At 38.4% G+C, this 57,671-nt stretch carries 59 protein-coding genes, 3 tRNA genes, 2 rRNA genes and 5 pseudogenes (2 of these 69 only partly in view); 55 read left to right on the top strand and 14 right to left on the bottom strand.

Annotated features, from left to right (window positions below):
* The 4 genes from S3O_RS0106140 to rodA all read right to left on the bottom strand — a co-directional run.
* Positions 1 to 182, bottom strand: the start of a protein-coding gene (locus tag S3O_RS0106140) for a glycosyltransferase family 87 protein (protein WP_192805898.1). Its footprint begins 1,009 nt before the window's first position; 182 of the gene's 1,191 nt are visible here — the first part of the coding sequence; it begins with the start codon at positions 180 to 182; its stop codon lies off the left edge, out of view.
* 210 nt (positions 183 to 392) lie between these two features.
* Entirely contained in the window at positions 393 to 1,268 is an 876-nt protein-coding gene (locus S3O_RS0106135; RefSeq protein WP_010598196.1) for a septal ring lytic transglycosylase RlpA family protein, read from the bottom strand.
* A complete protein-coding gene (gene mltB, locus S3O_RS0106130) occupies positions 1,252 to 2,298 on the bottom strand; it encodes a lytic murein transglycosylase B (protein ID WP_235776207.1) in 1,047 nt (348 codons plus the stop codon). Before mltB ends, S3O_RS0106135 begins: the two co-directional genes overlap by 17 nt.
* Complete coding sequence (gene rodA, locus S3O_RS0106125) at positions 2,288 to 3,409, bottom strand: rod shape-determining protein RodA (RefSeq protein WP_010598194.1); 1,122 nt, start codon at positions 3,407 to 3,409, stop codon at positions 2,288 to 2,290. Before rodA ends, mltB begins: the two co-directional genes overlap by 11 nt.
* Before the next feature lie 264 nt (positions 3,410 to 3,673).
* Between rodA and S3O_RS15570 the strand changes: the two genes are divergently transcribed.
* From S3O_RS15570 to S3O_RS0106110, 4 genes are all read left to right on the top strand, one after another.
* Positions 3,674 to 4,078 carry a LysM peptidoglycan-binding domain-containing protein gene (locus S3O_RS15570; RefSeq protein WP_050816854.1) on the top strand — a complete coding sequence of 135 codons (405 nt, stop codon included), beginning with the start codon at positions 3,674 to 3,676 and terminating at the stop codon, positions 4,076 to 4,078.
* Positions 4,068 to 4,478: a L,D-transpeptidase gene (locus S3O_RS15565; protein WP_083827676.1), complete on the top strand. Its 411-nt coding sequence runs from the start codon at positions 4,068 to 4,070 to the stop codon at positions 4,476 to 4,478. The genes S3O_RS15570 and S3O_RS15565 overlap by 11 nt, the downstream gene beginning before the upstream one ends.
* 218 nt (positions 4,479 to 4,696) lie before the next feature.
* The gene (locus tag S3O_RS0106115; protein ID WP_010598193.1) at positions 4,697 to 5,500 is read left to right on the top strand and encodes an RMD1 family protein; all 804 of its coding nucleotides are present in this window, start codon (positions 4,697 to 4,699) and stop codon (positions 5,498 to 5,500) included.
* 127 nt (positions 5,501 to 5,627) lie between these two features.
* Positions 5,628 to 6,023, top strand: a complete 396-nt coding sequence (locus S3O_RS0106110; protein ID WP_010598192.1) for an HU family DNA-binding protein — start codon at positions 5,628 to 5,630, stop codon at positions 6,021 to 6,023.
* 236 nt (positions 6,024 to 6,259) lie between these two features.
* On the opposite strand, the gene zapE is transcribed toward S3O_RS0106110, so the two are convergent.
* Entirely contained in the window at positions 6,260 to 7,201 is a 942-nt protein-coding gene (gene zapE, locus S3O_RS0106105; RefSeq protein ID WP_010598191.1) for a cell division protein ZapE, read from the bottom strand.
* Positions 7,202 to 7,262: 61 nt separating this feature from the next.
* Positions 7,263 to 7,883, bottom strand: a complete 621-nt coding sequence (locus tag S3O_RS11755; protein ID WP_235776206.1) for an alpha/beta hydrolase — start codon at positions 7,881 to 7,883, stop codon at positions 7,263 to 7,265.
* A gap of 132 nt (positions 7,884 to 8,015) precedes the next feature.
* Between S3O_RS11755 and S3O_RS0106095 the strand changes: the two genes are divergently transcribed.
* The 6 genes from S3O_RS0106095 (at position 8,016) to S3O_RS0106070 (ending at position 13,130) form a co-directional block, all read left to right on the top strand.
* Positions 8,016 to 8,909, top strand: coding sequence for an ABC transporter ATP-binding protein (locus S3O_RS0106095; RefSeq protein ID WP_010598189.1), 894 nt, complete (start codon positions 8,016 to 8,018; stop codon positions 8,907 to 8,909).
* The gene (locus tag S3O_RS0106090) at positions 8,899 to 9,675 is read left to right on the top strand and encodes an ABC transporter permease (RefSeq protein ID WP_010598188.1); all 777 of its coding nucleotides are present in this window, start codon (positions 8,899 to 8,901) and stop codon (positions 9,673 to 9,675) included. Before S3O_RS0106095 ends, S3O_RS0106090 begins: the two co-directional genes overlap by 11 nt.
* Before the next feature lie 76 nt (positions 9,676 to 9,751).
* Positions 9,752 to 10,633 (top strand): ferrochelatase, encoded by an 882-nt coding sequence (gene hemH / locus S3O_RS14050; protein WP_010598187.1) that lies wholly within the window; start codon positions 9,752 to 9,754, stop codon positions 10,631 to 10,633.
* Between the two features lie 258 nt (positions 10,634 to 10,891).
* A complete protein-coding gene (locus S3O_RS0106080) occupies positions 10,892 to 11,311 on the top strand; it encodes a hypothetical protein (RefSeq protein ID WP_029463686.1) in 420 nt (139 codons plus the stop codon).
* Between the two features lie 137 nt (positions 11,312 to 11,448).
* The gene (locus tag S3O_RS14045) at positions 11,449 to 12,150 is read left to right on the top strand and encodes an N-acetylmuramoyl-L-alanine amidase (protein WP_010598185.1); all 702 of its coding nucleotides are present in this window, start codon (positions 11,449 to 11,451) and stop codon (positions 12,148 to 12,150) included.
* 662 nt (positions 12,151 to 12,812) lie between these two features.
* Entirely contained in the window at positions 12,813 to 13,130 is a 318-nt protein-coding gene (locus tag S3O_RS0106070; protein ID WP_033227403.1) for a hypothetical protein, read from the top strand.
* A gap of 439 nt (positions 13,131 to 13,569) precedes the next feature.
* Here the strand turns inward: S3O_RS0106070 and minC are convergent, their stop codons facing one another.
* Entirely contained in the window at positions 13,570 to 14,301 is a 732-nt protein-coding gene (gene minC, locus S3O_RS0106065) for a septum site-determining protein MinC (protein WP_010598183.1), read from the bottom strand.
* 614 nt (positions 14,302 to 14,915) lie between these two features.
* Between minC and S3O_RS0106055 the strand changes: the two genes are divergently transcribed.
* The 14 genes from S3O_RS0106055 (at position 14,916) to S3O_RS0105990 (ending at position 30,566) form a co-directional block, all read left to right on the top strand.
* Positions 14,916 to 15,926 carry a hypothetical protein gene (locus tag S3O_RS0106055; protein WP_010598182.1) on the top strand — a complete coding sequence of 337 codons (1,011 nt, stop codon included), beginning with the start codon at positions 14,916 to 14,918 and terminating at the stop codon, positions 15,924 to 15,926.
* 97 nt (positions 15,927 to 16,023) lie between these two features.
* Complete coding sequence (locus S3O_RS17340; protein ID WP_156792791.1) at positions 16,024 to 16,380, top strand: hypothetical protein; 357 nt, start codon at positions 16,024 to 16,026, stop codon at positions 16,378 to 16,380.
* Positions 16,332 to 16,601 carry a hypothetical protein gene (locus tag S3O_RS0106050; protein WP_156792790.1) on the top strand — a complete coding sequence of 90 codons (270 nt, stop codon included), beginning with the start codon at positions 16,332 to 16,334 and terminating at the stop codon, positions 16,599 to 16,601. The genes S3O_RS17340 and S3O_RS0106050 overlap by 49 nt, the downstream gene beginning before the upstream one ends.
* A 585-nt stretch (positions 16,602 to 17,186) precedes the next feature.
* Complete coding sequence (locus S3O_RS0106045) at positions 17,187 to 18,020, top strand: hypothetical protein (RefSeq protein WP_010598180.1); 834 nt, start codon at positions 17,187 to 17,189, stop codon at positions 18,018 to 18,020.
* A gap of 49 nt (positions 18,021 to 18,069) precedes the next feature.
* Positions 18,070 to 19,410 carry a hypothetical protein gene (locus S3O_RS0106040; protein WP_029463684.1) on the top strand — a complete coding sequence of 447 codons (1,341 nt, stop codon included), beginning with the start codon at positions 18,070 to 18,072 and terminating at the stop codon, positions 19,408 to 19,410.
* 1,225 nt (positions 19,411 to 20,635) lie between these two features.
* Positions 20,636 to 22,393, top strand: a complete 1,758-nt coding sequence (locus tag S3O_RS0106035; protein WP_010598178.1) for an MFS transporter — start codon at positions 20,636 to 20,638, stop codon at positions 22,391 to 22,393.
* 940 nt (positions 22,394 to 23,333) lie between these two features.
* On the top strand, positions 23,334 to 24,632 hold the full coding sequence (locus tag S3O_RS0106030) for a hypothetical protein (protein ID WP_010598177.1): 1,299 nt from the start codon (positions 23,334 to 23,336) through the stop codon (positions 24,630 to 24,632).
* 173 nt (positions 24,633 to 24,805) lie between these two features.
* A complete protein-coding gene (locus S3O_RS17335; protein ID WP_010598176.1) occupies positions 24,806 to 25,189 on the top strand; it encodes a hypothetical protein in 384 nt (127 codons plus the stop codon).
* Between the two features lie 172 nt (positions 25,190 to 25,361).
* Positions 25,362 to 25,730, top strand: a complete 369-nt coding sequence (locus S3O_RS0106020) for a hypothetical protein (RefSeq protein ID WP_010598175.1) — start codon at positions 25,362 to 25,364, stop codon at positions 25,728 to 25,730.
* Between the two features lie 940 nt (positions 25,731 to 26,670).
* Positions 26,671 to 27,768 carry a hypothetical protein gene (locus S3O_RS0106015; RefSeq protein ID WP_010598174.1) on the top strand — a complete coding sequence of 366 codons (1,098 nt, stop codon included), beginning with the start codon at positions 26,671 to 26,673 and terminating at the stop codon, positions 27,766 to 27,768.
* Positions 27,749 to 28,144, top strand: a complete 396-nt coding sequence (locus S3O_RS0106010; RefSeq protein WP_010598173.1) for a hypothetical protein — start codon at positions 27,749 to 27,751, stop codon at positions 28,142 to 28,144. Before S3O_RS0106015 ends, S3O_RS0106010 begins: the two co-directional genes overlap by 20 nt.
* Positions 28,145 to 28,178: 34 nt before the next feature.
* Complete coding sequence (locus S3O_RS0106005; RefSeq protein ID WP_010598172.1) at positions 28,179 to 28,559, top strand: hypothetical protein; 381 nt, start codon at positions 28,179 to 28,181, stop codon at positions 28,557 to 28,559.
* 515 nt (positions 28,560 to 29,074) lie between these two features.
* Positions 29,075 to 29,881: a hypothetical protein gene (locus S3O_RS0105995; RefSeq protein ID WP_010598170.1), complete on the top strand. Its 807-nt coding sequence runs from the start codon at positions 29,075 to 29,077 to the stop codon at positions 29,879 to 29,881.
* 157 nt (positions 29,882 to 30,038) lie between these two features.
* Positions 30,039 to 30,566 carry a hypothetical protein gene (locus S3O_RS0105990; RefSeq protein ID WP_010598169.1) on the top strand — a complete coding sequence of 176 codons (528 nt, stop codon included), beginning with the start codon at positions 30,039 to 30,041 and terminating at the stop codon, positions 30,564 to 30,566.
* A 134-nt stretch (positions 30,567 to 30,700) separates the two neighbouring features.
* On the opposite strand, the gene pdxT is transcribed toward S3O_RS0105990, so the two are convergent.
* From pdxT to S3O_RS14030, 5 genes and pseudogenes are all read right to left on the bottom strand, one after another.
* A complete protein-coding gene (pdxT, locus tag S3O_RS14040) occupies positions 30,701 to 31,204 on the bottom strand; it encodes a pyridoxal 5'-phosphate synthase glutaminase subunit PdxT (RefSeq protein WP_010598168.1) in 504 nt (167 codons plus the stop codon).
* An 8-nt stretch (positions 31,205 to 31,212) separates the two neighbouring features.
* Positions 31,213 to 31,914: pseudogene (locus S3O_RS14035) on the bottom strand (pyridoxal 5'-phosphate synthase lyase subunit PdxS).
* Between the two features lie 151 nt (positions 31,915 to 32,065).
* Entirely contained in the window at positions 32,066 to 32,881 is an 816-nt protein-coding gene (locus S3O_RS11725; protein ID WP_010598165.1) for a YihY family inner membrane protein, read from the bottom strand.
* Positions 32,882 to 32,984: 103 nt separating this feature from the next.
* A complete protein-coding gene (locus S3O_RS18115) occupies positions 32,985 to 33,281 on the bottom strand; it encodes a hypothetical protein (RefSeq protein WP_010598164.1) in 297 nt (98 codons plus the stop codon).
* On the bottom strand, positions 33,265 to 34,299 hold the full coding sequence (locus S3O_RS14030; protein ID WP_202798019.1) for a DEAD/DEAH box helicase: 1,035 nt from the start codon (positions 34,297 to 34,299) through the stop codon (positions 33,265 to 33,267). Before S3O_RS14030 ends, S3O_RS18115 begins: the two co-directional genes overlap by 17 nt.
* A gap of 308 nt (positions 34,300 to 34,607) precedes the next feature.
* Here S3O_RS14030 and S3O_RS17330 point away from each other — a divergent pair, with 308 nt between their 5' ends.
* From S3O_RS17330 to cgtA, 5 genes and pseudogenes are all read left to right on the top strand, one after another.
* Positions 34,608 to 34,784, top strand: coding sequence for a hypothetical protein (locus S3O_RS17330; protein ID WP_156792789.1), 177 nt, complete (start codon positions 34,608 to 34,610; stop codon positions 34,782 to 34,784).
* Positions 34,785 to 34,951: 167 nt separating this feature from the next.
* Positions 34,952 to 35,027, top strand: a tRNA-Asn gene (locus S3O_RS0105960).
* A 169-nt stretch (positions 35,028 to 35,196) separates the two neighbouring features.
* Positions 35,197 to 35,438: pseudogene (gene rplU / locus S3O_RS14025) on the top strand (50S ribosomal protein L21); the annotation flags it as partial.
* Positions 35,439 to 35,516: 78 nt separating this feature from the next.
* Complete coding sequence (gene rpmA / locus S3O_RS0105950) at positions 35,517 to 35,798, top strand: 50S ribosomal protein L27 (RefSeq protein WP_010598161.1); 282 nt, start codon at positions 35,517 to 35,519, stop codon at positions 35,796 to 35,798.
* 41 nt (positions 35,799 to 35,839) lie between these two features.
* Positions 35,840 to 36,862 carry an Obg family GTPase CgtA gene (cgtA, locus tag S3O_RS0105945; protein ID WP_010598160.1) on the top strand — a complete coding sequence of 341 codons (1,023 nt, stop codon included), beginning with the start codon at positions 35,840 to 35,842 and terminating at the stop codon, positions 36,860 to 36,862.
* A 9-nt stretch (positions 36,863 to 36,871) separates the two neighbouring features.
* On the opposite strand, the gene S3O_RS20440 is transcribed toward cgtA, so the two are convergent.
* Entirely contained in the window at positions 36,872 to 37,060 is a 189-nt protein-coding gene (locus tag S3O_RS20440; RefSeq protein WP_408005673.1) for an HU family DNA-binding protein, read from the bottom strand.
* A gap of 121 nt (positions 37,061 to 37,181) precedes the next feature.
* Between S3O_RS20440 and S3O_RS0105940 the strand changes: the two genes are divergently transcribed.
* Complete coding sequence (locus S3O_RS0105940; protein WP_010598159.1) at positions 37,182 to 37,772, top strand: CDP-alcohol phosphatidyltransferase family protein; 591 nt, start codon at positions 37,182 to 37,184, stop codon at positions 37,770 to 37,772.
* A 10-nt stretch (positions 37,773 to 37,782) separates the two neighbouring features.
* Positions 37,783 to 38,475 carry a DnaA regulatory inactivator Hda gene (hda, locus tag S3O_RS0105935; protein WP_010598158.1) on the top strand — a complete coding sequence of 231 codons (693 nt, stop codon included), beginning with the start codon at positions 37,783 to 37,785 and terminating at the stop codon, positions 38,473 to 38,475.
* A 3-nt stretch (positions 38,476 to 38,478) separates the two neighbouring features.
* Here the strand turns inward: hda and wrbA are convergent.
* Positions 38,479 to 39,070 (bottom strand): annotated as a pseudogene (gene wrbA, locus S3O_RS14020) (NAD(P)H:quinone oxidoreductase).
* A 440-nt stretch (positions 39,071 to 39,510) separates the two neighbouring features.
* On the opposite strand from wrbA, the gene S3O_RS20435 reads away from it, so the two are divergent.
* From S3O_RS20435 to S3O_RS0105825, 24 genes and pseudogenes are all read left to right on the top strand, one after another.
* The gene (locus S3O_RS20435) at positions 39,511 to 39,780 is read left to right on the top strand and encodes an anthrax toxin-like adenylyl cyclase domain-containing protein (RefSeq protein ID WP_156792788.1); all 270 of its coding nucleotides are present in this window, start codon (positions 39,511 to 39,513) and stop codon (positions 39,778 to 39,780) included.
* A complete protein-coding gene (locus S3O_RS0105925; RefSeq protein WP_010598155.1) occupies positions 39,717 to 40,124 on the top strand; it encodes a hypothetical protein in 408 nt (135 codons plus the stop codon). Before S3O_RS20435 ends, S3O_RS0105925 begins: the two co-directional genes overlap by 64 nt.
* A 7-nt stretch (positions 40,125 to 40,131) precedes the next feature.
* The gene (locus tag S3O_RS0105920) at positions 40,132 to 41,022 is read left to right on the top strand and encodes a hypothetical protein (RefSeq protein ID WP_156792787.1); all 891 of its coding nucleotides are present in this window, start codon (positions 40,132 to 40,134) and stop codon (positions 41,020 to 41,022) included.
* Positions 41,023 to 41,400: 378 nt separating this feature from the next.
* Positions 41,401 to 42,204 (top strand): 30S ribosomal protein S2, encoded by an 804-nt coding sequence (rpsB, locus tag S3O_RS11705; protein WP_050816851.1) that lies wholly within the window; start codon positions 41,401 to 41,403, stop codon positions 42,202 to 42,204.
* Positions 42,201 to 43,067 (top strand): translation elongation factor Ts, encoded by an 867-nt coding sequence (tsf, locus tag S3O_RS0105910; protein ID WP_010598152.1) that lies wholly within the window; start codon positions 42,201 to 42,203, stop codon positions 43,065 to 43,067. Before rpsB ends, tsf begins: the two co-directional genes overlap by 4 nt.
* Positions 43,068 to 43,274: 207 nt before the next feature.
* Positions 43,275 to 43,997 carry a UMP kinase gene (gene pyrH, locus S3O_RS0105905; RefSeq protein ID WP_010598151.1) on the top strand — a complete coding sequence of 241 codons (723 nt, stop codon included), beginning with the start codon at positions 43,275 to 43,277 and terminating at the stop codon, positions 43,995 to 43,997.
* A gap of 17 nt (positions 43,998 to 44,014) precedes the next feature.
* The gene (frr, locus tag S3O_RS0105900; RefSeq protein WP_010598150.1) at positions 44,015 to 44,581 is read left to right on the top strand and encodes a ribosome recycling factor; all 567 of its coding nucleotides are present in this window, start codon (positions 44,015 to 44,017) and stop codon (positions 44,579 to 44,581) included.
* 22 nt (positions 44,582 to 44,603) lie between these two features.
* Positions 44,604 to 45,354 (top strand): annotated as a pseudogene (gene uppS / locus S3O_RS14015) (polyprenyl diphosphate synthase).
* Positions 45,347 to 46,153, top strand: coding sequence for a phosphatidate cytidylyltransferase (locus S3O_RS0105890; RefSeq protein WP_010598148.1), 807 nt, complete (start codon positions 45,347 to 45,349; stop codon positions 46,151 to 46,153). The pseudogene uppS and the gene S3O_RS0105890 overlap by 8 nt, the downstream one beginning before the upstream one ends.
* Positions 46,150 to 47,361 carry a 1-deoxy-D-xylulose-5-phosphate reductoisomerase gene (locus S3O_RS0105885; protein ID WP_010598147.1) on the top strand — a complete coding sequence of 404 codons (1,212 nt, stop codon included), beginning with the start codon at positions 46,150 to 46,152 and terminating at the stop codon, positions 47,359 to 47,361. The genes S3O_RS0105890 and S3O_RS0105885 overlap by 4 nt, the downstream gene beginning before the upstream one ends.
* A 47-nt stretch (positions 47,362 to 47,408) precedes the next feature.
* A complete protein-coding gene (gene bamA / locus S3O_RS15555) occupies positions 47,409 to 48,365 on the top strand; it encodes an outer membrane protein assembly factor BamA (RefSeq protein ID WP_010598146.1) in 957 nt (318 codons plus the stop codon).
* A gap of 14 nt (positions 48,366 to 48,379) precedes the next feature.
* Positions 48,380 to 49,156, top strand: a complete 777-nt coding sequence (locus S3O_RS19640) for a POTRA domain-containing protein (RefSeq protein WP_010598145.1) — start codon at positions 48,380 to 48,382, stop codon at positions 49,154 to 49,156.
* A complete protein-coding gene (locus S3O_RS19635) occupies positions 49,110 to 49,757 on the top strand; it encodes a BamA/TamA family outer membrane protein (protein WP_010598144.1) in 648 nt (215 codons plus the stop codon). The genes S3O_RS19640 and S3O_RS19635 overlap by 47 nt, the downstream gene beginning before the upstream one ends.
* Positions 49,758 to 49,783: 26 nt before the next feature.
* A complete protein-coding gene (locus tag S3O_RS0105875) occupies positions 49,784 to 50,014 on the top strand; it encodes an OmpH family outer membrane protein (RefSeq protein WP_010598143.1) in 231 nt (76 codons plus the stop codon).
* A 273-nt stretch (positions 50,015 to 50,287) separates the two neighbouring features.
* Positions 50,288 to 51,322 (top strand): UDP-3-O-(3-hydroxymyristoyl)glucosamine N-acyltransferase, encoded by a 1,035-nt coding sequence (lpxD, locus tag S3O_RS0105865; RefSeq protein WP_010598142.1) that lies wholly within the window; start codon positions 50,288 to 50,290, stop codon positions 51,320 to 51,322.
* 79 nt (positions 51,323 to 51,401) lie between these two features.
* Positions 51,402 to 51,855 (top strand): annotated as a pseudogene (fabZ, locus tag S3O_RS14005) (3-hydroxyacyl-ACP dehydratase FabZ).
* 80 nt (positions 51,856 to 51,935) lie between these two features.
* On the top strand, positions 51,936 to 52,568 hold the full coding sequence (gene lpxA / locus S3O_RS14000; protein ID WP_010598138.1) for an acyl-ACP--UDP-N-acetylglucosamine O-acyltransferase: 633 nt from the start codon (positions 51,936 to 51,938) through the stop codon (positions 52,566 to 52,568).
* On the top strand, positions 52,552 to 52,773 hold the full coding sequence (locus S3O_RS18110; RefSeq protein WP_010598137.1) for a hypothetical protein: 222 nt from the start codon (positions 52,552 to 52,554) through the stop codon (positions 52,771 to 52,773). Before lpxA ends, S3O_RS18110 begins: the two co-directional genes overlap by 17 nt.
* Entirely contained in the window at positions 52,742 to 53,746 is a 1,005-nt protein-coding gene (gene lpxB, locus S3O_RS11675) for a lipid-A-disaccharide synthase (protein WP_083827672.1), read from the top strand. The genes S3O_RS18110 and lpxB overlap by 32 nt, the downstream gene beginning before the upstream one ends.
* Positions 53,747 to 53,877: 131 nt before the next feature.
* Complete coding sequence (rnhB, locus tag S3O_RS0105845; RefSeq protein ID WP_235776204.1) at positions 53,878 to 54,474, top strand: ribonuclease HII; 597 nt, start codon at positions 53,878 to 53,880, stop codon at positions 54,472 to 54,474.
* Positions 54,475 to 54,950: 476 nt separating this feature from the next.
* Positions 54,951 to 56,516, top strand: a 16S ribosomal RNA gene (locus tag S3O_RS0105840).
* A gap of 192 nt (positions 56,517 to 56,708) precedes the next feature.
* Positions 56,709 to 56,785 (top strand) — tRNA-Ile (locus S3O_RS0105835).
* A gap of 15 nt (positions 56,786 to 56,800) precedes the next feature.
* Positions 56,801 to 56,876, top strand: a tRNA-Ala gene (locus S3O_RS0105830).
* A 290-nt stretch (positions 56,877 to 57,166) separates the two neighbouring features.
* Positions 57,167 to 57,671 (top strand): 23S ribosomal RNA (locus tag S3O_RS0105825); it runs 2,496 nt beyond the window's last position.
* The 16S and 23S rRNA genes sit together here with 2 tRNA genes alongside, the layout of an rRNA operon.

Raw genomic sequence — 57,671 nt, 5'->3', positions numbered from 1 at the left:
TTTTGAATCCGCAGGACACTGATCGCACCGGCAAAAATAGAGCATAAAATCCATAAATAAAGTGCGTGGGAATAGCTTAAATAAGCGAAAGGAAAGGTAAGCAAGGTGAAAAAAGGGGGATTTAGATTCACTGCCAGGCGCGCCGGTTTTTTTTGAGAGGAGGAATGGGGTGCAGTCTGCACAAAAAAAATTGGCGAATAACTATTCTTTCCTTCTAAAAATAACTGTTGTGAGTGGTAAAACTTTCCATAATCCGTGTACAGAATGTTGGTTACCCCGAGTATTCGCGCGTAGCTGAAGCTGAACGTAATTACTAAAATAAGCGCGATTAGGCTACACAACAGTTTTATTTTACGCCAAAGTAAAAGAGAGTTCAGTTTAGCCACCGTTTGTTAAGATCGTTGTGAAGAAATCGATGAGGTGGTGAGTCCAGCCAAACGAAGCTGTTGACGTAGTTTCACTTCACTTTTGTGGTTAGTAGGGGGTTGAATGACAACCTGATAATAGGTTCGTTTATGAATCGATTTTTTTTCTACTTTTACGGGAGAAGGTGTCCACTGTTTGACCAAGAGTGCCAGTTGTTGCGCTTGATGTCGTTGCTTAAAAATACCAAGATAAATAGGTTGCGGTAATTTTGTTTTAGTGTGGTGTACCGTCGCTAAAGCCGTTCTTTTCTTTCTTTTAGAAGTATTTTGCTGCGCAAGACGGGTGATCCCAGGATGAATCGCATGTATTTCAACACGTGCGGTCCCCGTTTTAAGCATATCTAGTTTTTTCGCAGCGGCGTACGATAGATCAATCAGACGGTTTGCGACAAACGGTCCTCGATCATTCACTTTGACGACAACCGTTTTTCCATTTTCTAAATTTCTGACTGAGACATAAGTCGGAAGTGGGAGGGTTTTGTGCGCAGCAGTGAAAGCACCGACATTATAAATGTCACCATTAGAAGTTTCAAAATGATGAAACTTCATGCCATACCAAGAAGCAACCCCGCGTGCATGGTAACCTTGAGCCTTTTTTAAGACATAGTAACGTCGTCCTAACACAACATAGGATTTAGGGTTGCCACGTTTGCTTAAAGGCTCTTTTTTAGGGACAACCCGTGGAATTTTTTTTACATCTACTTTAAAGGCGGGTGCTTTATCGTGAATAAGTGGATAACGCCGTGTCTTAGTATAGGATTTACTGCCCGTCGTGGCACAACCCGACAAAAAGCAAAGGAGTAAAAAAATGGTCAGAGAAGAGGATTTAAGCTTTAACAGCATGGTAAAGAGACTCTTTTTGGTAATAGTGTTGGATCTCCTGACTTAATTGATACACTGCCATGGCATATAAAGTACTCGTGTTATAGTGCATTATTACTTGAAAGTTATGAAAGCCTAACCAGTATTCTTGCTGATGGTTCTCTAAGGGTAAGGCGACCCAGTTGGCTTTGAGATCATTGGCAAGCGAAGTTGTTTGAGGATAGATGCCGCATCGCGCAAATTGTTTTAACGATGCATTTTTTCCAGGTAACTGTTTTATTGCTGTCGGGGCCCGGGCCGGTACGATAACGGGTTCTCCACGAGACCAGCCATACGCTTGTAGATAATGTGCAACACTCAATATGGCATCGTTTGGATTATTGAGCAAATCACTATAGCCTTTGTGTGTTGCATCGACGGCAAAACGGCGATAACTACTCGGCATAAACTGACCTTGGCCCATTGCGCCAGCATAAGAACCTTTTGTTTTATGTGCATTGATGGCTTGATTATCGCGACTGAGTAATAAAAATTGCTCAAGTTCACTCTGAAAAAACGCGGCGCGTCGACCCCCTGGTTGAAAGGCTAATGTACTCAGTGCATCAAGAATACGATATTTACCGGTGATTTCACCATAACGTGTTTCTACACCGAGTATTGCGACAATAATCGCCGCAGGGACACCGTAACGTTTTTCAGCATAGGCTAAGGTTTGTTGATGTTTTTTCCAAAACAGCGCTCCTTTGCGTGCCCGATATTCGCTGATAAAAATCTTGCGATAACGTGGCCAGGTAAAGGATTCAGCCGGTTTGTTCATCAGTCGAATAATCATTGGATTCGGTCGAACCGTATCCAATAACTGCTTTAATTGTTGACGATCAAAATGATGTTGTTGCACCATTTTATCGATAAAATGACGGACTTCTGGTTTGTCGGAATAAGCGGTGCAGGCAGCCATCAATAAGCCCGCCGCGATTAACCAAGCGAAGACTTGTAGAGGAAAAAGAACGCAACGTTTGAGAAAAGCTATCATTCTGTTTTCATTGTCCAATAAGTTTGCGGTGTGTTTGTATCGACATGAGGATACCAAAACCGGCGATTAAAGTAATTAAAGAAGTGCCACCGTAACTAATGAGCGGTAATGGGACACCGACTACCGGTAATATACCACTGACCATGCCAATATTAATAAATGCCGAGAGAAAAAAGCTTAAACTAATGCCTCCTCCGACCAAACGTGAAAACGTATCCTGTGCATTTAAGCTAATATAAAAGCCACGTAGCGTAATCCAGAAATAGAGAGTAACTAAAATAAAACCACCCAATAAACCAAACTCTTCTCCACAGACCGCAAAAATAAAATCGGTGGTATGTTCCGGTAAAAATTGAAGATGACATTGAGTGCCTTGTAGCCAACCTTTACCGAGTAGCCCGCCTGCACCAATTGCAATTTTAGACTGAATAATATGATAACCCGCACCTAGAGGATCGCGTTCAGGATTCAAAAAAGTCAGTACGCGTAGTTTTTGATAATCATGCATGAAGTGCCAGCCGACTGGCGCCACAATAATGACGACTAAGCTGCCTAATAACAGTAAACGGCCACTGATTCCAGCAAATAGGATGACACTAAATCCAGAAATTGCAATCAGGAGTGCGGTGCCTAAATCCGGTTGTTTCATGACTAGAAAAGTAGGAATCAAGAAAATCAATAATAAAACCATGAGATGAGGGAAGGTCGGTGGTAGTGGCTTATCATGTAAGTACCAAGCTAACACTAACGGTACGGCTAATTTCATCAGTTCAGACGGTTGAAACTGAAATAACCCAAAATGTAGCCAGCGTTGTGCGCCTTTGCCGACAACGCCAATGAGGAGTACTAAAACGACTAAAGAAAAAGCGAATAAGAAAAACCACGGCGCCCAAAGACGATAAATACCGGGTGGAATTTGCGCCAGCAATCCCATCAGCACAAATGCGACAATAAAACGAATGGCTTGTTTTTCTACTAATTGAGTATTTTCATTGCTTGCGCTGTAGAGGATAAATAAACCGAAGGTAACTAAAAGTAGCAATCCAAAAAACAAAGGCTTATCAATACGACGTAGTATCTGCATACCACGTAGCGTAAAGCGATGGCGGTAAGTATCAACGGTTAACATACAGCTAAAATAAGTAGACAATAAATAAGCCTAGTATAAAATACTGTAAAATAAAACCCCCTGCGTTAAAGTTATAGGGATTAAAACACACAAGTAAAAAAAGAAGCCGCCGTATATCCGATGATCATCGGTTGCGTAATCACACATTGGATGTAGAATACCGATTCTTTTCGTCTATTTTTTATGCGGTGCGTTTTAGAGCGTATTGATGAAAAGATGAAATAAGAGAATACGTTGTTAAGCAAATGAGGTGGCTGATTCGAAATGATGAAGGTGATGATAGACCGCGATAAAGTTTCACGAAGGTGTGGATTAGGCAGTATCTTGCTTCTGTTTATGGGATCGTGTGCGGTTGCGCGGACATACGTTCTTCCCTCAGCGCACACCACGGTGGTTGGCGAAGTGACCTGGACGCAAGCGTTACCCGGAGATACTTTTAACAAGGTGGGGCGACGTTTTGATATCGGTTATGTGGAGTTGTTGGAGGCAAATCCGGGTGTCAATCCTAAACAGCTTGCACCGGGAACGATTATCGTGATTCCCAGTCGTTTTATTTTACCGCCTGGGCCGCGGCGTGGCTTAGTCATTAATTTAGCTGAACTGCGTATTTATTATTATCCTGCGAAACGCGCGGTGGTAAGAAACTTATCCTGTTGGGATTGGTCGTGAAGGATGGGATACTCCATTAGGTCCTTCTTGGATTGCACAAAAAATGATTAATCCCACTTGGGTGGTGCCGCCGGCTATTCGTGAAGATCGTAAAAAAGAAGGCGTGTATCTTCCTAAAAAAGTACCTCCCGGTCCAGATAATCCACTCGGTGGTTATGCTTTACGCCTTAAACAATTTACGTATTTGATTCATGGCACAAATGATAGTGAAGGGATTGGTCGCCGAAGCAGTGCCGGTTGTTTACGGATGTATCCCAACATCTTTTTCCGCAAATTAAAACTAAGGATCCCGTTTATATTATCAATGTACCCAATAAATTGGCATACCAAAGCAATAGACTTTACCTGGAGGCACATGTACCATTACAAACGTATCCGCTTGCAGGGCGAACTTGGGTAAGTTTATTAAAAAAACAGCTGCAAACACAGCCGTATGCAAGTATCCCAGTGGATTGGCGTTTAGTGGAATCGATTTTACATAACCACAACGGCATTCCCCAGCAAATTGCTTCTGAGAAAAAATGCTCAAATGTCATTCGTAAGGATAAAGATTAGAACAAAGAAGAGTGATCTGAATAATTCTAGTTTATTTACCAGTAGTGGGGCCGTTTAAATTTTATGCGCTGTCTTTCTTTTTGTACAGCCGCTCGTTACGATATGAATGCGTTGAGTGATTTTTTTCGGCAACAACGCTATATTGCTAAGCTTTTTCGTAATGTGCTTTATCTCACGCAATGTGATCGTGACATTGCCGTCTTTTTTTTTCAGCACGGTTGTTTCGTGACATGGGGGTTACGTAAGCAAGAAGAACAAATTCTTTTAGAACAAATCAAACCTTTTTCAATTGATCCTCTCGCTAAAATTGAAACCGATCGTTTCATTTATTATAAGGATGAAGAAACGCGTCTTTTTCCGCATCATCGTTACAATGTCGATGTGATCACTCTTGGTGAAGATGAAATAGAGAACATTCAATTAAAATTAGCCATTTCCTACGGTTTAGCGCAATCGATTAAATTGGAGTCATATGAAGAATCGATTAAGGAAACCGTTAAGGCCAATAGTCATATTCCTAAAGAGTTAGCAGAGCATGGGCGCATTTCGCTCTCACGTAAAGCGATTTCTAAGCGAATTGGTGAAATCTTTTTAACCCGCAGTTCGGTTAATTTAAGCAGCGAATATCTGGATGTTCCCGAATATTTTTGGCGTTATTCAAATATGGAAGCGTATTATGAAATGACCGAACATTTTCTGGACATTCCCAAACGCGTTGCTGCGCTGAATCATAAATTAGATGTTGTGCATGAGATATTAGAAATGTTGAATAGTCAATTACAATATCGTTATTCGAGTATTCTTGAATTTGTTATCATTTTATTGATTTTTATTGAAACGGTTGTGCAAATCATCCAGTTTCTTTAGAAAAGAACAGATTCTACTGTGTTTTTATTAAAATAATGTGCGTGCCTCTAGTAAAAAGCGAAAAATATGCTATTTTATAATGTCGTAACCTACTGTTTACCCCTTTAATATAAGAGGAATATGAATCATGGCTAAAAAGTTAGCTAAAAAGAAATCCGTTTCGGCGGCAAGTGGCACACGTAAAAAAGCAAAAGTAGCGGCAAGCGGCAAAAAAATTGCGGCAGTGAGTAAATCTTTTACAAAAACGGATTTATTAAATTATCTTTGTGAAAATACTGAGCTCCCAAAGAAAAAAATTGCAGAAGTGATGGAATGGTTGCAAGTAGTGATGCATTCACATGTTAAGTCAGGAAAGCCATTTGCTTTGCCGGGTATTTTAAAAATTACAGTTGTTAAAAAACCTGCAACCAAACAACGTAAAGGAGTAAATCCTTTTACAGGTGAGCCAACTGTTTTTAAAGCAAAGCCAGCGCGTAAAGTAGTGAAAATTAAACCATTGAAAAAGTTAAAAGTAATTCTTTAATGTGTGGTATGAAAAGGGCGTGTTTACGTCCTTTTTTAGGACCAAAGCTTTGAGGATAAGGACATCTTTCTTTTTCCTTTACTCAAGTGAAACAGACGAGATTCGCTGAACGCTATGGAAAAGTAGGTTTAATCTTAGCTAACAATACGTTGGCTGTCTCTTTAAAAGCAATTAAACGACTCTGTGTCCGGTTAAATTCAAAAGCTAAATCGTAGAGGCTCGACCAGGGTTGCTCACTAATCAAAAAAAAGCTGTGTGTTTGCGTCATAACAAATATCAATCAAATGAATAAAAAGTCGGGCACGATTTCGGTCTTCTTCCTCAATAGCGCGCACGTTTGTGATCAAGATTGTTGAAAAACGTTTTGCTAAGGTTAAATAATCTATCTGGCAGCGTGGAATAGAACAAATATATTCAAAGTCAAACCAAATAAGCTGCTGAGTGTAGCCATAGTGCGTTAATGGGTGACCATGTAACCATAACGTTTCCTGGGAAATAACTTGTCCATTCGCTAAATGCTGTAATAACTGTTTAGTTTCTGTTTGCGATAGGGTGAGGGTGACGGAAGTAGCGTGACCGGTTGCGTCCGCGTGGATACCTCGATAATCCTGGGCACTTTGTAGCTGTACTACACTCAGATGTTGTTTTAAGAGTTCAATCGCCGGTAAAAATAAGGCGCGTTGTAATCCTTTGGCATAGAGTTTTTCGGGTGAGGTATTGGCGGTGGTGACTAAAATGAATCCTTGATCAAACAGGGCTGTTAGAAGTTGGCTAAGTAGCATGGCATCACTGATTTCATGAACTAAGAACTCATCCAAACACAAAATTTGAGTTTGTTTTGCTAACTGTCGTGCAATAAAGCGTAAAGGATTTACTTTTCCTTGTGCGTTGGCTAAAGACTCATGAATAAAACGCATAAACGCATGAAAATGCATACGTAATTTAGGTACCGGCAGCGTTTCATAGAATAAGTTCATTAACTGTGTCTTCCCGCGACCGACTTCTCCCCACAAATAAAGGCCTTGGCATAATTTACGTTTACGCCAGGTGGGCCATTTTTTTTTCAGAACGAGTGCTTCATAAATAGCTTGTAATGCTTGCACTGCAGCTTCTTGCGCGCTATCGGCCTGCCACATTTCTGTTTTAATTTTTTGATGGTAGCGTTGTAAGGGAGTCATAAAATTGAAAATATCGGTAAAAAGCCGTACTGAATATTATACAGGCTGTGAAGGAAAAAATTTACTCATCAGTTTGAGAGTTTGATCCAGGATCTGAAGGATCGAACTCTATCGATAACGATTCAACCAATCGTTCTCGTAATTCAACTAATCTGCCATGAAAAAAATGGCTGGCGCCCGCTAAGCACAGCAGATGAGGACGATTCATTAATGTTTTTTCCCAGTCAAATACCGCCTCGGCAGAAACCACTTCATCCTTATCGCCTTGTATCAGCCACCAAGGACAAGGAAACGAAGCAAGCGCTTTAAAAGGAAAGTTTTCAATAGGAGGGGCGACACAAATTAGTTTTTCGATAGTCGGCCAGGCTAATGCGCCACACGCAGCAATATACGAACCAAAGGAAAAGCCAGCGAGCCAAATGGATTTTTGTGGTGCCACCTGTTTGATCCATTCTAATACAGCAAGTAAATCGGCGACTTCACCTCGGCCCTCATCGTAATATCCCGCACTTTGTCCAACACCCCGAAAATTAAAGCAAACGGTATCAAGACCGAGTTGTTCAAAGCTCTTGACTAACGTGTAAACCACCTTGTTTTTCATTGTCCCACCGTATAAAGGGTGTGGATGACACACCACGGCAATGGCCGTGGTTAAGTTTGCGGATTCTGGATGACGGCTCACCACTTCCAGGCGACCGGCGGGACCCGCTAAAAAAACGTCGTTTCTCGTAAAGTGGGAAACGCGAAAGGATTTGTCTGCTATACTCGCTTTTTAATCGGTTTTACCGCCTAATTTTAAAGTACCTAGGTCTTTATGCAAGCACTGAGTATTGAGAATCTATGTAAAGTGTATCCTCCACACACGGTGGCGCTTCAAGGGATTGACTTGCAGGTTGAGCAGGGTGATTTTTTTGCATTACTCGGCCCAAATGGTGCAGGCAAGTCAACAACGATTGGGATTACGGCCAAAGCCTGCTTGGGGTTAGTGCCTCAAGAATTCAATTTTAGTATTTTTGAAAAAGTGATGGATGTCCTGATTTACCAAGCGGGTTATTATGGCATACCGTTACGTACAGCCAAACAGCGCGCGGAACGTTATTTAAAAGCACTCCAACTTTGGGATCAGCGCCACCAAATTTCGATGCGTCTTTCCGGGGGAATGAAACGACGTTTGATGATCGCACGTGCGTTAGTTCATCAACCCAAACTTTTGATTCTCGATGAACCCACAGCCGGTGTCGATATTGAAATTCGGCGCTCTATGTGGGAGTTTTTACAAACTATCAATCGCGAGGGCACGACGATTATTTTAACCACCCATTATCTTGAGGAAGCGGAACATCTTTGTAAAAATATCGCAATTATCGATAAAGGACGTATTTTAAAAAATACCAGTATGAAAAATTTGTTAAGCGAACTTGATCGTGAAACGTTTGTTTGTGATCTCAAAAAGCCGTTAACTGAAGCACCGCAAGCGACTTCAGAGTTTACGTTGCGTTTACAAGATCCGTGGACAATTGAAGTGGATGTAAAAAAAGCGCAATCACTCAATAGCGTATTTCACTATCTGGATACACAACAGATTGAAGTAGCGAGCTTAAGGAATAAAAGCAATCGCTTAGAAGCGCTTTTTTTATCAATTATTTCGCGCCAAGCGCAGGCTGAATTCACTTTAAAAACAAACCTGGAAAGAAAAAATGCCGACTAATCAACGCTATGCTTTGGCTTTTTGGGCCTTATTACGTAAGGAAATCAAACGTTTTTTGCGTATTTGGTCGCAAACGTTGCTTCCTCCTTTGATTTCAACCGGACTGTATTTTCTAATTTTTGGTGGACTGATTGGTCAACGCCTTGGTCAAATTCAAGGTTTTACGTATATGCAGTATATTGCGCCCGGTTTAATTATGATGTCGGTGATTACTGCGGCCTATACAAATGTGGTTACGTCTGTTTACGGGATGCGTTTTCAACGCAGTATAGAGGAGCTTCTGATTGCGCCTTTGCCCAATGTCTTATTATTAGGGGGCTTTGTTGCGGGAGGCGTGGCGCGCGGTTTGCTCGTTGGCGTGCTCATCACGGGTTTAGCAAGTTTTTTTACGCATCTTCCCATTCATAATCTTTGGGTTTTAGTGACGATCGTTCCTTTAACCACCATTTTATTTTCATTGGCGGGGTTTGCCAATGCACTGTTTGCGAAAAGTTTTGATGATATTTCGATTGTGCCGACGTTTGTACTGACTCCGTTGACGTATTTAGGCGGAGTGTTTTATTCAATTCATCTCTTGCCTGTTTTTTGGCAGAAGCTTTCACTGTTTAATCCTATTTTATATATTGTGAATGCATTTCGTTATGCGTTACTTGGAATTAGTGATATTCCTGTCTTTAAGGCTTTATTCTTTATTTTAGTTTGTTGTATTCTTTTATTTTTAGTGAATCTTCATCTTCTTAAGAAAGGTCAAGGAATTCGTACTTGATGAATCCTGCAGCGCGCATAGGTGTTTTACTGATTAATTTAGGGACACCTCAACAACATTTTTAAGTGATCGACGTGTGGTGGAATTACCAGCGTGGTTATGGCAGCCCTTGTTAAAAATGTTGATTTTACCGATCCGTAGTCGACAATCAGCGAAGTTGTATCAATCGATTTGGTTAGAAGAGGGATCCCCTTTGGCGGTATATTCGCAGCGCTTGGCACAGAATATACAACAAAACTTGGGTGTTCGTTTTAAGGTTTGTTTAGCGATGCGCTATGGATCACCTTCTATTGCTTCGGCATTACAAACGTTGCAAGCCGATGCAAACATAAGGTCTATTATGGTATTGCCACTCTATCCGCAATATGCTGCCGCGACCACGGCCAGTTGTTTTGATGCGATAGCGGATTTTTTTAAACAACAACGTGTGATACCTACACTCCATTTTATTAATGCTTATTTTGCACATCCAGCCTATCTTAATGCGTTGGCAGCACATCTCCAACAAGAAATGAAACCGGATCATGATTATCTTTTGTTTTCGTTTCATGGCTTACCACAACGTTCGGTGGATTTAGGGGATCCTTATGAAAAGCAATGTTTTGCCACTGCCCATCAACTGGCACAAACGCTTTCTTTAGCTACACATCAATATCAAGTTGTCTTTCAATCTCGTTTTGGAAGAACACAATGGTTACAACCGTATTGCGAAGCAGTTTTAGCTGAACTTCCCAAACGAGGAATTCGTCGTGTGACCGTAACGTGCCCAGGTTTTGCAGTCGATTGTTTAGAAACCTTAGAAGAAATTGCAAAGCGATACCGGGAAATTTTCTTACAAGCCGGTGGGGAAGCTTTTTATTATATTCCAGCATTAAATGATGACCCTCGACATAGTGCTGGGTTGGCGACACTGATTCGAGAATCGGTTAATGCACAAAATTTAGAATCGAATCAATAAAAAAACACGTACTTTTATTTAAAAGAGGTTTCTAGGTAAGTGACGTTTTACAGTAACAATTTTCAGTCGTCACGCATGTTGTTTTGCTGGGTAACTGATCGTAGTGACCTTGTGCGTTGCGTTCATCTTGATCCTGAATATTCTTACGAAAGGCTGTTGAGTCAATGGAATGAATTGAAGTAGGTAAGGAAAATAATTTTCTTGGATGAGAGTGGGTACTCTGTTCTGCTACTTGATCATTAACAAATTATGGGAATCATGCAAGCATCGCCTTTATTTTCCGAATTTATCAATACGGAAGGTTTACCGATTCTCTTAGATCATCTCGAAATACGTGGTATTGATCAGCTAAAAGCACTCGCAGAACAATTTATACAGCAACTAAAAGCAAGACAAGTGCCGCAACAGTGGCCGCAGCAACAAATGAATCAAGTTAATCCGTTACAAGAAAAACTCAATTTAGAAAAAGCTAAATTAGCGACGTATATTCAGCAACAGCATATTGATAACGCACACAAAGCCATTGAATTAAGCTTAAACAAGGCATCCATGGACACAGATAAAGTCAAACTTATGGCAGGTTTACAAACCTCACATAACGAAAATCTAGTGCAGCTTGAGAAGGCGCACACAGAACGGCTTGTACGAGAGATTGATCTAGCGATTAAAAACAATTAAAATTTTTTATGAAAAAATAACTAATACAAAAGGAGTAGTTATGGGTAATAGTGATTTAATTATTGATACAACGCATCCTTCCCCAAATTATAATCAACGTATTTTCCATTTGGTTTTACATTATACAGCACTGGATCTTGAAATTCATTGAAAACTCTAACCGATTCAGTGCTCACTATTTAATTCCAGAAACCGACATAGATGGACAGCGAAAAATTTTTCAATTAGTGAAAGAAAATGAACGTGCTTGGCATGCGGGTGTTAGTAGTTGGGGAAAACGCAAAAATATTAACGATACATCTATTGGAATAGAAATTGTTAATTTAGGTTATAAAGAGGAAGAGGGAAAGCGTACTTGGTATCCTTTTTCGGATTACCAAATCCAAACTGTCATGAAACTTGCAAAGGATATCGTTAGGCGTTATGACATTCAACCAGTTAATATAATAGGTCATAGTGATATAGCACCAGGAAGAAAAGTTGATCCAGGCCCATTATTTCCCTGGAAAAAACTTTACGACAATGGTATTGGCGCTTGGTTTAACGAGCAAGCACTTGAAATAAAAGAGCAAGAAGAAATTGATATTCAGCGGCTCCAAAGAAATTTAAAAACCTATGGTTATACTATTGAAGTTACCGGAACCTTAGATCAACAAACGCGTACTACCTTGCAAGCATTTCAAATGCATTTTAACCCAAGTAACTATTCTGGTGAACCTGATGCAAAAACCGTCGCCATTCTCGAAAATTTAGTTCAGAAATATTTTCCTAATCAAGTCCAAGCCATAAATCAAGAAATACAAGAATCACTAGAACAGCCGCGTTTTTTTAGAGCTTAATTCAGTTATTTCAAAAATTAAAGGTAAGTATTTATGCTTACCTTTAGCCTTAGTCCTTTTGATAGTTAAATTTTTGTGAGGCTACCTCAAAATAATGAACTGGCAATTTCTCTTATGTATAAGCTAATTAAGCGATAACTATTAAGCTAATATTTAATAGCTATTGAAACTCTGTCGTCATAGAGGTTTTACGGAACTATCCGGTAAAAATAGTCGGGACTTACACCTTAAATAAGGTTTTACCGTAACGGGGCAGTAGTCGAAGGAAAAAATGGAACAACACGAAGGACAAACGACGGAAACAACATCCGGCCAAAATTTATCGAATGATTCTGTAAATACAGTAGAAAAATAAGTACCGCAATCGGTTGTTAATCGCATTGTAGGAGAAACAAAAAAAGAAGCGTATGAACAAGGTATTAAAGTGGGACAGGCCTCAACGCATCCTCCTTTAGTGACTATAAATCATAATGCTGATACAGCTCCGTCTTCATTTTCTACGGGGGATACCTGAAGAACAGATATAAAGAACAACTTGATAGTCAAGCAGCAATACAACGTGATTTACAAATGCGGAAAGCGGCGTAGGAATTTTTAGGTAAATTAAAACCCGGTGAAGAAAAATACGCTGATTTTAATGTTTTAATGACACTATCAACCGTGTGAATTGGACTAAAGTACCAGCCGTATTGGATCTGGCAAACTTAACCGATAACACGCCGGATGTGATGTACGAACTGGCTAAAAATCCGCAGAAAGCGATTCACTTGGACCAACTTGCACAAGTCAATCCACAAGCGGCATTTGCTGAAACTAAGAAATTAGCCGAATCTATTAAGCAAAATCAGGTTCAATTTCCGTCAACCAATCCTCCGTTAAGTCCATTAACTCCTTCTGTCAACAGAACGGATAATGGTCCAACGACTAAACCGTCCTCCATTAAAGTAATTCAGTTAAGGTCTATCTACTCTATTTCTTAAGTTTAAGAATGTAACTAAAACTGTTCAAAAAGTTCGAAATAGTTTATAAAAAATTCTCTTTTTTTCAGAGGCTTATACTATGTTTAAACAGCTAACTTAGTGATTGCTAAGAGAATGCTGAATATGGGTATGGATCATGACATTATTCAGAAAGCGACCGGCTTATCAGAGCAAGATTTACTTAATCTAAAAAACTAATATTCGCATCACTGCAAAGAGAATATTATGTATGCCGCAACGCCAACAGTAAGGTTTTCGGAGTAGTATAAGAATATGCTTGCTAAAAAGGATTCGAAGTTATCAGAAAAGTAATGGGTTTTTCTGATCAAGAAATTCTATCTTTAGAAGACTAAATTAGGCTCTTTCCAGTAAAATTATTTGATCATTATAAAGTTCGGATTTTTTCTCAATGGTTGTCAGAATTTTGCTAAAGACCCATTTAACCTAAATTTTTAAGTGTTAAACGTTCTTGCTCAAGAAAGATATGGGCATCAAGTTGACTCATTTTTTGCTGTAAGTTTTGTAAGTCTTCATTTAGCCAATAATGTCCTGCAATAGAAATCAGTTCAGCTTGCAAATCTTTACAAAAAATATGTGCTTCTTGATTACCATTCACCCCGGCTAGAGCCCGTCCTTTTAATCTACCATAAATATGAATATTCCCATCGGCAAGCAGTTCTGCTCCAGGACTGACAGAGGTTAAAACAATTAAGTCACTATTTTTTGCATAGACTTGTTGGCCCGAACGAATAGGTTGGGCCACGATTTTAGCGGGAGAGAGCGGTGTAGGAGAGGAGGGAAGGGTAGATGGTGTGGTCGGCGAACTTAGAATTTCAGATGAACGTAGGGTAGGTAGTATGGCTAACCCAGCTTGGGCGGCTGCAAACTCTTGCTCTGGGTGAATACCACGAATACCAATGGGGATTAGCCCATAGTGACGTAATAATTGGCTAATTTTAGAGAAATCAAAAGATTGTTTCGGCTCATGTAAGGCTGAGAATTCCAGGATAATAGGTAGTTTCTGAAAAAATTGAGGGGTTTGCTTTACAAAATGAGCTAATTTTTTTTCCAAATACACTATATCAGCATTTAATAAATAGAAAGTAGTCAGGGTGATGAGTCCCGCTTTTAGTTTAAACGCTTCTGATAGGGTTTCTGTTGGGTTGAGCATAGTAATTGACCAAAAACATGACTTAAGTTTAATTAAGCTTCGTATGAAACGTTTAATTATATACTAAAATCTAGAAAATCGGGCATGGATGAATGAGAGTTCGTTATTTTCATTATCTAATGAGTTTAATGAATTGTTCTGCTCACCAAACCGTTTAGCTATGACATATCTCTGTTTGTTCACATATAGAATTGAAGTTAATAAAAGGTCCTTTTCTGCGTTACGTGTAGGTTGATTGATGTTGAAAGTATCTGCGCCAGTTAATAGTGTGATACGTATTAGATAGACATCCATTTATAAATTTAGCATAATTTTTTTATATTCTTTGGTCAAATCATCATGATGAATTACAGGAGATAGATTGTTTGCTGAATTAATAAAATAAAAAATATAGCGCTACAGCGCTAATTTTATTTTTTATAGTGAATTGTAAGGATGAATTATCTTTATTTTCGTAAATAAGTGTAAAAATTTAGTATTGATTTACCCTCTAATTCAATTAGATTTTCTTATTATTTATAGAGTTATAAATATAACTAACAAATATAGTTAACATTGACATCTTTTGTTATTAAATTTAATATTATTTTTTATTCATAAAGATAATAAAAATTATGATTAATTTGAAAAAGATTAACAACGAAGAAAAATATTTAAAAATTTACGGTCAGTTAAGCACTGACTTAATAAAAATAGATCTTGCTCCAAGTTATTTTCAGCCAAAAATAAAACTGTTAGCCATTGAAAATTATAAAAATTTAACAGATAAAGAATCTATTATTTCTTTTTTGAGCAAATATGATTACAGCTTTCATTTTAAAAAAAATGAAGATGAATTTCAGAAAAATATTTTCTTTTTGAGTTATTTTTTGGAATTAGCTATAGCCAATTACGGGGAAAATTTTTTATTAGTTGATCTGTTAAATAAATTATCTCTTCATCAAGAGCCGGGAATATGGGAAAAGTTAAAAAATAAATTTCTAAAGCTGATTGGGCAGCAAAAGGAAACTCAAAAGATTAGTCAGAGCGATTTATTAAACCATGGCCCCCTTTCTATAAATATTAGACAAATTATAAGCAATGTCGATAATAAGGAAAAAATCATCACTGATGATTTATTAATTAGAAATATTGATTTAACTATAGAAGCTATCTGTGAGATGGCAAAATTTCTTAATCCTATTTCGATGATAGATCGCATATCACCTAATGATCAAATCACTGAGCAAGGACGAGTCAATCAAAATAGCTTAAAAGATAATTCTGATTTGATATCTATTGCTCCTTCCGATTCTGAATTTTCAGAGTCACTCCAATCTTTTATGCCGAGTGAAGAATTAAGAAGAAGATCAAAAGAAAAAGTAATACAGTGGAAAACTGATCTGTCAACAGAACAGCATCCTAACACAAGTGAAAGAAATGCTTCAAATCATAATTCAGAGTTAGAAATAAAATTAGAAAAATGTCGAGGCAGAGAAAAGGTCTATCAAAATCTTCATCAATATTTTAATGAAAAATTTAATTCTTATAAAAAGAACAACCCATGTAGCTCAGAAAAATTAGATTATTATAAATTTAAATTTGATTTAAATAAAAAATGTGTGATTTATATACATCTTTTCTAAGCCAAGAATCTATTAAAAAAATGAACAAAAAGATGATCCGTTACTAAAATATTATCAATTTAAATATTCTATAAATAAGACTAAGCTTCATGATTATATGAAGCAGTTAGAAGAAAAAATTGAAAAAAATATGTTTGAAAAAGATATATTTGAAAAATATGCTTACAAATGTAAGGAGATATACTTACCTAGATTGAAGTATTATCTTGAAAAAATAATAAATATACATAACCTCACCCCTTCTGGTTTATTATTGCCGTTCGATAAAGAGCTAGATTGGCAAGCACAGCAGAAAACAAAGTTAGAACAGCTGCTGGCAAGGCAGTTGCCATTACAGTCAGATGCTCTGTCAGTAGAGCAGTGTCACCGCCAGCACCGCCGCCGCCACCCGTGCAACAGTCAGCAGTGCCACCGCCGCCTTCAGATTCTTGTACAGATTTTATTGAGCAAATAAAAAGTTTTAAATTCAAACCTAAGCCGCCAGTAGTAGGACAGCAGCCACCAATACCACCACCTTCAGGTAAAAGTAATTCGGATAAAAATCCTATGGAAATGATGGCGGACACTATGAAGGTTAGAAGATTCACAATGGATGGAGACGATCATGATGATGATAACAGTAAAGATTGGGATGACGAAGAAGATCATTCATATAGTACATCACCTAGCTGTTAATTAAGAAATATCAGTGAGAAAAATGGAATTTTCTTAGCTGGTTTGCTATGTCAATAGATTTAGATAAATGATTACGCTGAGTTTTATTGTTTTCTGTAGTGGGTTTACTAGAATAATAAAAATTGTCTAATAAATTAAGCGACCCATTTTGCTTTGTTGGTTAACTTTTTCTCACTGTAAAGTTAAATCCTATTTAAATATTTTTAATTATTTTACATAATTTCATTTTAAGGTAAAGGCAGTTTAATAGTTTATTAACTAAAATAATATAAAAATTTTCATATATATAAAGTATTATTTAATTAATGATATAAAGCATAATAAATAGAAAATCTTTTTTTTCTATTGAGAAGGTAAAAATATTTTTTTATCATATTTTTCCTAGGATAAAACGTTTATTTGCCTATATCTTATTATAATTTTTACTTTTGATAAATTATTATATCAATAATAAAAAAGAATATTTTATATTTAGTGAATGGTTGTTTTCTTGACAAGGATATTAATTAAAGATACTCTAAAATCATAATACAAAAAATATAATTATGCTAAGACTTATTTAAGTCATCTAAATAAATAATAAAAATGAGCATAAGTAAAGTTGTTTTAAAATCAAAAAAAAGTTTGCAAGCTTATGTAAATTTAAGTGTTAGTTTACAAAAAATGACTTTTCTTTATGGATCATGCCTACCCAAGATAAAAAAATTAGCCTTTAAAAAAGTTAATGAGTTAAAAAACAAAGAAGACATCATTCTCACTCTGAAAGAGTATATGGGAAGTCTTATTGAAGAAGATAAATCAAACAGTTTTAATTTTGATCATTACATTAAACGTCAAAAAGATTTTTTCTTTTTAGTCTGTTTCTTAGAGTTAATTATCTTAATGCATGGAGAAGACTCTGTGTTGATTGAGTTAATAGATCAATCTCCTTTGCATCAAAAACTAAATTTAGAAAAAAATATCCAACACGTTCTTGGGAAAATTTTTGATTATCAAAAAATCGCTAAAATTATTCAGAAAACTGTTTCTACAAATGATAAGTTGTTTGGTAACAGTTTAAAGCAAGAGCTAGGTGATATTGAAAATCGAAAAAACATGCTTACTAAGGATAGATTAATTGAGAATAAATTTCTAAATTCGACAATGATTGATGAGGTGCCAAAACACCTTAATTCTAATTCTTTAGCCGGTATTAAGCCGGATATTAGTGAAGTAATCGCTAAATCATTCACTGATAAAAAGAGTGATTCGGATTATTATTCTGACTCGAGTAGTTCAGAGTCATTGGTGTCACTTTTACCCATAGAAGAATTAAGACAACGAAAAAAAGAAACGTACCGAAAAAGGAGCGTTCTGAACAAGCGAAGCAGTTTCATGCTAGATGTCAGGAAAAATATCATCAATCTCTTTCTGACGTAAGTGATCCAGTTTTGGGTCTAGGTTATGAGAGTAATGATAAGGTACTAAATTGTTTTGTAGCATTACAAAAAACAAGAATCTGGGTGATGAACATAGAGGAAATGCCTCGGATCGTCATTTGGAGTCAGAACTAGAAGAAAAATTAAAAAAATGTCTAAAGAAAAAAGAGGTGTATGAGCAGCTCTATAAACGATATGAGTCTTATAAAGAGAACAATCAACTTAGCGAGGAAGATTTAAAAGAGTATACATTTAAATTTAATCTCAATAAAGAGCTCTATTATTTTTATAAAAATTATATAGAAAAAGAACGGGATATTTTGTCTCAAGGCACGTCAGGTAGTTATCTGGCGAAAGTGTTAAGATACTATAAATTTCAACATTTTATAAATGAATATAAGCTTAACAAATATCAAGCTCATATAAGTGATATAGAGAATAATGATCAATTAGAAGAAAAACTTGAATATTACCAATGGAAATGTATATATAGATATTCACATAGATTAAAATATTATGAATCTAAATATCTCCTAAATAAACATAACCTTCACCGCAAAATAGACGACATCACCTTTCAGCAATTACAGCTGTCTGATTCTTATCCGCTTAAAGACAATCAAGTAGTCATTAATTCAGTGGCGAGTCAAGCATCAGTGGAGTTATTTCCTCAAGATAAATCGGATGATGGAAAAAATAATGCTGGATTAGATTTTGATGCAGATATAGGTATAGACACAGATAAAACAGAGGAATTGGGAAAAGGACAGGATGCTTGCAATACTCAAGTGGATTCCATGGAGACTGCATTTAATCTACAATTACCGGAAGAGGTTCTTAAGCATCAGGATGAGGATAAGGGTCTCTCTGTATCGTCGAATGATCAAACACTGCCACCAGAACAGAACTCTCTAGAACGTCAAGAGAGAGAAGATGTTCTAGAAACAAACAATGAAAGGATAAATAAGGATAAGTCTTTAAAAAAAGATATTATTCTCCGAATGCTTGAGAGTAATCATGAGTTTAGGAGAAGTTATGATGAGGGTTATGAAGCGGGTTACGATGAAGGTGAACAAGTTGCTGAATTTGAGGATGAAGAATCTAATCAGTTTACACTTCTTGATACGAGTGGTATCGATTTAGCGACTGCCGACCCTGCGCAGAGTGGTTATGAATATGATTATAATGAGGGTGATCATGACTATAATAAATATAACAAATTTAATGAAATAAAAGCTAATATAGGTATAAATTTATTTCTAATTCGGAATGCGGCATATATTTTAAAAATGTATGAGGAAAATGAAGCGTTTAAGAAAGGTTATCATGAGGCTTACTGGAAAGGGCATGATCAAAGTTACATTAAGGATGCCAATTTATCGAGATTATAGATATTAATTTATTTGTTGATCTTCCTTTTGAGGCGGGTTATGCGTGTGGTTATAATAATGGTTATAAAGATGGTAGAATAAAATATATCAATGAACATAATGAATATATCGTTGAATATGATGATATAAGTCGTCATGATATAGATACACATGATCAGAATATTGATGATGTACAAAAAGTACAAAAAAGATATGTAGAACCTACTATAGTAGGTAACTCACGAATATTGTTTCATTTTAAAGAAAAAAAGTGAAAAAGAGGCCGTGTGCTAAGCGACCATCCCCTGAAACAGTTAATAATAATTCTCAAAGATCTCAGCAGGGAAAAGAGGATATGGATCTGGTTTGAAAAAAATATTTGCGAAACTAAGAGATAGAATTAATGATCATCCTGAAAATAATGATGGTAATAAGATATCAACGCCACCTTCTGATTGAGTCAACAAGCTAAAAATTATAAGTAATAAAAATAAAATTTTATTACTTAATTAATCATGAATTAAACAGCTTACCATTATTTAAATTAATTTTTTAACTGACCATGGCAGAGAAATATGACTTTCATAAATATAAGGAAGTACTCTGCCATAATTTCGTTTTAGAATCTGATTAGCGCTTTATTTGACTAAACAGATAGAGTTGGTACAATTCTCAGGAAAATTTTTACTCATTTTGGTCCCAAAATGAGTTCGAATGACGCGACTGAAGATAAGGCTACGATTCATCCGGATTTAGTATCATCTCCCTCACTGACGCTTCATACCATTCCTTTTACCATGATTGTATAGCGTGATGTGTTTTCTCCTTTACCTATCAATGTACGTCTATTATCGACTCTGAGATTTCATAGCGCTTTTATTGTCTTATTATCATTTTTATAAAGAAGAATAGTCTTCATCTTAAAAATTATATTTTTTTTATATTGTTTAATTTTTTTATCTTAAAATAATTAAATTCTCATAAGTTAATTAAAATAAGAAAATTAAATTGCAAGTTTTATTTAAATTGCTAACTTTTATATTTGTTTTTATTATAAAAAAGATTTATTGTAATAAGTTATTATTAATATGTAATTGTTTAAAAACAATTCATATTGACCATTAAAATTTATCTTTACCTTTTTTAGATAATAAAGTCTTGCTATGCCGGATAATACAATAAATGAATTAATATCACACTATCAATCACTGAGAATATTTTCAAAGATTTATATTCTCTGGGGGAAATGTTAAAACAACACCGGATTAATTTGTTATCTATTAAAGATAAAACTCTTGTTAGGAACAAAGAAAAAAGTATCTCTCTCTCAAAGGATAGCGAGTATAGAGATACTATTCAGAAATTTATAAGAGATAATCCTCTAAATATTGCTCAGGCCACACCAGAACAAATATCAAATTTAACTAAGTTGTTTATTAGCTGGAAAGGTGACTTTTTTGAGGATAAATATGATTATCAATCCCATAAAGATAAAAATAATATACCTAAAGAGGATAGATATAATATTCATGCAGCGATTTTTGCGCTTTGTTATACAGTTTACTCTCTTAACGATTCTAATAAATTTGATACGGATTCGACTTCTAAAAAAATCGATAGTAACGATATTTTAGCGCTCTTAAAAACCTTAAATAATGATCAAAAAAAGACCTCCGATTCTATATCATATAATAAAAAAAGAACACAAGGATTTCTGAAAGAAATTGAAGAAGAGGCCGCAAAGTATATCCCGCCGAATAAAACTAAAACCTACCGAGCAATTAAAATTTCTTCAATCGTATTGGCGAGTATCGTTGCGCTGACAGCTGGTTTAGCAACCGGTGGCGCAATATATCTACTAATAGGGAGTGGTTCTACTTTTTATACTGTATTGGCCATAGTTGTCGGGCTCTTTGTCTTTAAGGCTGGCGTTCAGTCAAATTATAATTTTTTTTCAAGCACGTTATCTGACTTTTTTCGAATGGTTGCAAGAGATGAACTCACGCAATATATCGATAAAGAAACTGATAAGCGTGAACAGATGAGAGGGTTTAAGAAGTTTTTATTAGGATTCGCATTTATTTTTGCATTGTCAGTTGGCGTAGTCAGTGCGGCCCTGCTTGTCGGGTCGATTATGGGTTTGTCAGCGTTAATATTTCCTTTTTTAGGTCCTACTGTACCATTGGTTTTAGGTAGTGTATTAGGTTTATGTTATGGTATTGCGTTGACCATAACCATGTTCTATGCGTTTGTTAAAGCACTTAAAAATCCATTTTCATCTTCAGAAATTAAATTAACGCTACGTCAAGTGTTAGGTTATTTTATCAAGGGTGCTTTAACCGCACTAGTTTTTTTCGGTATTGGTTTTGGTTGTAAAGTTTCTATTGTTACTTTAGTGACACTGTTAAGTGCTGCATTTCCATTTATATCTGTGCCAGTAATTTCTGCCCTTTGCATCGGTTTAGCGGTTGTTTCATTTATTGGGCAGGTACCCTTTGCCGTGTTAAGCGTGAATAAGTTTTGTAATACGATAGTTGGTTTTTTTCACTCAACCCAGAATTCTCAAGAGTTAAAATCTTGTGATGAACAAGAAAAGTGCGGAAATCACTTTTTTTCCATATTGAAAACTTATTACAATATAACTATTAATGCGTTGGGTAATGCGGCTTTAGTCTTTATTAAGGGTTCGATAAGTTCAATCTTCGCTGTAGTGGGTAGTGGATTCTATTCTTTTTCTGGAAATATGCCGGAACCCATGAATAAAGAAGAACAAGAGGCTCATACAAAAAGAGACGAATTTATCACTCAATATCGTTTTGGTTCGACTGAGATTAGGAGTAGTGAAAATGCTTCTTCTGAAACAGAAAATAAGATTGTAACTCTGAAAGTTGGAAAACAATTTTTTTCTCTAGTCAGTCTACCTCAAGAATCAACTATTCATGACAATGATAACGAAAAAGAGAATATAGATGATAATATTTCGCGTTTATCTCATAAACAGTAAACGAAAAATTATCATTTAACGTACCAAGTGGCTTACTTTCTTTGTAAACTACTTAGATGAATAAGCGTTCGTATTTTAACTGTTGTGAAGTACTGTATCCTCTGCAAAAAATACCCAGAGTGGATAAGAAACATCATGGAAACTTAGATCTAAACATTTTTTATCAATCAAATGAACGTTTTGCTTATAAAAAATGTTTGGTTTTTTTGTCTAGAAATGAAATCACGTAATGTGATTGTGAAACTTAAGGCTCAGAATAGAATATCATCTTGCCTATATTTTTCTAGAGGTATGTTCTATCTGATTACTATGCTATAGACACAAAATAACTATGGCACGACGTTATTATTCTTTTTCTCTATTTTTCCATTTAAGTGGTAGCTATCGTTAGTTTTTAATGTCCATTGGTAAAACAATGGCAAACGTTACGCAATTTTCAGGCTCCGTGCTATTTATGTGTTAACGGATAAATCGCGACCTATCTTCAATTACTCATGGAGTCATAACGGTATCGGGAATATGCTTTGCAAAATAATTCAATGTATAGTTGGCGGGCTAAATAATAAAAGTTTTCAATAACTAACGTGACTTATTTGTGCTCTCGATCTTAACTTTTTCTTCTTGTTAATTTGAATACTATTAAATAGTTTTAATTATTTTACGTAAATTGAGTTTAAGATAAAGAGTATTTAATATTTAGCCATATCAAATTATATAAAGAGTTTCATCTTCTATTTAAAAATAAAGAATCTTTTCTTTTTTCCTTTACTCTGTAAAAAGTACTTGCTTGTATCTTATCATAATTTTTACATTTAATAAATGATTTTATCAATAACAAAAAAGAATAATCAACCTGTGCTAAGTCGTTGTTTTCTTGACATAAATGTCAATTAAATATAATCTGAAAAACATAGTAAAACTATTTTAAAAAAAAATAAAAATGAATATAGACAAATTTTTTTCAAAAGCACAAAAAAGTTTGCAAGCTTATATCAATCTAAGTGTTAGTTTACGAAAGATAACGCTTGTTACCAGTGCGTATCAACCTGAGATAAAAAACTTAGCTTTCAATAAAATTAAAGAGTTAAAAAAGAAAGAAGAAGTTATTTCTTTTCTAAAAAATTATAATTATAGTTTTCTTTCATTCTATCAAGATCATGATTATGAAGGAAAGCCTGATTTTTATAGAAATTTTTATTTTTTTGTTTACTTTTTATCCCTGGTTCAAGAAAAATATGGTAAGGAATTTGTACAAAAAACCTTGTTTGGCCAGTCAACTTTCAATAACGATCTCGATCAGAGATTAGAGGCAGAGTTTGGTCTATGGCACAATCAAGAATTAAAAAAGCAAAATTTATGGGAAAACTTTAAAAGTTTTATTAGAGCGATTTTTAAGTATCAAGAGACCGGAAAAGCGATTCAAGAAAGTGTTTCTGTAAATGAGAGTTTAATGTATGCCCCTCCGAAACAGGCTTTAAGTAGCGTTAAAAGCCCTGTCGAGCTTACGGGTGAAAATCTTTTAATTAAATACAGCCCTAACATTTTGCGCATGATTTATGAAATGGGGAAAAATCTTAATCCAGTGTCTTTAATAGGCGTACAGCACTGTTCTAACCCAGTTTCCCCTAAGGATGGGATTGATACAAATCCTAATTTATATGGTGAATCACATTATAATTCAAATTATTGTTTAGATTCAGATTCAGATTCGGTTTCTAGTTGTGATTCTGGATTAGATTCTCTAAAAAGTGTTCATTCTGATTCTGAATGTTCAGGGTCATTATCATCTTCTTTGCCGATTGAAGAATCAAGGCAACAAAGAAAAAAGAAAGTATTAAAAAGCAAACGTTCTGAACAAGAGAGGCGGTTTTATTCTAGGCGTGAAGGAAAACATAATCAATCAAACGCTGACGCTTCGGATCTAGGCTATGAGAGTGGCGATAATGTATCAACTGGTCGTTTACAATCAGAAAATAGCCAGAATCTAGGTGTTGAAAGTCGAGAAAGAATCTTAGATCCTCATTTAGAGTTAAAGTTAGAAGAAAAATTAAAAAAATGCCTAGAGAGAAAAGAGGTTTATTATAGACTCTATAAACGATATGAATCTTATCAACACAATAAAGTGAGTAAAGAAGAATTAATAGATTATCAATTTAAATTTAAGCTCAATCAAGCGCTCTATCATCTTTATGAAGATTATATAAAAAAGAACAAGATGGTTTATCTAATAGCGTTTTAGCAAAGTTATTAAAATACTATGAATTTAAATATTCAATAAACAAGTATAAGCTTAATGAATATAAGACTCATATAGGAAATACAGAGAAGAATGAGAGGTTAAATATTGGAGAATATACATTAGAACAACTAAAATATTATAAAAACAAGTGTGACAAAATATATACGCCTAGGTTGAAAAACTATCAATTGCTTATAGCCGCGCAACAGACAGCAGTACAACAGACAGCAGAGCAACAGACAGCAGTACAACAGACAGCAGCGCAACAGACAGCAGCGCAACAGACAGCAGCGCAACAGACAGCAGCGCAACAGACAGCAGAGCAACAGACAGCAGTACAACAGACAGCAGCGCAACAGACAGCAGCGCAACAACCAGTGCAACAACCAGTGCAACAACCAGTGCAAGGGAACGGGGCACCACCACCACCGCCGCCGCCACCGCCACCGCCGCCGCCAGCAGTACAACAGACAGCAGCGCAACAACCAGTGCAAGGGAACGGGACACCACCGCCACCGCCACCGCTACCAACTGCCTCAGGTGCCGTAGAGCGGTAATGTTTCAGTTGATATACAACAGGGGCTTAAAGGATTTTTTAATATCAAAAAAAGGAAACCCTATTGGGAAGTAGTAGATAATAAAGAAAAAATTAATGAATTAGCAGAAAGAAAAAAAGAACAAACTAAATTAAATAAAAAAATAAATAAAATAGAATTACAAAAAGCACGCTTGAATGAAAAAATAGCAGAATTAAATGATGAGGATGAATGGGGGGAAGCAGATAAGGAAACAGCAAAAATACGATACTTAAATGCTAAAATTTCTATTTTAGAATATGAAAAATTAGGGAAAGATTTAGAAATTTTAAATCTAAAGATAGATCAATTAACAGAAGAATTAGAAATGAATAATAATAGTAGAATAAAAGCAGAGCTTCGACAGCTTAAAAGAGAGAAAAAACAATTAGATGAAAAATTAGATAGCAAAGCACAAGAAAATCTTCTGTGTAAAAAATTTATAGCAAATAATAGTTTCCCTGAATATGATTTGAGTGAAGATGAGAATGATGATGGTGTAAATAATACTCCGAGTTTATAATTCACTAAATCATCGCTTTCGAGTGATGCTGACGATGAGACAAGGAGTGCATTGCGCAAGCAATGCGCAGTCGAAAAAGCAGCGATAGTAGGCGTGCATTGTATGATTCGAACTCATTTTGGGCTCAGGATGGCCAATATTTTTTGTGAGGATAGCGACTCGCTAATTGTGAATTTAAATGCTATTTAAACATTTTTAATTATTTTACATAATTTCATTACAAACATCACTCGTGTAGTAAGGAATCGTCTTTTTTTGAGTCAAACTGTTAAAAATATCGAGTAAAAAAAGTCAAATTTTCTTACTTGATTTATCATAATAATAAGTTTATCTAAACTATTGATTCTTATTTCATTAATTTTTTGAGTAGATATTAAATAGACGATAAATCAGTTTTTCATGCTATGAAAATAGCATAGCTATTAAATTTTCAAAAACTGAGTCGAGTCTATTCAATTTAAGGTAAGTGGCGGTAAAAGTAATTATATCTGGAGTTAATTTTATTCATAAAGTCAAAAAAATTCAGAGCGAGTTTTTTTGAAATGATCGCTTGTCTCTGTCAAGACGTTTATTTTTTAATTTTCTCATAAATTAAATTTTTTTTAAAAATAGCCAAATAATACAAGTTTTTATATATCTATAATCAATTTTATTTATATAAAAGTTGTTTTGTTAGTTTTGAAAAAGTTAAATAAGAGTAAATTTTAATCCTACAACAAAGTAATCACACGTATGATCGATAGATAAGCTAAATAAATAATTATTGAGGTTGCTTTGAATTGTTAAAAATATTATGTATGATACAAGATCAACTGTTATACTTAATAAAGTGTTTTTATGCCGAGTAGTTCACAAGATAAAACAAATCTTCTCGAATCCATGCTCGCAAAAATATTGGACAGGCTTAACGAACCCAAGAAAAATTTTTCTGAACTTTTAGATGATTTGTATTCCTATGGGGAATAATTTAAAACAAACTCGATTGAATACGTTATCTGCACAAGAAAAATCTTTAATTAAAAAAGGCAAAAAAGTTATTTCTCTCACTCAGGAGAGTGGGTTTCGCGAGCATATCAAGAAAGTAATCGTGAATCAGGATAAGTCAAAGGAACCTAAAAAAAAATCATCATTGAGCGTCTTCGGGTTACAGAAATTATCTATTTTTATGACTGCTTGGGAAGATCCCTACTTCAGAAGTGGGAATGAAAGTCAAGTAACTCCCCATTCTATTTTTTACGATCGCCAATATAATAAAAATAAACGTTTTATTGATAAACAGACTAGACACGCTATCCACGCAGCGCTCTTTGCGCTTTGTCAGACGATCAATTCAGACTCAAGGTTAGATCCTAAAACGTCGCGTAGAGATTACTTAACGTCTCTGACGCCTCTTTACAAAGAAACAATGGATGCGCCCCCTGCAAGCTTAGCAGAAAGAGAACAAAGTGATCAAAACGGGATAATAACCAAGTTAGATACGCACAAGTTTCAAGAGAAAGGACAACAGTCTTCCTCGGATTTGAGTAAAGCACAACAAAAAGAATACCTACACAGTGCTGAACAAGCGATAACTATATACACGCCGCCGACTAAAACGTATCGAGCAATTAAGATCTTTTCAATCATTTTGGCGATTATCGTTGGGTTGACAGCCGGTTTAGCAACGGCTATCTATTTATTTTTACCGACTATGCCATTGTGGGGAAGCATCCTCATAGTAGGGGTTATCTTTGGAGGCGTTGGTTTTTATTCAAATTATAGTTTTTTTGCAGAAACTTTACCTGATTTTTTTCGAATGATAGTCAGCGGAAAACTCACGCAATATATCGATAAAGAAACCGGCGAACGCAAAACAATGGGTTGGTTTAGGAAATGCTTATTAGGATTAGCGTTTATTTTTGCATTATCCGTTGGCGTGGTAAGCGCGGCACTTCTTGTTGGAGCGATTATAAATTTTGTACCACTTACTTTAGCTTTAGTACTCGGGCTTTTTTTATTGTGTTGCATTGACGATAACGATGTTCTATGCGTTTGTTAAAGTGATCAAAGATCCGATTTCATTTTCAGAGATCAAAGCCTGGTTTAAAAACTTAACTGCGCGCCAACTGTTTGGTATTTTTATCAAAGGAGCGTTAACCGCGCTGGTTTTATTTGGGATTGGTTTTGGTTGTAAAGTATCGGTTTTGTCGTTAGTGGCACTTTTAAGTGCTGCCTGTCCGTTTATATCCGTGCCAATCATTTCTGGTATTGTAATCGGTTTAGCAGTAATTTCATTTATTGGTCAAGTACCTTTTGCGGTATTGAGTGTCAGTAAATTTTATGATACGACCGTTCATTTTTTTGCGAATTTGTTTTGCTCAAAGGGGCTTCAAACGGTAAAAGAACAATTCTGGAAAGAAAGAAAAATGGAGTAATCGTTTTCTCAAGTTATTAAGTACATTTTTTCTAATGATTAATGCGCTGGGTAATGCAGTGTTAGTGGTGATTAAAGGGCTAACAAGTTCAATTTTTGCTGCAGTCGGTGCTGGACTCTACTCTTTTGCAGGCAATATGCCGGAATCGAACTATACAGAGCAAAGAACAAATGCTTCTATCTATAATCTCGAATTTATTCAACAAGCGTGGTCAAAATCGACTAAGGTGGTCTCAGAGGAGACTGTGACTGCTGATGAGACGCCTTCCTTATCTCAAGAAATAAAAACAATCGATCAGGCCATTCAATCGGTGGGAGAGAAGGTTTCTCCTGGATTGTATTCACAGCCTAAAAATACGATCAACGATTCTAATCAGGATAATGAACATACTTCTCTTTTATGTTATAATGCATAAAATAGTATTAAATATCTTATAATAACCGATGATATTCGGAAACTTACCTATTGAGAGCGGCAGACTATCACGGTCAGGTATTTCGCTTTTTGTACGTATCCTAAAAGTTTTGCTTTTCTTTTTTTCTAAAAACGATATAATGCGCTCCATTGATTCTGCTCAAGTTGTTTTTTTTTTGCCTTCGGGTAATTTAAGTAAACAACACTAATGAGTCCAATACTTGTTTGTGCGAAAGAAAAGTGTTTTTCTTTTATTGAGAACCACGTTTTTTCTATAGAATTCTGGCGTTTAATTGCTTTTGTAGGGAAGCGCTTGATTAGCACAGCAAAGCTCTTTGCCAAAATTGCCTATATTTTCTCAATTGTTAACTATTTCCTGAATTTTCTTAGGGCTATCTTAAGAATAATTAGTTTTTTTATACAATTAAAAATAAAAATTTAGGTGAAACTCGAAAAGTATTATTTTCGATTTTCAAGGTAATTATTTCATTAATAGCATTTATTCTTTGTTTTTTTATGCCTGTCCCAGCGGCCTTAGGGATCGCTTTTTTGTTTTATAGCTTAGCAAAATTACTAGATAGTACAATCATTTTTATTTTTAGTTTTATAGCGTATGTGCTCATCGATAAAGAGGCAGAAAATACCCAAGGAGAGCGTGATCAATATTTAAAAAATGTCATAAATCACAGTAGTATTTTAACGATTGCTTTACCGATGACCCTCTTAACAGGTTTAATGATGGTGGGCAGTCCTGGTGTGATGTGTTTTGCTGTAGCGATGACAGCCTTATTTTTGGTTACGTATATTGCTTGTTTAAGTTATGTGTTATATCAATATTTCAGATTAAACGATTGCGAAGAATCAGTAAAATTAAAACAAAAATATTTAAAAAATATCAAAAGTTTATTACTTGATGTGTTAATACTTGTTTTATTTTTAGCTATCACCATCACTGCTTTGTTTCTCCCCATTCCGGTTGTAATCGCTGGATTATCGATTAAGCTATCTGTTGTGGGACTAGCATTATTGAACTTATTAGATGTGGTCAAAGGAATTTACTATTATCTTTCTAAGAATAAAAACGATTCTGAACCGCTAGGAATGAATTATGATCCGAATACAGCCATTACACAATCCGGTTATTATGCAACGAAAAATATAATCAATTATTTAGCTAAGCCTAAGGAAAGCAAGGATAATGTAAAAATTTTATTGAAAAATAAAGAAATTCTGATTCGTGAGTGGTTATTAAAAACAACAGATTTACAAAATAAAATAAATAAAATTCAATTATCACCTGGAAGAAAAAAAGCTCAATGTTAAAATAGAAGATTTAACCAATAATCTTGCTGTTTTCTTAAAAATTCAGCAGTTTGAGTCTTGCCAAGAAAATCTAAACACTCAAACCGAAAATATCTCTAATAAAAGTAGTGAGTTTATAGAAGAAAATAAACTCAAGAAAAAGAATCAATATGAAGATATGATAAAAAAAATCGATCATTTTATTTCTGGGTTTTTAGAAATAAAAAAAGATTTAAAATTGGAAATTGTGAGCTCTGAAGAAGTCAAGCAAGAGCAGAAAAAAACTTCTGAGATAGCTAGTTCGATGTGTGCAAAAAAAGAGAATATTTCTAATAAAAATAGCGAGTTTATACAAAAAAATAAATTCAAGAAAAAGAATCAGTATGAAGATATGATAAAAAAAATGGATGATTTTATTTATACAATTTTAGAAATAAAAAAAGATTTAAAGTTAAAAGTTATGAGCTCTAAAGAAATTAAACAAGAGCAGAAAAAAACTTCTATGGTAGATCGATCGATTGAAAATAGTCCATTATGGATCCTATTCAATGATTACATGAATGAAAAAGTAACACAGCCGATTCAGCATAAGTGGTTGCACCAATCCTTCTTTAAAAAAACCGCTGACTGTACGGCACTTAATGAAGCAATACAAGTCGCCACCAAGATTGAAAATGAAGTACTATCTAACTGCTGTTCACCTTGACGCAGCAGAAGCTTCAGAGAACCATGAACACTTAGAAACCAGCACAAGAGTCAGCAACTCTGCTTAAAACAGAAAACAACTATTTGCTTATTTGTTCAATAAAATAAGGATGTAATGTGCTGTGCTGACTGAATTCAGGATGAAAAGTAGCGGCGATACAACGACCTTCTTGCACCGACGACTTCATCATTCATTTTTGCAAGAATTCGTACCTGTGAGCTATCCATCGATTCAATCTTTGGAGCACGAATAAAAGGCATTTCGATGGTTTGACCAGTGATAAAACAGAACCCAGTTTTGATTTCACTGGCCGTTTGTCTTCCATAAGCATTGCGCGTTAAAGTGATCGCAATTCGCTTTAAAGAGGGCTGTTGATGGGAGCGAATACGCGCGCTCAATAAGATTGCTCCCGCACAGGTCCCAAAAATAGGTTTTTGATAGGAAAGTAGGGCAGACCATAGGCCACTTTCTTGTAATAAACGGAGAAAAACAAGGCTTTCTCCACCAGGAATAATTAATCCATCACTTTTTGCTAAGGTTTCAGGCGTCCGTACGTAGAAGGAAGACACACCCTGTTTGGCTAAGCAATCTGCATGGGCTTGAAAGCCACCTTGTAAGGCTAATATTCCAATTCGCATGGATAAAGTTAGACCGCTTCAGTGACGGTATGTGGCAGGATACCCGACATACCTTCTTTTAAATCTTGCGATACTTCGAGTAATTTGTTTGGATCTTCATAGTGGGTGGTGGCCAAAACAATTGCACGTGCTCGTTTTTCCGGGTCAGAGGATTTAAAAATTCCTGAGCCAACAAAAACGCTTTCAGCCCCTAATTGACGCAGCAATGCCGCGTCCGCGGGGGTGACCACGCCACCGGCTGAAAAATGAGGAACCGGGAGCTTTCCAGTTTGCGCGATCCAATTAACGAGTTCAAGCGGTGCGCCAAGATGTTTAGCACGGACAAATAACTCTTCTGCACCCAGAGCACCTAATACTTTAATTTCCTGAGTGATCGCGCGCATGTAAAATATTCCCTGAGCCGGCTTCACCTTTGGTCCGAATCATTGCTGCGCCTTCACCAATTCGTCTAAGTGCTTCGCCTAGATTGCGACAACCACAAACAAAAGGAACTTTAAACATTGATTTATGAATATGATGTTCATCGTCTGCTGGAGTTAATACCTCACTTTCATCGATAAAATCGACTCCTAACGCTTGTAAAATTTGCGCTTCCGCAAAATGACCAATCCGGACCTTGGCCATGACTGGAATCGAAACCGTCTCCATAATATCGTGAATCAATTGCGGCCGAGGCGTCGAATATCGGCAGGAACACGTTCTAAGGCCATGACGGCACACGCACCCGCTTGCTCAGCAATTTTAGCTTGCTCGACGTATGTGATTCCGATAGAAGTGTCTTTTATTATAAGTGGCTATTGTACAATAGTTTTGAAGCGAAGTCGAATCCATCCACGGATATTTTTGCGGGAGCACGCCTCTTTACGAGGCGTGTATTACTAATTTTTTTGTTACTGCATAACTGATGGCCGCCCCAATTAGGGTAATGAGCCAGCAAATATAGATCCATACTAAAAAAAGTGGGAAAGCAGATAACGTTCCATAAATAATTTTATAGGTTGGAAAATAAGATAAATAAAGACTAAAGCCGTATTTTGCTATTTCAAACAGAAATGTAGCGAATAAGGCGGCACTCAGCGCCGCGCGCCAGGGTACGATGCAATGGGGAACAAATCGGTATAAAAATGCAAAAAATAACAGAGTCAATAAAGGGGGAAGTAAAATAAGGAGATTATCCACCACAACGTGCGTGGAGAGAAAGGGCAAAGCAAAGTGAGAGAGAATAAATAATGATAACGCAATTAAGAGTGGAATAAAAAGTAAAGCCAGCCAATAACTGAGCGTTGTGAACGTCCAATGACGCCGCTTGGGGGCTTGCCAAATACTATTGAAGGTTTGTTCTAAGGTTAACATCAATAGCGTTGCCGTGATCAGTAAGAGCAGGAGACTAATGATAGACAGTTGTCCAGCGCGCTCCATAAAGCCATGAAGATGTGTGGTGATTGTTTGTGCGGAACTTGCTAAAAAATTCGCAAAAATAAAATTTTGGACCTGCTGACTCATGGTTTTAAATTGTGGGAATTTAGCCAGTACGCTAAAGCCAAATGTCATTAATGGGATCAGCGAAAGTAAGGTGGCGAAACTTAACGCCGCCGCACGATAACTACAGCCGGTGGCTTGAAAGCGTTGCCAAGCACATTGCACGGAATCCACCCAAGCCATTACTTTTTTTTTCATAAATCTCCTTAGCTGATCAACCAGTCAGTTTAGGGCTCAGTGTAGCGGACTGAAGCCCATTTTTAATAGTACTATTTGATGCTGAAGAGTGAGCAGTTATGAGTTAGTTGGCTTTGTCTCTGGCACGCCGTAATTTAGGTTTACCTGGACGACGATTCGTTTTTTGAGCCGAATCTTTGTGAGAAGTCCCTCGCGCAGCATAACCTGATTTTTTAGGTGTTGAGGCGCCTCCTTTATGCGCGTAACCGGCAGAGCGTTGTGGCCGTTCCACGGGCATGACGAATTCATCACGATTTCCTTTTTCCTGATAATTAAAATCCGGCAAGATACATTTTTCAATCGGTTGTTTGAGTAAACGTTCGATGGCACGGACTTGTGCTTGATCACTTTTCGTGATCAAAGTATAGGCTGCACCGTGTAGCACGCCCAGTTCGACCAATACGATGTGTATAGGCATCAGTGGTTGCTGGCATGTCAAAGTTAATTACATGGGAGACGTTTGCAACATCGATACCCCGTGCCGCAATATCTGTGGCGACTAGAATTTGGAGGACTCCACGTCGAAATTGGTCGAGTGCCATCTGTCGTCGAGATTGGGAGAGATTCCCTTGAAATGAAGTACTACGATAACCTAATCGTTCTAAATGCTCAGCTAAACGTTTAGCACGATGTTTTGTACGAGTAAAAATTAAGATAGAGTCAACCGGTGTCTCTTGTAACAAACGAATTAATAAAGCTGTTTTTAGAGATTCACTCACTGGATACAGGCGTTGTTCGACAGTCGTTGCCGGCGCTAAAGCGCCAATTTGTATCGAAACCGGATGTTTCAATATTTCATCAGCTAAAAGACGAATCGCTTTTGGCATCGTAGCGGAAAAAAGCAAACTCTGTCGTTTTTTAGGTAAGTAGCCGAGTATTTTACGGATAGCCGGTAAAAAGCCAAAATCAAACATTTGGTCGGCTTCATCTAGGACTAAAAACTGGAGATGGCTAAAATCTATATTTTGTCGGTCAATGTGATCTAATAAACGTCCTGGGCAAGCAATTGCAATATCTACGCCGCGTCGCAACATTTGAAATTGTTTCGTTAGATTGACACCACCATATAAAGTGGTGCTCCGTAAACCGGTATCGCGGCCCAAAGTGCGAATAGTTTGATGGATTTGTTCGGCTAATTCACGAGTGGGCACGATAATGAGTGCCCGCAGACGGCCTTTTTGACCGGTTAATAGCTGTTGTAGCAGCGGTAAAACGAATGCGGCGGTTTTGCCGGTCCCTGTTTGTGCTAAGCCGACGACATCTTGACCTTCCAGAATCACTGGAATGGCTTTATTTTGAATAGGGGTCGGCGCAGTATAGCCTGAGGCCTGAATACCGGATAAAATACGGGGGTCGAATCGAAAATTTTTAAAGTCCACTAAAGTTTCCTGGCTGAAAAAGCGAGCCAAGTAATATCTTTAGCTCTAAATTGATGGCGCGCATTTTAACAAGCTTATCCCTAAAATGGTAGACAATCCGTACAACTTAGCAAAATAGCGCTCTAAATGACGCTTTCTAGCCCCATGAAAATTTTATTATCTATAAAAGATAAAAAAGAAGAGCGTTTTGTAATGAAAGCGATGACATGAGGCAAAAGAATTTAACTTTATTTCCATCGCTTGAAGAGTAAGCAAGTTAAGACTATTTTTAAAGAATAACAAATGGCAAAATAAAGGAGGTTACGACGATGAAACGACCGATGTTCCTTAAACTTTTTATAGACCATCTTCCTTTTTTTGGAGTGGGTCCTGTCAATCGCAGAGCGCAATCTAAAAGAAGAAAACAAGATCGACAAATCCAGAAGGAAAAGAGAGAGAAGCTCAAACGTTATTTACAAGTTTCAGAAAGTATCCGCCGTTTTTAAAAGGGATTGTTTGGCAAATTAGAAAATTATTCCAAATACCCATCACCTAACCGTTATCAAAGAATTTTGTCTACTTGAAGCGATCGATACGTGTAAACCTTTTTTATAATACCGCTTGACCGGTTCACTTTGTATCATTATGATAGGCACCCTCAAACGCTTTAAATTCCCCGATAGCTCAGTCGGTAGAGCAAATGACTGTTAATCATTGGGTCGCAGGTTCGAGTCCTGCTCGGGGAGCCAGACACAATTCCGGTCTTTAAAAGCAGTTTCCTAGTTTTTAGTGCCGAGTCCGTTTTAACCGATGGAATAGGCAAGCCTTTATGGCAAACGTTTCGGTACTTTCCCAAACTAGGCGTTTATCGTTAAAGTTTGTTTGGGAAAATTTGAGAATTATCGGAGATTTAGAATTATGTATGCAGTCATTTCCGCCGGTGGAAAGCAGTATAAAGTCGCTCTAGGCGAGCTGATCAAGCTTGAAAAATCGAATCTGAAGTGGGTGAAACGGTTGAATTTCCGGTATTGCTTCTCTCTACCCCCGAGGCGGGCTTGAAAGTCGGTTCACCGTATGTCGCAGAGGCGAAAGTGAAAGGGTCGATTGTTGAACACGGTCGTCACGATAAAGTCAAAATTATTAAATTTCGCCGTCGTAAGCACCATTGTAAGCAAATGGGGCATCGTCAGTATTATACCGCCGTTAAGATTACAGAAATTTTATAGAGGTTATCAGCCATGGCACATAAAAAGGCAGGGGGTAGTACCCGAAATGGTCGCGATTCGCATTCTAAACGCTTAGGTGTTAAGCACTTTGGTGGTGAGTTCGTCAAAGCCGGAAATATTATTATCCGTCAGCGTGGAACACACTATCATCCTGGTGCGAATGTCGGTATAGGTAAAGATCATACACTGTATGCGTTGGTTCCTGGGGCCGTCGTTTTTGCTCGCAAAGGTGAAAAGCTGCGACAATTTGTTTCAGTTTGCCCGATAGATGAAAATTCAAAGCCAACCAGTTAAAAGTTGGTAAAATAGACACCCCGCTTTGACGGGGTTTTTTTATGAAATTCCTTGATGAAGTTGAAATTTTAGTAGCGGCAGGAAAAGGTGGTCCCGGCTGCGTAAGCTTTCGTCGAGAAAAGTTTATTCCATTAGGTGGCCCTGATGGTGGCGATGGCGGTGATGGCGGAAGCGTCTATCTTCAAGCCGTCTCTAATCTCAATACACTGATTGATTTTCACTATAATCGACAATACAAAGCACAAAATGGTGAAAATGGCCGTGGCAGTGATTGTGCCGGAAAAAAAGGGGAAGATCGAATCCTCTTTGTGCCAGTGGGAACCCAAGTTTATGATGCCGACACGCAAGAGCTGATTGGCGACTTAGTGAATGCTGAGCAAAAACTATGTGTCGCCAAGGGTGGATGGCATGGTTTGGGTAATGCGCGTTTTAAAAGTAGTACAAATCGTAGTCCCCGTCAGTTTACCCCGGGTCAACCCGGGGAAGAACGCCGACTTCGTTTATCATTAAAACTTTTAGCGGATGTTGGCTTAGTTGGATTACCCAATGCTGGAAAATCGAGCTTGATTCGTGCCGTCTCTGCCGCAACACCCAAAGTAGCGGACTATCCTTTTACAACTTTAAAGCCACAGTTAGGCGTCGTTTCCCTAGAGTATGGGCGGAGTTTTGTCATGGCGGATGTTCCCGGGTTGATTGAAGGGGCTTCTGAAGGAACTGGGCTAGGACTCCGTTTTTTAAAGCATCTTGAAAGAACACGTTTACTACTTCATGTCGTCGATATTTCTCCTTTAGATGGCAGTGATCCACTGAAGAATGTCCTTACTATTGAAGAAGAATTAAAAAAATATAGCCCCACTTTGGCCGCTAAACCGCGGTGGTTTATTTTAAATAAAATAGACACGCTGTCTGGCGATATCTCGTACCGTAATTATGAGTGCTTAAAAGAAAAACTGGTCAAACACCGACCTTGTTTTGAAATTTCGGCCTTACAGCGTGTCGGGACTCAAGCATTGTGCTATGCTCTTGGAGAATTTCTCGAGAATAGCGCAGACTCCCTTTCTTAGGGTATTTCTTTAAGTTTCGCGCTCTTTTTCAGCACATTGGAGATTCGAAGTTGGATTAAGGCGGTACTTAAGTTGTTTACCCATTTTAAAATGAATACGATATTTCTCTGGAGCTAAAAAATGTTCCCCCGTTTTCGGATTGAAGGCAGAACGCGTCGACGACCTTGGGAGAGCGCCTGCTCTAAGGCTTCTACTAATTGTTCTACGCTTTTTTTTATCGTAGAAGCAGATAATTGGAATTTTTTATGAGTTGGTTAATGAGTTCTGGTTTAAGCATCGCTATAATTAATCCTGTGATAAGTTTGATTAAGCCAAAAAAATGATCCAATTACAACTGCGTTATCTTCCTAATTTAGTTACTTGTATCCGTTTTATATTAATAGGGCCTATTCTTTGGGCTTTATTGAAAAAGTACTATCCTCTTGCTTTTTATTTATTTTTAGTGGCTGGCTTGAGTGATGGCTTAGACGGTTTTTTGGCGCGCTTTTTTGGTTGGACAAGCCAATTCGGTGCATTAATAGATCCCTTAGCCGATAAATTGCTACTCATGAGTAGTTTTATGGTATTAGCCTATTTAAAGCAAATCCCATTTTGGTTAATGATATTAGTGATTGGCCGCGACACTTGGATTATGGGGGGTGCACTGATTTATCGATACTGCGTAGGGCCCCTAAATTATAAACCCGTTTGGATTAGTAAACTGAATACTTTTCTCCAATTAGTGCTTGTTACCTTATTGTTGATAAAACTTGCTTTTTACCCCTTACCTGAGCGCCTCATCGATCGCCTCATTGAGGCCGTATTTATCACCTCTTTGTTAAGTTTTATTCAGTATACCTGGGTTTGGGCGAGACAGGCACTTTTTTATTCAAAAATATTGAAAAAAGAGCCTCCACGGAGTTTACCTTAACACGATGGTTATGCAGCTCACTCTCCCAATTCAACCGCCCGATGCAAACACCTTCGAGAATTTCTATACCAGCCCACCGAATGCGTTGCTTATTCACTATCTTAAATTATTTTCAGCAAAACAAGGTGAGCCCTACCTTTATTTGTGGGGAAATCCTGGAGCGGGTTGTACCCATTTATTACAAGCCTCTTGCCACGCTGCGCAACAGCATGGTTTTGCCGTGGCTTATTTACCTTTAACTGTTTTGCAAAAAACAAATGGCCCGGAAATTTTTGATGGCTTAGATACCCTGGATATGATTTGCTTAGATGATGTCGAAAGTATTGCCCACAGTGCGTATTGGCAAGAAGCGCTTTTTCATTTTTATAATCGACTCCAGGAACAAGGAAAATATTTATTGATTGCGGCAAAATGTTCACCACGACAACTGGAGTTTTCATTACTCGATTTAGTTTCTCGATTAAGTAGTGGAGTACTTTTTCAGTTGTATGAACTCGAAGATTCTGAACGTTATGTCGCCTTTCAAGCGCGTGCACACGCTCGCGGACTTGAATTAACCCAGGAAGTCGGACAATTTTTGTTCTTACGTTTACCTCGCCATGCTAAGGCCGTTTTTGCGGCGTTAGAACGTCTTGATAAGGAAACGTTAAGCCTGAAACGAAAATTAACCATTCCTTTAGTAAAAACTTTACTGGATTTGTAAGCGTTAGCTTAATTTCAATGCCACTTCCGCTACCCGTTGCCCCAAAGCCCAGCATAATTTTTTTCTTCCTCACTGAGTGGATTTTTTACTATCCGGTCCCGCCAGATGTGTTGGGCCATAAGGTGTGCCACCAGTAGTTGTTGTTGATAATTCCGGTTCGGAATAAGGTACGCCAATGATAAACATTCCTAAATGAAGCAAAGGTAACATCATCGTCAGCAATGTGCTTTCTTGCCCACCATGAAGGCTCGAGGTAGATGAAAAAAACCGCCGCTGGTTTTTTTTCTAAAGCACCGGATAACCAAAACTCGCTGAGAGAATCGATAAAATACTTCAGTGGCGCTGCCATATTCCCAAATCGAGTAGGGCTGCCGAGGATTAATGCAGCACAATCACGAACTTCTTGTCGGGTGATTAAAGGTGGGGTCAGTAAGGAAGTATTGTTCGTGACTACTTCACAATTCGGGGAAACTTCTGGCACGGTACGAATTTTTGACTCGATACCTTTAACCCGATCAACACCGACCTGAATGGCATTAGCCATCTTTGCCACGGCGCCATGACGACTGTAATAAAGGATTAGTACATAGGGCATAAAAAAACCAATCGATAGTTAACTCAAGTTTTCTGTTTTGACTAATTTTTTTTTAAAAAGAACAAATATATCTGCCATGCATTTTGTATTCTAAGGTCAGTGTAACAAGCCAAGGCTACTGAAGCAACTATCATAAAAACCAAGTATATATTTATGATGAACATAAACGTATTGAATCAATTTATTGCATTTTAAGTTCAAAAAAATAGCATTGACTTAAATGTTGATAAAAAAATTACGATTCATTTTCAGGCTATTACCCAAATTTTTCGACGAAAGGGCTTATTTCATCAGTTGAAATAGCATCATTTGCTAAAAGAATCATCTAATTTACAGATAAAATAATTATTTGTTATTTGTTATTTGTTATTTTTAATAAAACCTTAATATTTTTTATATAGCATAAAGTGATATGTGGTAACAATACATATATCATTTTTATGAATTTTTCTTATTTAGAATCAATATCTCCAGTTCTCCCTGCCGATCAAGGTATTCCTGATAAAGATTTATTGAGTTTGCTCGAGTATGCAAGAATAAAAGGAATCATTTTGCTTTTTAGACCTGTCGAATCGAGCGCTAAATCACTTCATAACAGGGCACAATACCCAACTAAAAATTTTAATATTAAAGGTAAAAGTGCGTCATGGGGGCCGGGGATGGGTTCCAGCGTTGTATCCTCGAAGGTTATGCAATCGCGATTCCTTTAGTTCTAAGCGCTCAACGTTTTATTGAGCTCATTAACACAAAGCATATTTTTTTCAAAGAACAAAAAGGTGAGTATCAAGTATTTCAATGTATTCATCCTCGTACGCAGGAGTTCATTTTGTTTTATGTGAAGGAACTGAAAAGCCAAACTAAAACAGAATACGCTATTTTTAATGAAGATAAATCACCTTTCCAAGTTTTAGCGCACCCTGAATTGAAAAAACCTTTTATTCCTGATTACGATTTATTAGGGGTTATTTTTCCTTGGAGTGAGTTTGGGCCAAAACATATTCGTCCTAACCCGGATGTCATTTACCCAAAATTTTTTCAAAAAATTGTCCCCTAAAGAAAAAATGAATCCACAAAACGATAGTAAAACCTTTTATGAGAGAGAAAAGCCTAACTTAGGAAACATTACCCCTGAGATAATAGAAACTCTTCAAGAAATGAATCAAGCATTAGGCCGCGGTCCTGGTTTAGAGTGTATTCATCATAGTGATGATATTGGTTCACCGGTGAGTGATCCCACTCTAAATTATCCCATAACCGTATTATTACCCGCAAAATTAAATATTAACGCTCGTGAAATTTTCTTGATTAAATCGCCCAAAGAATTGGTTGATTTAATCAGAAAAATTCAGGGAATAGGCTATCGAATTGAATTAAATCCTTTATGGGAAGAAAGTGTCCAGTTTGCAATACGTAGAAATTTTTTAAATAAAACATTTAATATTATTTGGCATTACCATAAAAATGGTGTAGATAAAAAAGATATAGAGTCTGATTTAAAAAAAATGTTTGATCTTGTCGGAGTGAAGAATTCAGTTTTCATAAATAAAGTAATATCCATTTTTTTCTTACTATATAGAAAGAATAGTAATATTAAACTAAAAGAATATTTAAGCTTTATTCAGGATTGTTTATTATTTGATTCAAAAAAGAGACTTCAATATTGCCAATTATTTGAATATTTCTTAGAAAAAAAAGAATTAACCAATGAAAGAACTTCCAGTTTATTTTATTTCCTGGCCTTTTTTAAAGGAGGTATCGATACGTTGGATGAATTGTTAGCAAGCAAAGAAAAAAATCAAGACATCATCACTGAATTTCTGAATAATGTATTTAACTTGATTGAAGGTTATAAAAGGGTATTTTACCAAAATTTAACCAAACCTTTAATCAAGTTCGTCGCCAAGACCGAGTCTGAACCTGAACAGGCAGAAAAAATCACTTTTTCGAGATGAAAACGATCATCATAGCCGCCTAGTGATTTTTTCGTCTGAGAGATTCGCTATGGATTAAGCATAAGTATCGACTTAACGGCTCTAGATTTTGAGAAGGTTATGCCTGAGTTTAGCAGCTGGTTAAGCCAGTAAAAAGGCGGCGGTTGCCGCATTACCGAGCCATAGGCTGTTTATTTCCGGTATTTTATGATATAAAGCGATTCGCTGTAAAAAGCGAATATTTCACACGCCGATCGTTAAGATACTGAGGGTGGCCCCGGTCCCACGTGCATAACGTGGTTCAAGGGTCTTCAGCTATTGAGAGGTGGAGGTTTAACCCAGCAAAAACTGCCTATTAACAATATCTTAGGCGTTTTTTGCCGTTTTTGGAGAAAAATAGTGTCTTTAGTTACTTTGAAAGAACTCTTTGAAGCCGGAATTCATTTCGGTCACCGTACCCGTTTTCGTGAGCCTAAAATGTCGCCCTATATCTATGGGGTGAGAAATGGGATCAGTATTATTGATTTAGAAATCACCCGTAAGCATCTTATCGAAGCACTGGATTATGTCGCAAAACTCGCAGCTAGACCCGGTAGTAAGATTATGTTTGTCGGCACCAAACGAGCCGCCCAAGATTTAATTAAAGCCGAAGCAATGCGTTGCGGAATGCCTTACGTGAACCATCGTTGGTTAGGAGGGCTTCTGACTAATTATCGAACCATTCGCCAATCGATAAAACGTTTAAAAGAATTAGAAACACGCAGCCAAGACGGTAGTTTTGCACAACTCACTAAAAAAGAAGCCTTAAATCTACAGCGGCAAATGGAAAAACTGGAACGAAGCTTAGGTGGTATCAAGGATATGAGTGGTTTGCCGGATGCGTTGTTTGTGATTGATCGTGGTTATGAAAATATCGCCATTGCCGAGGCGCAAAAATTAAAAATACCGGTGATCAGTATTGTGGATACCAATCACTCACCAGAAGGTATTGACTATATTATTCCTGGCAATGATGATGCGGCGCGCGCGATTGTACTTTATACAAAATTGTTTGCCGACACGATTTTAGAAGCGCGTGCCAAAGCGGCTCAGGCCATTGAGTTAGAGGCGATTGCAGAGAAAACCAATCTAGAGACTTCCGAGCAAACGGAAAAAGAGAATCAGCCTGCAATCGAAGATAAAAAAGAGGAGGTGGCTAAGTGAAACCTGTTATCACTGCGACACTTGTACAAGCCTTACGCGCCCGAACCGGCGCGGGGATGATGGATTGTAAAAAAGCGCTCTCCGAAACTAATGGTGATCTTGAGCTTGCTGTTGAGTTTCTACAAAAAGCGGGCCAAATGCAGGCCGATAAAAAAGCGAGTCGAGTGGCTGCCGAAGGTCTTATTGCGGTAACTTACAATAGCGAACGTGCGGTTTTACTCGAAGTAAACTGTGAAACCGATTTTGTGAGCCGTGACGACCACTTCAAAGTGTTCACCGAGCAATTAGCTCAATTATTATCAGCAAACTTAGTCGTGAACTCGGTAGACGATTTGCTGGCTTGTATTTTTGCTGGAGCCGATCATTCGGTTGAAGCCGAGCGTCAGCAGTTGGTCGCTAAGTTAGGTGAAAATATTCAAATTCGTCGTTTAGCGGTCATAAATGCTCATCCCGGTATTCACGTAGGCGGCTATGTGCACATGGGGCGCGTCGGCGTTATTATTGAACTGCAAGGTGGCGATCAAACGTTAGCGAAAGATTTAGCGATGCATATTGTTGCAAACGATACCCTGGCGATTTCTGTAGACGATCTTACGCCGGAGATGTTAGCAAGCAAACGCGCACTGTTTGCTGAACAACTTGAAGCAAGTGGCAAACCAGCGGCTGTGTTGGAAAAAATGGTCAATGAGCGTCTTGAGAAATTTATTGACGAATCGATATTATTACGCCAACCTTTCATGAAAGATCCTTCTATAACGGTTCAAGAGTTACTCAAACAAGCCAATGCAAAAGTACTTCGGGGGATTGAGAAGCAAGTTGAAAACTTTGCTGAAACTGTGATGGCGCAAATTAAAAGTTCATAAACCAAGCAAATTTTTTATTATTGGCTAAGTTTGCAGGATCGATTTAATTTATCTTATTGAATCGATCCGCTTCGTTGCACGAACGCTAAAAAAAATTATTCTTCTTCTAAAGAAGAAAAAGTCAAGGTAAATACGTTTGCGCTGGGCTAGCCACTCTAAACCGAAAAGGTTATTATTCATGACTTATCAATCAGGTGCTCTGCTTTTATGAATTCTGTTATGCCCAAATACAAACGTATTTTACTCAAACTCAGTGGCGAGGCACTCAATGGCAAGACCACGGATCCTATAGATTCTACCGCTTTACAGCAGATTGCTGAGGATATTGTCGCCGCCAGTCATTTAGGTATTCAGATTGGTATTGTGATAGGCGGTGGTAATTTATTTCGAGGGCGCTCTCTGGCCGAAGTCGGTTTAGACCGTATTACCGGTGATCAAATTGGTATGTTAGCCACCGTGATCAATGCGTTAATCTTAAGGGATGCTTTAGAAAAGCGGGGAAAGATCGTCCGAATTATGTCTGCCTTATCTATCGGGAAATGGGTTTCTGAGTTTGATCGTTATAAAGCCATTCGCCAACTCAATAAAGGTTATATTGTTATTTTTGCTGGAGGCACGGGGAATCCATTGGTTTCTACGGATGCAGCGGCCAGTTTACGAGGAATTGAGATAGGCGCCGAAGTATTACTTAAAGCGACACAGGTCGATGGCGTTTATTCAGCGGATCCCAAGAAAGATAAAGACGCAATCCTTTACACGCATCTCACTTATAAAGAGGTGATTGAAAAAGAGTTAGGTGTGATGGATATTGCCGCTTTTGTACAGTGTCGCGATCAAAATTTACCGATACACGTTTTTAATCTGCAAACACCCCATGCGCTACGTACCATCTTGCAAGGTGGACAAGTGGGGACTGTGGTGACAAATTAGAGGAAAGTAAAGCGAAGATGAATAATACAATCGAAACAGTAAAAGTAGCGGCTGAGCAAGCGATGGAAAAAACGATCGCAGCACTCGATGGTAATTTAGCGAAGTTACGTACCGGTCGAGCACATCCGAGTTTACTCGAGCATTTACGCGTAGTGCAGTATGATCAAGAAGTTCCGCTCAATCATGTTGCCAGTGTCACGGTCTGTGATGCGCGAACGTTAATGGTGACCCCTTGGGATAAAAGTCTTGTACAGGCGATTGAAAAAGCGATTTTAAGTGCGGATCTTGGATTAAATCCTGTCACCGCGGGTGCAACGATTCGGGTTCCCTTAGCGGCCTTGACTGAAGAGCGGCGCCGTGAAATGAATAAGCTTGTAAAAAAAGAAGCGGAAGAGGCGCGAGTGTCTATTCGTAATCATCGGCGTGATGCCAATAATGCACTCAAAGATCTCGTTAAGAAAAAGATTTTGACAGAAGATGATGAACGTCGTGGCCAAGAAATCATTCAAAAAGTAACGGATCAGGCTATTTCGAAAATAGAAAAGATCGTTGCTCAAAAAGAAAAAGAATTGATGACGATCTAATAAATTAACGTTAACATTTTTTATGTCAATTCTTGATAAGGATATAGGGTTCAAGTTGCCCAAACATATCGCTGTCATCATGGATGGGAATGGTCGTTGGGCGCAAGGACGGCATTTACCGAGAATGTTGGGAAGGCCTTAAATCGGTAAAGAGGCTGATTCAACTCTGCGCAGAGTTGAAGGAAATTGAAGTGTTAACGCTCTTTGCGTTTGGTCGTGAAAATTGGCGCAGACCGGCGCAAGAAGTGAATCATCTGATGACGCTTTTTTTAAATACCCTTAAAAGCGAAGTAGGAGAACTCAATAAAAATAATATTCAGCTGCGAGTGATTGGGTGTAAAGAGCGTTTTACTGCAGCACTTCGTGAATCCATTGAAAGCGCACAACAACTCACAAAAAATAATACCGGTCTTAAATTGGTGATTGCTGTAGATTACAGTGGTCAATGGGATATTGTCCAAGCGACCCAAAAGCTTGCGCAGCAAATTGAGCAGGGCTTACTCAAAGCGACTCAAATTACTGAAGCACTTTTTGCGCAACAACTGGCGACAGCCGATTTACCAATGCCGGATCTTTTGATAAGGACAAGTGGAGAATATCGGATTAGTAACTTTATGTTATGGCAGTTTGCGTATACAGAGTTTTATTTTTCTGCGGTATTTTGGCCGGATTTTAATAAAGAAGAATTTAAAAAAGCCTTATTTTTTTATTCACAACGTGAACGACGTTTTGGTCGAGCAACGATTGAGGACCCCATAGAAGCCCATGCTTAAGCTACGTATTTTGACCGCATTGGTTTTGATTCCCATCGTAATTTTAGGATTATTTGGATTATCGCAACCTTATTTTGGTGGAGTGACCGCTTTCATTACGTTGATTGCGGCTTGGGAATGGGCACGGTTAGGGGGATGGACGCGTCATCCAATGCGTGGCATCTATGTCGGATTACAAGCGGTTATTTTGATGGGAATAAGCTTTTTTTCTGTTTATGAACATATTGTGGTTCTTTTGGGATTACTGCTTTGGTTTTTGATTAGTGGTTATTTAGTTTGGGCGCGAACCCAAATAACCCTACCTTGGATTTCACCAAACGTGCGTTTGACGCTTGGTTTTTTCATTTTGACGAGCTGTTGGGTGGCGCTACAACAATTACAACAACAACCGATTTACTTACTTGTTTTGTTCCTTATTATTTGGTTAGCGGATAGCGCGGCTTATTTGGGAGGTCGTTTATGGGGGAAACATTATTTGGCCCCACTTTTAAGCCCTAAAAAAACATGGGAAGGACTTATTTTCAGTTTTTCAGTGACGTTTTTGATGGTTATGGCCTTTATCTATATGTTACACGGACCAAAACCGCATTTTTGGCAGGTGCTTATTTTGGTGTTACTGACGATCATTGCTTCAGTGGCTGGCGATCTTTTTGAAAGTCAATTGAAGCGTTTAGAAAAGATAAAGGACAGCGGCCAGTTATTACCCGGTCATGGGGGGCTGCTTGATCGAGTGGATAGCTTACTGTCTGCTGCACCGGTATTTGCGGGTACTTTCTGGTTACTGGGTTTATTTTTATGAAACACTTAACACTCTTAGGTGCAACGGGCTCAGTTGGCTCACAAACGCTAGAAGTGATTCGCCAACATCCCAATGCGTTTAAGGTGATTGCGCTGACCGCACACCAAAACGTAACGTTGCTGCACGCACAATGTATCGAGTTTAAGCCTGAATACGCTGTAGTGGGAACGCAAGAACAAGCCATGTGCTTGCAAACCCAACTGCGTACTGTAGGGATAATGACTCAAGTTCTTTTTGGTCCGCTTGGTTTGGAGCAGGTTGTGAGCCTCTCTAAAGTGGATACAGTGATGGCCGCAATTGTCGGTGCAGCAGGACTTTTACCTTTATTTGCAGCGATTCGAGCCAAAAAACAGATTCTGTTGGCGAATAAAGAAGCCTTGATTATGGCGGGTACGTTGGTTGTTGAGGAAGCAAAACGTGCTCATGTCGAAGTGCTGCCAGTCGATAGCGAGCATAATGCGATTTTCCAATGTATTGATAACGATAAATGGGTTCTTGGCGAAAAACCCAATGATTTATCTAAAGTCATTCTTACCGCTTCGGGTGGAGCTTTTCGGGATCGGCCCCAAGCGCAGCTTGCGCAAGTTACGCCCGAAGAAGCCTGTTGTCATCCAAACTGGTCGATGGGTAAAAAAATCAGTGTTGATTCGGCGACGTTAATGAATAAAGGTTTTGAAGTGATTGAAGCTGCGATTTTATTTGGCTTAGACGCCAAAACAAAATTGACGTTGTTTTTACATCCACAAAGTTTGGTGCATTCTTTTGTTGAATACATTGATGGAAGTGTATTGGCTCAACTGGCTCAACCAGACATGCGTATTCCCATTGCTTATGCATTAGGATGGCCAGGACGTTTAGCCAATCCAGCGCCAAAACTGAATCTCAATCAAATGGCTAAGCTTGAGTTTTCACCGATTGATTTTCAGCGTTATCCTTGTTTAAATTTGGCGTATCAAGCTTTGCGTTGTGGAGGAACCGCCGCAACGATATTAAATGCGGCCAATGAAGTGGCGGTGACGGCTTTTCTTGCTGGAAAAATTAAATTTACGGAAATTGCTTATTTTAATCAACAAGTTTTTCAAAAAATTCAGCCTCAGTCTGCCGAGAGTATACACGTTATTCTTGAAGCGGATCGTTTAGCGCGCAATATCACTCAAGCACTGATTTTAAAAAGCTATGGTCTGGTATCAGATACTGCTATGATATGAGCCCTAGAACGACTAGGACGTTATTTCTAAATAATACTTAACTCATCATGCATTTATTCAAAAATACTTTTTTTCGCTTTTTACTGACCTACGGAGCATTTCTAGCTCCTGTACAGGCTTTCCCGCTTGTAGCGGTTCAGATCCATGGTCTTCATGGAATCAGCCGAGAAACCGTTTTAAGTTATTTGCCTGTAAAAGTAGGTGAAAATTTCAATCAATCACAATCGACCCAATTAATTAATGCGTTATATGCGACGGGCTTTTTTAATAATGTACGTCTTAAACAACAAAATCACACATTGATTATTGATGTGGTGGAGCGACCGATCATTAGTCGAGTTTTATTAACGGGCAATAAAGAATTGCCGAAAGATAAACTCAATGAGTTACTTGAAAAAATCGGCCTAGCACAAGGACGTTTTTTTGATCAATCGGTTTTAGAGCAGTTTGTGACTCAATTAAGAACCCAATATGACTTAATGGGTAAATATGCCGCACGTGTTACGCCACATGTTACGCAAGAAACAAATAATCGTGTCGCGATTAGTATCAATATTTCAGAAGGGATGACTGCGCAAGTTGCAGGGATTTCAATTGTCGGTAATCATGCGTTTAGTGATAAAGCGATTCAAAAGGCTCTGCCTTTGACAACACCGAAACCTTGGTCTTTTTTAACAAACTCTGATCGTTACAATACCGAACAACTTTCAGCAACGGCTAATGCTTTACAATCTTATTATCTGGATCGGGGTTATTTAAAGTTTAAAATTAATTCAACACAGGTCACCTTAACACCAGATAAAAAGCAGGCTTACCTTATTTTTCGGATAACAGAGGGGCCGATTTATACTTTTGGAGATCACCATGTAGCGGGGCGGTTGTTGATCAGTGAGAGTAAATTGAAAAATTTATTTCTCGCTTTAAAGCCAGGTACTCCTTTTTCACGGCAGACAGTGGTGGATATCCAAGAGCACTTAAAAAGTGAATTAAGTGAGCTGAATTAAGTGAGCTCGGTTATTTGTTTGCGACGGTCAATACTGTTCCAGAAGTAAATGAGAAAGATAAAACGGTTTCCTTAACTTTTTATGTGGATCCGGGGCAACAAGTTTATGTACGTCATATTAATATACATGGAAACGTCAAGACGCAAGATGAAGTCTTCCGCCGTTTGTTACGTCAGCAAGAAGCAAGCTTAATGTCCGAAGTAGACGTTCGCGAATCGGTTCGACAAATGCAATTAAGTGGTTTGCTCCAAGGAATGCCACAAATTACACCCATTCCCGTTCCAGGTTATTCCGATCAAGTAGATTTAGATGTCCAGATTGCAGAGGCGCATGCCGCACAAGCTTTATTTAGTTTTGGTTATGGAACCAATGGTCCTGTAATCAATTTAGCACTGAATCAAACGAATGTATTTGGAACGGGTAATCAACTTGCGGTGAACTTTAATAATACCCGTGCAGCTACCATTTATAATGTGAGCTATCTGAATCCCTATTATACCCTCGATGGGATACAACGTGGGTTTGATTTCTTTTTTCAACGCGCCACCCCAAGTAATTTAAATACTACGACTTATAGTACGAATACTTATGGAGGGGATATTCGTTACGTGATTCCATTCGATGCACAAGGCGATGCATTAACGCTTCAAGGTGGATTACAAAGGCTCGAACTGAATTTGCCTGATGATAAAACGATCCCTTATCATGGTCGTTCGAGAGAAGTACAAAAATTTGTTGAAGATCATGGAACAAAATTTAATCAATTTATTGTCCGTGGGTTGGGTCCGTAATGGATTTGACCGATTAATTTTTCCAGAGAAGGGTTTAACTCAAAAGGCGAACTTACAATTGGCATTTCCTGTGGGTGGCGAACCCTTGCAATATTATCGCGCTAATTATGGTGCAATGGATTATTATCCACTGACACAGGGTTTTATTTTGCAAGGGCGTTTGAGTTTAGGTTACGGAGATGGCTTTGGTGGAACAAAAGGACTCCCTTTCTTTGCAAATTACTATGCGGGTGGTATTGGTATGGATGGCCAAGTTCGCGGTTATGAAGTGAGCTCCTTAGGGCCAAAAGACAGTCTGGGTTATCCTTTAGGTGGTAACGTGATGACGGTCGGTAGCGTTGCGTTGATCGTGCCGATGCCCGTGTCGGTAGCGGATCGAGTGCGAACCAGTTTATTTGTTGATGCGGGAAATGTTTATTCAACTCAAGGAGTGAATGGCGGAACTGCTTCGGGTCCCTTACGTTACTCGGTCGGTCTAGGCATTGATTGGCGGGTTCCAGTTTTTAATGTAACATTGAGCTTTAGTTTGGCGAAGGCGATCAATCCGCAGCCAAATGATCAAACACAATTGTTCCAGTTTAATATTGGAACAGGCTTTTAACTATGCTTACTTGTAAGGAGCGAATGATGAAAAAATTGTGGTGGTTATCCGTGACAGCGATGTTGCTGACGGTTTTCACTCTGGGGGCCCAGGCAGAAGGGTTAAAGCTAGCGATTGTGGATATGCAGGCTATTTTACAAAAAGCGCCTCAGATCGCAAAAATTAACGATGCATTGACTCGTCAATTCAAAGGTCGACAAGACAAGATTGTGCAATCTCAAAAAGAATTACAGAGCGAAAAAGAATGCTACGCTTGAAAAAAAATCATGACTCAAAGTATGGTGGTGGCTTTTCAAAAAGATCTTTCGAAGCAACAGAGTGAATCTTTACATAATTTTAGCCAGCAGCTCGATGGAGGGCGAAAAAAGGAGTAGATGTCGTAATTCAAAAAGGCAGCACGCTTTACGCTAAAAGTGATTTAGATATTACTGCAGATGTTTTAGGCGCGTTGAAATAATTTTTGTAGAATAAAAGTAAAGGTACATTTTTGATGTATTACCAATAAAATCTAGATATTAAGAGTCACCGTCGTGCCACAACAGCTAAGTTATACTTTACAAGAAATAGCAGTATTGCTGGGGGCCGAGCTTATCGGTGACTCAAATTGTTTGGTGAACGGGATCATGACCTTAGAAAAAGCGCAAGCTGGTCAGATTTCGTTTTTAGATAACGTCCATTATTTAAAACATTTATTGAAAACAAAGGCCTCGGCCGTCATCTTACGGCATGAATATCTTGACCAATGTCCGGGTAATGCACTCATCACGACAGACCCCTACCTAGCTTTTGCAAAGGTCGCAAAACTTTTCGAAAAAAAAGTCGATTATTCTCCGGGTATCCACCCCACTGTAATTCTTGGTAAGAATACTAAAATTCATCCTAGCGTACATATTGCGCCTTACTGTGTTTTAGGTGATGAAGTTTGTATAGAAGAAAATGTCATAATTGATGCGGGCTGTTATTTAGGTAATGCCGTGCACATTGGCGCGCAGAGTCGTTTATTTGCGCGCGTCGTTCTTTATTCCGATACGGTGGTGGGACAACGGACATGGATACATAGTGGTAGTGTCTTGGGGAGTGATGGTTTTGGTTTGGCAAAGGATAAGAACGGTTGGCTTAAAATTCCGCAGCTGGGCCGATTAAAAATAGGGAATGATGTTGAAATTGGTGCTAATGTGACGATTGATCGTGGTGCGTTGGCCGATACTCTCATCGCAGATGGTGTGAAGCTGGATAATCAAATTCAAATTGGTCACAATGTTGCGATTGGTGAAAATACCGCAATTGCTGGCTGTACGGGTATTGCCGGCAGTACCCGTATTGGCAAAAATTGCCTAATAGGAGGTGGGGTATGTATTAATGGACACATTGAAATCTGTGATAATGTTATGATAGCGGGTATGTCGAGTGTGGTACATTCTATTATCCATCCGGGTGTTTATTCCTCAACGCATTCTGTTCAACCGCGTCAAGAATGGATGAAAAATCAGGCGCGTTTTCGTCAATTAGATGCTTTGTTTAGGCGGTTTAAAAAAATTGAAAAGAATTTGCAACAAGATATATAAAAAGGCGTAATGGTATTATGCGTTGGTGTGATTCACATGATTTTTTTTCTTAGCCCAATTATATAATTAGGTAAAATATATGAGCCATGTCATGGATATTCAAGAAATATTAAAATACTTACCTCAACGTTATCCAATTTTAATGATTGATAAAGTGGTTGATTTGATTGAACGTCAATCGATTACGGCGATTAAAAATGTAACGGTCAATGAACCTTACTTTTTAGGCCATTTCCCAGGTAAACCGATCATGCCTGGCGTATTAATCCTCGAAGCGATGGCGCAAGCGACCGGTATTCTTGCTTTATATTCGAATAAAGAACGAAATAAAGAAGGTTTTCTTTATTTGTTTTGCTGGTGTAGATAACGCGCGTTTTAAGCGACCCGTGGTTCCAGGCGATCAATTATATATTGAAGCGCAGGTGTTACGTGTCAAAGGTGATATCTGGAAGTGTAAAGTTACATCAAAAGTAGAGAATGAATTGGTTTGTGAAGCAGAGCTTATGGGCGCAGGGAGAAAAACGGAAACATGATTGATGAACATGCAATAGTTGATCCTGAGGCTAAATTAGCAAACGATGTGCAAGTGGGTTGATAGGTCCGCAAGTGGAAATTGATTCAGGTACGCAAAAATAAAATTTATTCTTTTGCGTCTTTAGGTGATGATCCGCAAGATAAAAAATACCAAGGTGAAAAAACGTATTTAGAAATTGGTGATCACAATGTAATTCGCGAATATTGCACGGTTAATCGAGGAACTTTACAGGATAAAGGGGTTACGAAAATAGGTCATTCTAATTTATTGATGGTAGGCGCACATGTTGCTCACGATTGTGCGATAGGTGATCACACTGTACTCGTCAATAATGCTAGTTTAGCGGGCCATGTAACCGTTGGAGATTATGCGATTTTAGGTGCTTATAGTGCAGTGCATCAATATTGCCACATTGGAGCACATAGTTTTATCACGGCAGCGACGATGATTCGGCAAGATGTGCTTCCTTACATTCTGGTTGAAGGGGGGCACGATGCAAAAGTCTGTGGATTAAATAAGGAAGGTTTAAAACGAAATGGTTTTAGTGAAGAGGTGCTTACGTTTTTGCGGCAAGCTTATAAGTTAATTTTTCGAAAAAACTTAACAATTCAACAAGCCACACAAGAGCTTCAGCTGTTACAACAAAAATGTCCGCAGATTGCGCCAATTTTATCTGCATTAGAACAATCACGTCGTGGAATCATTCGCTAATTTAAATGAACCGTTGCGTATAGGGCTGGTTGTGGGCGAGCCTTCCGGCGACTTGTTAGCGGCAAATTTACTCAATGTGCTGCACAAAAGAGGTATTCATTTTACAGTTGAGGGTATTTTAGGTCCTCGCACACAAAAAAGTCAGTGGAGTGAATGGACGGAGCTTGTTTCCGATGGAAACACTCTCGGTAATGGGGATTGGTGAGATTTTAGCTCGTCTTCCGCAATTAATTTGTCTACGGCGCCGATTGTTACAGCATTTTTTGGCGCATCCTCCTCATCTTTTTTTAGGGGTCGATGCCCCCGAGTTTAACTTAGGTTTGGAAGAAAAATTAAAAAAGCACGGTATTTTGACGGCACATTATGTCAGTCCCAGTGTTTGGGCTTGGCGGCAGGGTCGATTAAAAAAAATAGCCCGTGCGGTCGATTTAATGCTGACTTTATTCCCATTTGAGGAGCAGTTTTATAAAAAACACCAAATTCCCGTTGTTTATGTAGGTCATACTCTGGCCGATGAAATTCCTTTAGAGTTGAATCAAAACGCCGCGCGCGAGGAGTTAGCACTCCCTGTAGACAACATAAGGCTTATCGCTTTACTCCCCGGTAGTCGTACCAATGAGTTGAACTATCTTGCTTCCACTTTTATTGAAACGGCCTATCGTTGTTACCAAAAAAATACGGATTTTCTTTTTGTTGCCGCGTTGGTGAATGAGGAACATGCCCAACAGTTTAGACAAATATATGCTGAGATGGGTGCAACGGTTCCAATAACTATCACGGTAGGGAAGGCGCAGCAAACAATGGTAGCGGCAGATATTGTGCTTTGTGCATCCGGCACGGCGACCTTAGAAGCCTTACTTCTGAAAAAACCGATGGTGGTGGCTTATCGTATGAGTCCGCTTTCGTATTTTATCGTTAGACGACTTGTTCAAACACCTTACATTGCTTTACCGAACTTACTGATGAATAAGCAATATGTGGCTGAGTATATTCAGTCGCAGGCGACACCTAAAAATCTGGCGACTACTTTACTGAACACGTTAAATGATTTGTCCAGAATAGCGCAAATCAAAAAAGATTTTCATATACTCCATCAACAATTACGTTGTCATGCCAGTGAAAAAGCGGTAGAGGCGTTACTGGGTTTGCTTGCACAAAAAAAGAATAAGCGTGTTTAATGTTTATTAGTTAAAAAGTTTAGCCTAGTGTCTTTTTGCGAAAAGAATTAACTTATAAAAAGAATCCTCTGGGTAAAAAAATAATTTTTTATAATGAGTACAACTCATCATTGGATTCAGGGAGAAATCATTTGCAACAAAAAATTATTCAGGAGCGATATCTCGCGGGCGTGGATGAAGCCGGGCGTGGTCCTTTAGCGGGCCCAGTGATTGCTTCAGCGGTTATTCTTGATCCGGATCAGCCGATTACGGGTTTGGCTGACTCGAAACTATTAACGGCTCAAAAACGTCAACGATTGGCGCAAGAAATTAAACAAAAAGCACAAGCTTGGTCTTTAGGTCGCGCTGAAGTCAATGAAATCGATCAAATCAATATATTTCAAGCGACTTTATTGGCGATGCAACGCGCAGTATCTGCTTTGCCTATACTGCCTACGTACGTTTTAATTGATGGGAAATATTGTCCTACGTTGCAATATCCTTGCCAAGCGATTATCCAAGGGGATAAGACCATACCAGCCATTAGCGCGGCTTCTATTTTAGCCAAAGTATATCGTGATTTAGAAATGATTGAACTTGATAAACAGTACCCAGGTTATGGTTTTGCACAACACAAGGGCTATGGTACGGTACAACACATTCAGGCTCTGAAAAAACTTGGGCCTATTTCTATACATCGTCGTTCTTTTTCTCCTGTTGCACAACAACTGAGTTTGCTTGAAAAATAAAGTAAAACTAAAAATATTAATTTAGTAATACTTTATTTTTCAAATGATGCGAGGGCGTTTACTTAGATGACTTGTTAGGAAGCGTTTGTTTATTTGAGTGAAGAAGAAAAAGAACAATATAGCTAGATTTTTGAACTGAAATTCGTTAGAATGATTAGAGTTTGATAGACATGAAGTCAGCACTATTAAGAAATAAAAAAATAAAAATGTTTCTTGACAGAGTTAAAAAAGTGCGTAGAATGCACGGTCCTTGGGTGTTACATCTGAGGCGCTGAAGAGGAAGAGGATTTTAAAAAAGTCCTGAGAATTTAGGCGAAAAAGTTCATTAACAAGAAAAGACAGTAAGCAAAGTGTGTGGGCGCTTGGCAAGCGTATTCACGAGGGCTGTTAGGCAACTAAGAGTTATACGTGGATACGGAACCGAGCGCTTGAATTGTGAGAAGTCATAATTTAAGTGAGCGGGATTAAATGAAAAAAAAGTGAAGAGTTTGATCCTGGCTCAGATTGAACGCTGGCGGCATGCCTAACACATGCAAGTCGAACGGCAGCACAGTAAAGGTTTCGGCCTTTATGGGTGGCGAGTGGCGGACGGGTGAGTAATAGGTAGGAATCTGTCCTAGTGACCGGGACAACCCGAGGAAACTCGGGCTAATACCGGGCGATATCGAAAGATCAAAGCAGGGGACTTTACGAAAGTAAGGCCTTGCGCACTGGGGTGAGCCTACGTCGGATTAGCTAGTTGGTGGGGTAAAGGCCTACCAAGGCAACGATCCGTAGCTGGTCTGAGAGGATGATCAGCCACATTGGGACTGAGACACGGCCCAAACTCCTACGGGAGGCAGCAGTGGGGAATATTGGACAATGGGGGCAACCCTGATCCAGCAATGCCGCGTGTGTGAAGAAGGCCTTCGGGTTGTAAAGCACTTTAGGTGGGGAAGAAAAGTAACGGGTGAATAATCTGTTATTTTGACGGTACCCGCAGAATAAGCACCGGCTAACTCTGTGCCAGCAGCCGCGGTAATACAGAGGGTGCGAGCGTTAATCAGAATGACTGGGCGTAAAGGGCGTGTAGGTGGTTGACTAGGTTTGATGTGAAATCCCCGGGCTTAACCTGGGAATGGCGTCGAAAACGGGTCGACTCGAGTGAGACAGAGGGTTGTGGAATTTCCGGTGTAGCGGTGAAATGCGTAGATATCGGAAAGAACATCAGTGGCGAAGGCGACAACCTGGGTCTTAACTGACACTGAGGCGCGAAGGCGTGGGGAGCAAACAGGATTAGATACCCTGGTAGTCCACGCGGTAAACGATGAGAACTAGCTGTGAGGTGTGGGGCATTGCTCTGCGCGACGTAGCGAAGCTAACGCGTTAAGTTCTCCGCCTGGGGAGTACGGCCGCAAGGTTAAAACTCAAAGGAATTGACGGGGGCCCGCACAAGCGGTGGAGCATGTGGTTTAATTCGATGCAACCCGAAGAACCTTACCTACCCTTGACATCCTTGGAAGGGCGCAGAGATGTGCCTGTGCCGAAAGGAACCAAGAGACAGGTGCTGCATGGCTGTCGTCAGCTCGTGTCGTGAGATGTTGGGTTAAGTCCCGTAACGAGCGCAACCCTTATCCTTTGTTGCCACCAGGTCAAGCTGGGAACTTAAAGGAGACTGCCGGTGATAAACCGGAGGAAGGTGGGGACGACGTCAAGTCATCATGGCCTTTATGGGTAGGGCTACACACGTGCTACAATGGGGCGTACAATAGGAAGCCAACCCGCGAGGGGGAGCCAATCCTTAAAACGTCTCGCAGTCCGGATTGGAGTCTGCAACTCGACTCCATGAAGTTGGAATCGCTAGTAATCGCAGATCAGCAAGCTGCGGTGAATACGTTCTCGGGCCTTGTACACACCGCCCGTCACACCATGGGAGTGGGTTTTACCAGAAGGCGGTAGATTAACCTCGTAAGAGGAGGTCGCCGACCACGGTAAGATTCATGACTGGGGTGAAGTCGTAACAAGGTAGCCGTAGGGGAACCTGCGGCTGGATCACCTCCTTATCAATGATAAGAAATTAAGAAACCCTAATGCCTTAAGCGCCCACACACATTGCTTACTTGAGTTTTGTTTTGTAGAAGACAAAACGAAGTAAAATAAAAAAAATGACCGATTGAGAAAACACTTTAAGCCAATTAAAGTTGGTGTGTTTTTTTGCGCTGAAAAAAAGCGTAAAACAATCAAGAAAAGTTTAAGGGTCTGTAGCTCAGTTGGTTAGAGCACACGCTTGATAAGCGTGGGGTCGGTGGTTCAAGTCCACCCAGACCCACCACGAGTGAGGTAACAAGGGGCCATAGCTCAGCTGGGAGAGCGCCTGCTTTGCACGCAGGAGGTCGTCGGTTCGATCCCGACTGGCTCCACCAAAATGTTACAGACCCGTGAAAGAATAGGATTAGTGTTTTTGGCATTAATTTTTAAGTTCATTAACAAATTAAAATCTGTAAGAAGGCGCGAAAATAGTAAGAAGTAAAATTTTTATTATTTTCCAAAAAAATGAAATTGTGAATAACAATTTCGGGTATGTTGCATTCAGCGAAAAACCAGAAAATGAGATTCAATTCGGATGCTTGCAAGCATCGGCGACGAATCAAAAGAAATTATGCTTTAAAAGAGTGTAAAAGAAGTTGATTAAGAGTAACGAGTTGGGTTCTCAAATCAAGTAAATAAGCGCAGAAGGTGGATGCCTTGGCAGTTAAAGGCGACGAAAGACGTGGAAGCCTGCGAAAAGCTTCGGGGAGTTGGCAAACAAACATTGATCCGGAGATATCTGAATGGGGAAACCCGACCTATATTTTATAGGTCATTGTTTACTGAATACATAGGTAAACAAAGCGAACCGAGGGAACTGAAACATCTAAGTACCTCGAGGAAAAGAAATCAAATGAGATTCTGCAAGTAGCGGCGAGCGAACGCGGAAGAGCCTTCACGAGATAGTTAATCTGTTAGCCAAATAGTCTGGAAAGACAAGCCATAGAGGGTGATAGCCCCGTCGGCGAAAGCAGATTAATGAGACTAAGCGTGAAAACAAGTAGGGCGGGGCACGAGAAATCCTGTCTGAAGATGGGGGGACCATCCTCCAAGGCTAAATACTCTTAACTGACCGATAGTGAACCAGTACCGTGAGGGAAAGGCGAAAAGAACCCCGGTGAGGGGAGTGA

The sequence above is a fragment of the Rickettsiella massiliensis 20B genome (genome assembly GCF_000257395.1).
In the GTDB taxonomy this organism is placed as follows: Bacteria; Pseudomonadota; Gammaproteobacteria; order Diplorickettsiales; family Diplorickettsiaceae; genus Diplorickettsia; species Diplorickettsia massiliensis.
This window is presented reverse-complemented; position numbering and strand designations above follow the sequence as displayed.

What these genes read in the sequence shown, in the direction of transcription:
- S3O_RS0105925 (WP_010598155.1), top strand. Translation starts at nt 39,717, where the DNA reads ATGGGGGCCGGGGATGGGTTCCAGCGTTGTATCCTCGAAGGTTATGCA.
- S3O_RS17340 (WP_156792791.1), top strand. Translation starts at nt 16,024, where the DNA reads ATGAAGCAGTTAGAAGAAAAAATTGAAAAAAATATGTTTGAAAAAGAT.
- S3O_RS0105875 (WP_010598143.1), top strand. Translation starts at nt 49,784, where the DNA reads ATGAAAAAATTGTGGTGGTTATCCGTGACAGCGATGTTGCTGACGGTT.
- S3O_RS0106035 (WP_010598178.1), top strand. Translation starts at nt 20,636, where the DNA reads ATGTTAAAACAACACCGGATTAATTTGTTATCTATTAAAGATAAAACT.
- S3O_RS15570 (WP_050816854.1), top strand. Translation starts at nt 3,674, where the DNA reads ATGATGAAGGTGATGATAGACCGCGATAAAGTTTCACGAAGGTGTGGA.
- S3O_RS0105885 (WP_010598147.1), top strand. Translation starts at nt 46,150, where the DNA reads ATGAAACACTTAACACTCTTAGGTGCAACGGGCTCAGTTGGCTCACAA.
- S3O_RS11725 (WP_010598165.1), bottom strand. Translation starts at nt 32,881, where the DNA reads ATGAAAAAAAAAGTAATGGCTTGGGTGGATTCCGTGCAATGTGCTTGG.
- bamA (WP_010598146.1), top strand. Translation starts at nt 47,409, where the DNA reads ATGCATTTATTCAAAAATACTTTTTTTCGCTTTTTACTGACCTACGGA.
- S3O_RS0106055 (WP_010598182.1), top strand. Translation starts at nt 14,916, where the DNA reads ATGATTAATTTGAAAAAGATTAACAACGAAGAAAAATATTTAAAAATT.
- S3O_RS0105890 (WP_010598148.1), top strand. Translation starts at nt 45,347, where the DNA reads ATGCTTAAGCTACGTATTTTGACCGCATTGGTTTTGATTCCCATCGTA.
- rodA (WP_010598194.1), bottom strand. Translation starts at nt 3,409, where the DNA reads ATGTTAACCGTTGATACTTACCGCCATCGCTTTACGCTACGTGGTATG.
- rpmA (WP_010598161.1), top strand. Translation starts at nt 35,517, where the DNA reads ATGGCACATAAAAAGGCAGGGGGTAGTACCCGAAATGGTCGCGATTCG.
- S3O_RS0106045 (WP_010598180.1), top strand. Translation starts at nt 17,187, where the DNA reads ATGAGCATAAGTAAAGTTGTTTTAAAATCAAAAAAAAGTTTGCAAGCT.
- S3O_RS0105995 (WP_010598170.1), top strand. Translation starts at nt 29,075, where the DNA reads ATGCCTGTCCCAGCGGCCTTAGGGATCGCTTTTTTGTTTTATAGCTTA.
- S3O_RS20435 (WP_156792788.1), top strand. Translation starts at nt 39,511, where the DNA reads ATGAATTTTTCTTATTTAGAATCAATATCTCCAGTTCTCCCTGCCGAT.
- S3O_RS0106010 (WP_010598173.1), top strand. Translation starts at nt 27,749, where the DNA reads ATGTTCTATGCGTTTGTTAAAGTGATCAAAGATCCGATTTCATTTTCA.
- pyrH (WP_010598151.1), top strand. Translation starts at nt 43,275, where the DNA reads ATGAATTCTGTTATGCCCAAATACAAACGTATTTTACTCAAACTCAGT.
- S3O_RS0105940 (WP_010598159.1), top strand. Translation starts at nt 37,182, where the DNA reads ATGATCCAATTACAACTGCGTTATCTTCCTAATTTAGTTACTTGTATC.
- S3O_RS0106080 (WP_029463686.1), top strand. Translation starts at nt 10,892, where the DNA reads ATGCAAGCATCGCCTTTATTTTCCGAATTTATCAATACGGAAGGTTTA.
- S3O_RS0106115 (WP_010598193.1), top strand. Translation starts at nt 4,697, where the DNA reads ATGCGCTGTCTTTCTTTTTGTACAGCCGCTCGTTACGATATGAATGCG.
- S3O_RS0106090 (WP_010598188.1), top strand. Translation starts at nt 8,899, where the DNA reads ATGCCGACTAATCAACGCTATGCTTTGGCTTTTTGGGCCTTATTACGT.
- S3O_RS19635 (WP_010598144.1), top strand. Translation starts at nt 49,110, where the DNA reads ATGGAACAAAATTTAATCAATTTATTGTCCGTGGGTTGGGTCCGTAAT.
- S3O_RS17330 (WP_156792789.1), top strand. Translation starts at nt 34,608, where the DNA reads ATGAAACGACCGATGTTCCTTAAACTTTTTATAGACCATCTTCCTTTT.
- S3O_RS0106095 (WP_010598189.1), top strand. Translation starts at nt 8,016, where the DNA reads ATGCAAGCACTGAGTATTGAGAATCTATGTAAAGTGTATCCTCCACAC.
- hda (WP_010598158.1), top strand. Translation starts at nt 37,783, where the DNA reads ATGCAGCTCACTCTCCCAATTCAACCGCCCGATGCAAACACCTTCGAG.
- frr (WP_010598150.1), top strand. Translation starts at nt 44,015, where the DNA reads ATGAATAATACAATCGAAACAGTAAAAGTAGCGGCTGAGCAAGCGATG.
- S3O_RS0106015 (WP_010598174.1), top strand. Translation starts at nt 26,671, where the DNA reads ATGATTTGTATTCCTATGGGGAATAATTTAAAACAAACTCGATTGAAT.
- S3O_RS0106005 (WP_010598172.1), top strand. Translation starts at nt 28,179, where the DNA reads ATGATTAATGCGCTGGGTAATGCAGTGTTAGTGGTGATTAAAGGGCTA.
- pdxT (WP_010598168.1), bottom strand. Translation starts at nt 31,204, where the DNA reads ATGCGAATTGGAATATTAGCCTTACAAGGTGGCTTTCAAGCCCATGCA.
- S3O_RS0106110 (WP_010598192.1), top strand. Translation starts at nt 5,628, where the DNA reads ATGGCTAAAAAGTTAGCTAAAAAGAAATCCGTTTCGGCGGCAAGTGGC.
- zapE (WP_010598191.1), bottom strand. Translation starts at nt 7,201, where the DNA reads ATGACTCCCTTACAACGCTACCATCAAAAAATTAAAACAGAAATGTGG.
- cgtA (WP_010598160.1), top strand. Translation starts at nt 35,840, where the DNA reads ATGAAATTCCTTGATGAAGTTGAAATTTTAGTAGCGGCAGGAAAAGGT.
- S3O_RS0106030 (WP_010598177.1), top strand. Translation starts at nt 23,334, where the DNA reads ATGAATATAGACAAATTTTTTTCAAAAGCACAAAAAAGTTTGCAAGCT.
- S3O_RS0106135 (WP_010598196.1), bottom strand. Translation starts at nt 1,268, where the DNA reads ATGCTGTTAAAGCTTAAATCCTCTTCTCTGACCATTTTTTTACTCCTT.
- lpxB (WP_083827672.1), top strand. Translation starts at nt 52,742, where the DNA reads ATGGAAACACTCTCGGTAATGGGGATTGGTGAGATTTTAGCTCGTCTT.
- S3O_RS0105990 (WP_010598169.1), top strand. Translation starts at nt 30,039, where the DNA reads ATGATAAAAAAAATCGATCATTTTATTTCTGGGTTTTTAGAAATAAAA.
- minC (WP_010598183.1), bottom strand. Translation starts at nt 14,301, where the DNA reads ATGCTCAACCCAACAGAAACCCTATCAGAAGCGTTTAAACTAAAAGCG.
- S3O_RS0105920 (WP_156792787.1), top strand. Translation starts at nt 40,132, where the DNA reads ATGAATCCACAAAACGATAGTAAAACCTTTTATGAGAGAGAAAAGCCT.